Here is a 57,671-nt window from a genome sequence, read left to right on the forward strand (position 1 = left end):
TACAAGGCCCGGGAACGTATTCACCGCGGCGTGCTGATCCGCGATTACTAGCGATTCCGGCTTCATGCAGGCGAGTTGCAGCCTGCAATCCGAACTGAGAGAAGCTTTAAGAGATTAGCTTAGCCTCGCGACTTCGCAACTCGTTGTACTTCCCATTGTAGCACGTGTGTAGCCCAGGTCATAAGGGGCATGATGATTTGACGTCATCCCCACCTTCCTCCGGTTTGTCACCGGCAGTCTTGCTAGAGTGCCCAACTGAATGATGGCAACTAACAATAAGGGTTGCGCTCGTTGCGGGACTTAACCCAACATCTCACGACACGAGCTGACGACAACCATGCACCACCTGTCACTTTGCCCCCGAAGGGGAAGCTCTATCTCTAGAGTGGTCAAAGGATGTCAAGACCTGGTAAGGTTCTTCGCGTTGCTTCGAATTAAACCACATGCTCCACCGCTTGTGCGGGCCCCCGTCAATTCCTTTGAGTTTCAACCTTGCGGTCGTACTCCCCAGGCGGAGTGCTTAATGCGTTAGCTGCAGCACTGAAGGGCGGAAACCCTCCAACACTTAGCACTCATCGTTTACGGCGTGGACTACCAGGGTATCTAATCCTGTTTGCTCCCCACGCTTTCGAGCCTCAGCGTCAGTTACAGACCAGAGAGCCGCCTTCGCCACTGGTGTTCCTCCATATATCTACGCATTTCACCGCTACACATGGAATTCCACTCTCCTCTTCTGCACTCAAGTCTCCCAGTTTCCAATGACCCTCCCCGGTTGAGCCGGGGCTTTCACATCAGACTTAAGAAACCGCCTGCGCTCGCTTTACGCCCAATAAATCCGGACAACGCTTGCCACCTACGTATTACCGCGGCTGCTGGCACGTAGTTAGCCGTGGCTTTCTGGTTAGATACCGTCAAGGGATGAACAGTTACTCTCATCCTTGTTCTTCTCTAACAACAGAGTTTTACGATCCGAAAACCTTCTTCACTCACGCGGCGTTGCTCGGTCAGACTTTCGTCCATTGCCGAAGATTCCCTACTGCTGCCTCCCGTAGGAGTTTGGGCCGTGTCTCAGTCCCAATGTGGCCGATCACCCTCTCAGGTCGGCTATGCATCGTGGCCTTGGTGAGCCGTTACCTCACCAACTAGCTAATGCACCGCGGGTCCATCCATCAGCGACACCCGAAAGCGCCTTTCAAATCAAAACCATGCGGTTTTGATTGTTATACGGTATTAGCACCTGTTTCCAAGTGTTATCCCCTTCTGATGGGCAGGTTACCCACGTGTTACTCACCCGTTCGCCACTCTTCTTTTTCCGGTGGAGCAAGCTCCGGTGGAAAAAGAAGCGTTCGACTTGCATGTATTAGGCACGCCGCCAGCGTTCGTCCTGAGCCAGGATCAAACTCTCATAAAAAGTTCGAACAATCTTGCGATTGTTAAGCTCAATTTGTTTGCTAGCATATTGCTTGCTTGTTAAAAATGTTTGTTGTCTTGAATTGAATCAAGACGCCCTACACATTTGGTTTGTCTTACTTTGTTCAGTTTTCAAAGGTCTACTTCATCGGGAGTGTTTCCCGATTCGTTTTTGGCTGCCGTAGCAACTTTTATACCATATCAGAAAGACAAGCGATTGTCAACTCTTTTTTAAAAGTTTTTTTCGATTCCGTTTTTCGAAATCTTTCAGCAACTCATTTATCATAACTTATCGTTTGTTATTTGTCAAGAACTTTTTTAAAGTTTTTTTCGATAGAATCAAGCTTCGCAAGTGGTTCTTTTTAACGACTTAGTTATCTTATCACGTCTAAAAACATGTGTCAACTCTTTTTTGGAATTTTCATAAAATGTTTCAATGAAGCGCGACAACGTTGTTTAATATATCATTAAAAAAAATAAAGGTCAAGCTAAAATATTATTTAAGCTTGACCTTATTATAATTTCAACGATTGTCAAAAGTATTGTTTGCAGCTGTATTGCCAGTTTCTATAGATAAATCACAGCTTTTGAAACATAAGTTTTGTACTGCTTCGATTCGCCCGAATTCTTTTGCAGTTATTTGGCAATGAGAAAAGCAGACATCTTCTATAGGCTTTTCAGGAAATGCTACTAAATCAAAAGCTCGGGAAGGAAGTGAGTAACCTGGAGAAAGGCATGCCTGTACGTTTTTGATGTGTATGTCTTTGACTTTCGTCATTTGCTTTGATTCAGGTATTTCTTCAGCCACCGCTTGCCAACTTTCTGGCATTTGAGCAAGGTCATTGCTATTTTTTCTATTGTATTCATTATGCCAGTCCATTATCCAAGAAAAAGGAAATTGTACATCAATCATATTCAGATTTTCTACCCTGATATTTTCGATCACTCCCCCTCTTTCTTTTGAAGATTTCATTCGAATACCACAGTCTGACTGAAAAAAATCGATATCGTGAATATATACGTCACTAACTCCAGCACTAACTTCGCTACCAATAGTTACACCGTATCCTGAACGGATTTTACATCTAGCAACCTCGATTCTTGATGATTTTCGATTGACTCTTGCACCATTGCCATCTCTGCCAGACTTAATAGCAATACAATCATCACCACAGGCCAAATCACATTCATAGACACGCACATTTGTTGAAGAATCAATATCAATCCCATCTGTACTTGGTCCATCATTGTTGCGGATGATTACTTTTTCTACTAATACATCGTTAGAATAAGTGATTTGTAAGTTCCAAAAACCTGATTTCTGAAAAATCAAATCACGAACAACAACATGTTCTGCATGATACAGTAAACAAGCGCGTGGACGTTTAATAGCATAATCCGCAATCCAACGAAGTCCCTTTTGATCGTATTCAGCTCTTGTCCCGCTTTTTTGATCTTTTCCCCAATACAGCTCCCACCAATGGTCTCCTTGACCGTCGATTATTCCTTTTCCTTCTATAAGAATATCTTTCGCCGAGAGAACATTCAAAATCGCTGCTGGCCATTTCATTTCTACGCCGGCTACTCGTGTATCGATTTCTGGAAATGCTTCGATATCTGTTCTCCCCTTGAGGACTGCACCTTCTTCAAAGATAAGATGACTCTTATCTTTTAAAAAAAGGGCTCCGACTAAATAAATGCCTTTTGGAATAAATACAGGTAAGTGTTCTTTCGCACCTTGATCGATTGCTTTTTGCAGTATTATTGTATCATCTTGTTGAGTGTCGTTTGTTTTAAAGTTCAAAGCATTGATAATCCCTTTTTTTGTCCGCAATACGTTTCTCCCTATCTTTCATTGATTTTTTTCAATTCTTCACCAATAAATACAGTTTTTGAACGATTCAGTGGGTAACCTACTAGCAAAATGATTGCGGATACAAATAAGCAGAATGCTGGTAACAAGTTTGCCATCGTATAAATCCTTTCTTGTACTAAAACTGATTGGATGGCTCCACCTGTTGTAGACGATTGGTAACCAATGAGTGCCAGCATAAATCCGCCTACCGCTCCTGCACATGCTTGTCCTACTTTTCTCGCAAAAGAATTTACTCCATATACTGTTCCATCTTCTCTTAAGCCTGTCTTATATTGATGATAATCAATCACGTCAGTAATGAATGCCCAGACCATCAAATTGAATAAACCAGATCCTAAAGTAGCGATAAATAAAAGAATCAGATATACCCATGCATTTGTTATATGAAGGAAATACATCAGCAAGTACATACATGAAGAAGCAAGTAACGCAAATACGCTTGCTTCCTTTTTACCAAATAATTTTGTCAGCTTTGTAGCAAATGGTGCTAAAACTACTACTGTTCCGTAAGTAAATAAAAGAGCAACAGACATTGCTTGTTTATTATGGAAGTAATCATTGAATAAATAAGTCATATTCGTCCCAGCTAAAATCTGATTGATCACAATGAAAATGTCAACAATGACTAAAATAATCAGTGCTCGATTAGCTAACAAACCTTTTACCAACTGAGAAGCAGATACTTTTTCGTTTTTGACAACTCTTACTCTTTCAGTAGTCAATTTACAAGTTAACATATATGCGACAAATGCTATTGCAGCACATCCGATTGAAATCCAAAAGAAATGATTCCCTGAAACGACTTGTTGTCCACTCTTGTTATGGGTATACATTAAAATCGGAATGAAGAATCCTGTAGTTGATCCGCCAATCGCAGAACCAATGCTTCGGAACGTGGACAACGAGGTGCGGTCATTAGGATTTGAGCTAATTGCTGCTGCCATTGCTCCATACGGGATATTGATTGTTGAGAGAAAAATCCCATAAACAATGTATGAAACAAAAATATAAGCAATCTTCACCGTCATTGGAAGATGTTGGACGAATGGCAAAAACAAAATGACAGTCACTAAGCAAAATGGATACTTCATTTTTCTGATCCAAGGAATAAATCGGCCAGCTTCTGTTAACTCTGAGACATCACATAATCTTCCAACCATCACATCAGCAAACGCATCCAAAATTCTCGAAATCAAGAATAACGTACCTACGATTGCCCCTGAAACGCCAAGAACATTCGTATAATAAATCATCAAGAAACTATTGACTAAACCTAAAATAAAACAGTTACCTAGATCACCGAACATGTAGCCTATCTTATCGGAAATCCCAAATTCCTTTTTTTCTTTTTTTACTGTATTTGCTGTAACAGCATTTTGTGAAAGCATTTGAATTCCTCCTACCTCTTCTAGTAAACGTTTTCAAAATTATAACTCTTTTTTTCTTGTTTTTATATTCACAATGTTGGCTTTTTATTGCATTATCTTGACAGATAAAAAACAAAAAATAATCTAAAAACATTGATACATAAGATTGATAACTTTTTTACATAACAATATATAAAAACAAAAAAATTCACTAACTAGTGAAAATAAGTTAGTGAACCTCATTTATTAAAGAATTAAATTACAGATGATCTTTTCCATCATACTTGAAAAACTCAAAATCAGCATAACTTCCTCCTTTTTTATTTAGATCATGCACTGCTATCCCGATAAAATTTCCAGTAAACCCTCCTGAGAGTATACACATGTTTTTTTGCGGACCTACTTTCTTCCATTCTTCAGTTGATACGTCTTTCAAATGAAACTGTGCTGTCTCTTTCTTTACAGTGACTTTCAAAAAAGTCTTCTTTTCTGTGAGTGGAATCGTCCAATCTTCTATTTGTGCTACTCCGTTTTCTGATTCTATCATACGTAGGCATTTTCCCTTGTCCTCATTCCAAGTAACATAACAATAAATATAATTGGATTCATTTAAGTACAGTACCAGTCCAGCCATCTGATTAAAATTATTAGGCATGTATTCAAATGCTGTCTCCGCATCAAAAGTAAAATCCGTTTGCCGAATAGCTAACAAATGATGTTCGAAGGTAGATTGAAGAGATTCACCGGAAATCAGACGTAAAAAACCTGGTCTACATTTTGTATCACACCAATCAGCATTTGGCAAAATGCGTCTGGCATTCCAGTTCTTCTTTAGCTCTCCTTCAAATGTATCCATAAACTGATGATCTTTTTCTTGTTGTACCTCTTCATTTGTCTCAATCATTATTTCTTCCATCGGAGTTGTCTGGCTATCTTTAAGTCTTAACCAATCGTCGGACGTCCAATACACTTCTTGAATAGCGGTTTCTCTTCCCAAAATAGCCGCACCGTTTAATGGTCTGGTACAAAGATATGTCATGTACCATCTTCCTGACGGGGTTTGTACTAAGCTCCCATGTCCTGTACATTGCAATGTAGAAGCAGGTTTGTCACTAGCTGTCAGCATAGGAAAACCAGGATCAAGCTCGTAAGGACCAGTAATATTCTTTGCTCGGCAAACTGTAACTGAATGTCCTCTTCCTGTACCGCCTTCTGCCGTCATCAAATAATAATACCCGTTACGAAAATACAAATGTGGTGCCTCCGTTTTCGCTAATTCTGTACCTGCAAATATTTTATAGATGGGACCATCAAGCTTCTTCTTCTCTGCATCATATTCTTGTAATACGATACCGCTGGATTTATTCGGTGTGTCCAGACGATAATCCCATAGTTCATTGACAAGCCATTTTTTTCCCGTTTCAAGATCATGGAACAAAGAAGGATCAAAGCCGTTACTATTTAAATAAATTGGTTCGGACCAAGGACCTGTGATCTCAGATGCAGTGATCAAATAATTGTGGACATCTTTAAACGGACGGCCTGCACTTTTGACATCTGTGTAAACAAGATAAAACAATCCATCAGCATAACTGATCTGTGGCGCCCATATACTTCCATTTGTAGGATTTCCTTGCAAAGATACTTGAGTGGTCAAAATATCCGTTGTATGTGACCAGTTGACTAAATTTTTCGACTCATATACTCGGATTCCTGGAAGCCATTCAAAAGAGGAGACAATAATGTAATACCGCTCTTTCACTCTTAATATATTAGGATCTGGATTGAATCCTCTTAAAATAGGATTTTTCACTTTGATAGTCTGCATGATTCAGGCTCCTTTTCTCATTCTTACTCGATATAAACTGAATGCCCCAACTGCGAAATAAAAAAATGCAAAAGGAAACGCAATAAACTGAGTGCCAATCAACAATATGAATCCTGTTATAAAATACAAACCAGTGGCAGTTGTTAAGTATTTTCCTTTAGCAGTCAAAAACAATGCTACTGCTAAAAAAGCAAGTGAAATAAACAACACAACGGCAAACAGACTAGTCATGTCCTGTAATAATCCAAATGTATTTTCTAAAGACAAAGTTGGATGATCTACAGCAAGCGACTGATAACTTTTTTTAAACTCTGACGCAGACATATTACTTAAAGTAACTGCTAACCCGCCAAAGAAAATCAAAGATAGACTGCCACCGACCATTCCTAGCAATAGTTCCCATTTTCTTTTCATTTCTGAACCCCCTGCTTTTCTAAATGTATCCATTCAGGTCTTTTGATCGATGTTTCATAATTGTTATTACGTTCAGAGAATTTGACAGTCTGTTCATTTTTCTTGTCATCCCAATTATCCCAACCAGTTGGGTGAACATGCCCACCTATCTTACACGCTTCAAATAAGACATTTGCATACGGACGCCACGGTCTTCCTAAATAGACGTTTCTAGTATCAGGTTCTGCAGTGAGGGTACAGCTTTCAAAACGATACCCTGTTTTTTGATTTTTCGGCGTAGATGCTGCTGTGATGTATCCAGGATTTTTACTGGCTAAGCTATGGATATGACACTGATGAAAAACGGCATCTGCCCCACCAAATATGAAATCCACCGTTCCTTCAATCCAGCAATATTCATAGGTCTGACGACAATACTCAGGATTGGCAGAAGCCGGTGTACAAAAAGGAGTACCATCTTTTTGCAAATCAGGCAACGGACCCGTGCATAAGGTATCATGATAACCAGATAGTCGACAGTTTTTTAAAGATACGCGATCTCCTGAATTGAATAAAGCAACAGCCTGTCCTACCTTTTCTCCTGGACCTGCTGTATTTTCGATGTGAAGATTTTCTAATACGACATTCGATCCTTCTAAGAAAAAAGTAGCACTTCGGAAAGTCCCTAACTGGCTACCGTCAAGATACTCCTGTTTTGCAAAACGATTACCGGAGATAACTACTGTTCCTGCTCCCACAAGTTTAAAATTGGATAATCTGCTTTCTATATATTCATCATATCTTCCTTCTTTTACTATCAAGACCTTTGGATGGCTATCCGGCAGGCCTGCCAAATAATCGATTCCTTCTTGGATAGTTTCAAAATCCGTCGGGGTATCTATAGCATTCTTTCCAATTATCAGTTTGTCTTTCATCCTCATAAATGCTCCCTTATGAATTGTTTCCAAATGTTTCTCATTTCTTGTGTTTCCATATGACCGCCTGTTAAAGAAAAAGAAGAAAAGTTTTCTGGACTACCCATTGATTGATACTTTTTGTCCAGCCCTTTTCTCAGCTTCAGTACGCCTTCGTCCAAGCACATCGTATCGTTTTTTCCAACTAAGCTAAGACGAGGGCGCGGAGCGATTTTTTCTTGGATTGCTAACGTTGTATAAGCTGTCAATAGATTTGGCACATAGTAATAAAACCCATGATGATCTAGGTGGCGATGTAGCAAAAGTGTTTCGATGTCCACCTGTGCTGCTAGATCAATACAAACTTTGACACGAGAATCCAATGCTGCCACCCACCAGCTTAATAAGCCTCCCATAGAAAGACCAATCGTTGCGAGCCGTTGAGTATCTGTGTCTTCCCTTGTCTCCAAATAATCGATCAAGCTGATCACATCATAAATACGCATTCCCCATAACGTTTTTCCTGTTAATAAAAATTGTTTGAACAACTCGCTTTCAGAAATACCTCCGCGTTCTTCAAATCCCCAAGCATCAATCGACCAAACAGCATATCCCATTCCTGTCAGTACTTCTGCAAAAGATGGAGAAGCTTATCAGATCGCCAGAAATTCTATCATTGAATTAGTCGCTCATGCAGAAAATTTTGGCGTAACTGTTGCTGTTGAAGCAGGGATCAATCATCCAATCTATAACTATCAGTTAGCTAAACGTTTAATCGATGAAGTAGCTTCACAAAATTTAAAAATCATTTTAGATTGTGCGAATTTGATGCATAAAGAAAATCATGCTGATCAGGAAAAAGTGATCCGAGGTGCCTTGGACAATTTACATGGTTATATTACAGCGCTTCATCTCAAAGACTATATCATGGAAAATGGAAAGATCCGCATGGTACCTGTTGGCAAGGGCTGTTTAGATTTCCGCCCGGTACTGCATTATATCAAATATGAGCGTCCTCTAATGTACGCCACTCTTGAAGCTACTCCTGAGATTTATGTTCCTGAAGCAATAGAACACTTGCAGTTTATTTACCAAGATTGTTAAGGAGAAGATTATGGAGGAACGAATACAGAAAAGTTATCAAAAATATCATGCAAATGCTTTTCAGACATTGCTGCATCTTTATCAGGGAAATTATTGGCGTTTTGCCATGTCAGGACTCTTTTTTATTATTAAACATCTTCCATCTTGGTTAATGCCGATCGCTATTGCCAATGTAATCAATGCAGCTTCATCGAAAGATTCTTCTCAGTTGCAGGCCATTTATTTCAACGCTTTTTTGATGGCTTGTCTGATTGGTCAAAATATATTGACGAATTATTTTCATGTAAAATACCATAGCACTTCGATCCGTCAAGTAGAAGCTGGACTAAGAGCGACCCTTATCAAGAAAATCCAAGAACTTTCTATTCCTTATCAAAAAGAATTGCAATCTGGACGAATCCAGTCAAAGATCATCCGTGATGTAGAAGCTATCCAAACGTTGTCCTCTCAAGTATTTGTCAGCGGATTAAATATCGCTGTCAATTTATTCGTAGCTTTAGGTATCACGCTTTATAAAAGTCCTGTTGTTTTCATGTTTTTCTTATTGACTGTTCCTCTCGCCGCATTCGTTACTCTCTTTTTCCGTAAAAGGATCAGACAGTCCAACTCAGACTTCAGGCAAGAAATGGAAGAGACTTCTGCAAAAGTGATCGAAGTGATCGAATTAGCACCGATTGCTCGAGCTCATGGGTTAGAAAAACACGAAACAACTCGCTTAAATAAGCATTTTACTCAAATCTATGAAAAAGGATTCCACTTAGATATCCTGCAATCTGTTTTCGGATCAGTCAGCTGGGCTAGTTTTCAGATATTTCAGCTGATTTGTTTGATTTTCACTGGGATATTAGCTTTACAAGGGCGCATCCAACCCGGCGATGTCGTTATGTATCAGACGTATTTCACGACGATCGTCAATTCCGTTTCTGGAATGATCACGCTGATTCCTACGATTTCAAAAGGCATGGAATCTATCACTTCTATTGGCGAACTGTTGATTGCTGGCGATGTAGAAACTTATCACGGTAAGAAAAAAATCCAACATTTGGATGGAAATTTTCGTTTTGAGGATGTTTCTTTTCATTACCCGGACTCACTCAAGCCGATTATCGATCATTTTTCTCTAGAGGTGAAAGCTGGAGAAACAATTGCTTTTGTTGGGCCATCTGGTTCTGGAAAATCTACACTCCTTAACTTATTGATTGGATTTATCCAGCCGTCTTCAGGGAGGATTTTCCTAGATAATCAGCCTTTGGATGAATTGGATATGCGAAGTGTGCGTAATTATTTAGCCGTTGTTCCTCAAACCACTTTGTTGTTCTCCGCTTCGATCAAAGAGAACATCACTTATGGCTTGAAAAACGTATCAAAAGAACGTTTAGATGAAGTCATCGAAGCTGCGCAACTTTCTTCACTGATTGAACAGCTTCCTGATGGTCTAGATACCTTAGTAGGCGAACATGGCAACAAGCTGTCTGGTGGCCAAAAGCAACGTATCTCCATTGCACGAGCGTTGATACGTCAGCCAAAAATCATTTTGCTAGATGAAGCAACCTCAGCTTTAGATAACCAGTCAGAGAAAAAAATCCAGCAGGCCCTGAATTACCTGACAGAAACACCCACTACTTTTATTGTGGCTCATCGGCTTTCAACGATCAAAGAGGCAGATAAAATCGTTGTGATCGATGAAGGAAAAATCGTTGAAATAGGTACTTACGAAGAACTGTTAGCTCAAAAAGGCTATTTCTACCGCTTGAAAAATGAATGACAAAAAAATAGAAGCTATGACAAGACTTTTGTCGTAGCTCCTATTTTTGAATAAAAGGTGTTCTCCTGCCAACTCCTCGGTCACAAGTCACAATAGTCATCAAACATGAGAAGCTGTTTTTTGAAATTGTTCCTTGTAACTCAGAGCTAAACGGTAGGCTCACGACCTCTTGGTAAACGGTGTTCAAGAGATAGCCTATCGGCAATAAGAAGCAATTTTGTCATCGCTCAAGGCCGAACGTCTCTTTCACACCCTCTGTTGTTTCATAAAATAGTTTTATTCGCTGTAAAGGTCGCGAACTGGTGTCATGATGATACGGTTCAAGTCATTGATGATTGTACTGAAGCCTTGCTCTTTTTGCATCAAGTCATTGATTACTTCTTCTGATTGGATTTTCACAGCCATTTCTTGTGCTTTCATTGCATCTTCGTCGCTGAATTCTTGTCCACTCATTTGTTTTTCTTGTAATTCGATTTGCATCGCTTGGAAGTCTTTGAACAGTTTGTGTGCTTCTTCGTTTGCTTGTACTTTCTCGTACGCTTCTTTCAACGCTTTGAATTCTGGTAATTCACGGATCTCACGTTCGATTTGATTCGCGCTATCGTAGATGTTTGACATGTTATGCCCTCTTTTCTTTTAGTAGTTACTCTCTATTGTAACATGGGGTTATTCGTTTTCAAAGGGTCTACTCTCCTTGATATTTCCGCCAGAGGTCTTTAGCCGCTTCACCAATTCCCTGAACGCCTTCTTTCACCATATCGCCGAAGTTTTTCAGCCCTTCTTTTGCTTGTTCACCATATTGATTCAAGTTATCTTGCCAATTTCCAGACTCTCCATTAGAATTTCCTGTGTTTCCAACTTGATCTGCAGCTACCACTTGTCCTCCTGTGGCATAGGCATCTGCTACACTAAATCCTGTTTTTGAAGTATACGGAAGGATGCCTTCTGCCGCTGATTTGAAGACTTTCCCGACAACATTTCCACTTGTCCCTTCCAAATAGTGCAGCTTGCTGGATTCTTCGTAACCCATCCATGTCGAAATCACTACGTCTGGTGTGTAACCGATCATCCATTGGTCATTTGCTTTTGTGGCATCGAAATTAGTTTCTGTGGTTCCTGTTTTCCCTGCTATCGTATAACCTGCAGGATTCGCAGCAGCCGCTGTTCCATTTGAAAATGTACCAAGAAGCATGCTGGTCATTTCATCGGCTGTTTCCTTTGATATGACCTGTTTTGGTTTTTTGTTTGTGTTATCGACGATCACCGCTCCAGTCGAATCAACGATTTTCGTGATAAGATGCGGCGTATACATCTGACCATCATTGGCAAATGCACTGTAAGCACCCGCCATGATCAATGGAGATACTCCTTTTTCCAGTCCACCAAGAGCTAAGCCATAATACTTATCAGATTTTGCTAAAGGCAGGCCGAATTCTTCTGCTTTATCATATCCTTTTTGTAAACCGATCTCATGCAAAAGCCATACAGCAGGCAAATTCAAACTTTGTGCAACAGCTTGATACATCGGTACTTCTCCTTGGTATGTCCCGTCAAAATTATGCGCATCGTAATAACTTTGCGGTTCGTCTTTCAAGATACTGGAAGGCTTGTATCCAGCTTCCAGTGCTGGTGTATATACGCTTAATGGTTTGATCGTTGATCCTGGTGAACGACGCATCTGTGTAGCAAAGCTGAATCCTCTAAAGACATGATCTCCTCTTCGTCCTACTAGTGCTTGTACACCACCTGTATTCGGATCTAAAGCTACTGAAGCAGATTGGACCATGGCACCATCTGAAGCATTTGCTGGGAATAATGCACTGTTTTGATAAGTAGCTTCTAATTGCTTTTGATAATCCTGATCTAAAGCTGTATAGATTTTATAGCCTTTATTCATGACATCTTCTTCATCAAGACCATACTCGTTAACTGCTTCATCGATCACTGCATCAAAATAATAAGGATAACGATAACCAGAATCTGAATTATCGTATGTGTCATTAAGATACGCGCTGATATCTGTCTGGCTTTCTGCTTGTTCTTGTTCTTTTGTGATTTTTCCGTTTTCTTCCATTACACTTAGTACTGTGTTTTTCCGATCATTCGCATTTTCTGGGTGATCGATCGGATTATAAATACCAGGACCTTTCAGCATTCCTGCCAAAGTAGCAGCCTCAGACAGCGTAACATTCGTTGCATCTACTCCAAAATACTTTCTGGAAGCGTCTTGGACACCCCATACCCCGTTGCCAAAATAGGCATTGTTAAGATACATGGTCAAGATTTCTTCTTTGCTGTACTTCTTTTCGATCTCGATTGCCAAAAATAATTCCTTCGCTTTTCGATCAAACGTTTGGTCTAATGTCAGATACGCATTTTTGGCAAGCTGCTGAGTGATCGTACTTCCTCCGCCCCCTGATGTTCCGCCAGACAAGACCATTCGGACTGCTGCACGGGCAATCCCTTTGATATCAAACCCGTGATGCTCGTAAAAATTCCTATCTTCTGTCGAGATTACTGCATCTTGGATATAGGGAGAAATCGCGTTTAATTCTACATATGTTCCTTTTTGGGCGTACAGTGTGCCAGCTTCTTCGTTTTTCTTATCATAAATGACTGTCGATTGGCTTAATCCTGATTTTAACGTTTCGACATTTGCTTGTTTTGCTAAAATAAAGAGGTAGATACTTGTCACTAAGACACAGATCAAACCAATCAGCAAAATCAATTTGTTCACATGATATTTTTTCCAGATGCGCTTTCGCCATCGATGGAATTGTCCGAGATATGGTCTGATCCAACGCCAAAAACTGATCAAAGCAGCTTTTATCTTTTCTAAAATGCTTTGAAAATCCATTTGCTTCTTCTCCTGTCTATTCGATTCAATCGTCTTATTTTACCATAGTGAAAGAGTGTTTTCTTCCTGCTTAAGTTGTAGTTCAATATGTTTTTTTACGTTAGTGCAAGTAGAGTAACATAAGAATGAACAGAAAAATGTAAGTTTTTTCTTAAATATGTTTTAAAAATGGTACAATTAGTCTGCAATTGCACTGAAAGGAGTACACTTGTGAAAATCACGATCACTTTACCTATGAACCATCCTGAAACAACGATTCGCGACTTGCTTGAAAAGGAATGGTTAGTCCCTAGAAAGGTTCGACACTTTTTGCGTATACGTAAAAACGTTTGGATCAATCAACAACCTGCTTTGTTCCATCATGAAGTAAAGGGCAATGACCAGATCACATTGTTATTCGAAGAAACAGATTATAATTATCAAGAAGTCCAGCTTGGAGATGCGGCGCACATCCGCGTTTTACATGAAGATGAGCATTTGATTATAGTTGATAAGCCTGCAGGAATGAAGACTCATCCAAATGAACCGACAGAAAACAGTACCTTGCTCAATCATTTAGCTGCTTATCTCGACACTAAACAGCAACGACCTTACGTTGTCCATCGCTTGGACAAAGAAACAAGCGGTGCCGTTTTATTTGCAAAAAATCCATTTGTCTTGCCGATACTTGGAAGAATGTTGGAACAAAAAATGATCTATCGGAGATATCAAGCCATCGTATGGGGAGAAATTGCCAAAGATATGACCATCACCAATAAAATTGGACGAGATCGCCATGATCGGAGAAAAAGGGTCGTAGATGATAAAAATGGTCAGAGCGCCTTGACACATGTCACTGTCAACAAAGTACTTTCTGAACAAACACAAGTCTATTGTGTTTTGGAAACCGGACGTACACACCAGATCAGAGTTCATTTAGCTCATAAGGGACATCCGATCGTTGGAGACCCTCTCTACCAAAATAGAACAGCTGAACGACTGATGCTCCATGCATTAGAACTGCACATGATCCATCCATTTACTCAAGAAAAAATAGTCGGTAAAGCTTTACCTGGATTATGGGAATAGAAAGAAAAAAGAACAGAGTCTTATCAGCAGATAATGATAAGACTCTGTTCTTTTTGTGTAATTTGTCTGCTTACTTTTGATGTTCGTGTTCTGCTAACAGCAAACTACCGATAATCCCACTTTCATTCGGCAGTCCCCAACGAACGATATATTCACTTACTTGAGGTGTTTCCATATAACCACCCATCAATTCAACAAATTGCTGACGGATTTTTTGAAGGAGATGATCCTGATTCATTACCCCACCGCCTAAAATAATCTTTTCAGGTGCTAACGTCAACGTATAGTTGATCAGTGCTTGAGCAATATAATAAGCCTGAATAGCCCAAACAGGATGATCTTGCGGCAGATCTTGCCCTTTGATCCCTGTGCGTGCCTCAATAGACGGTCCTGCTGCTAATCCTTCTAAACAATCTTTATGATAAGGACAAGTACCTTCATAATGGTCATCTGGATGGCGTTTCACCCAAATATGTCCCATTTCAGGATGTGCGATCCCTGAAAAAATTTCTTCATTGATCACGACACCTGCACCGATTCCTGTTCCCACGGTAAGGTAAATACAACTATTTTTTCCTTGTGCTGCTCCTTGCTTCAATTCCCCATATGCAGCAGCATTGACATCCGTTGTCCAAGCAGCAGGAATATTGTAGCGTTCCTTGATTGTGCCAAGAAAATCGAATTGTGCCCACCCTTTTTTGGGAGTTGCCAAAACGTATCCGTAATTATCTTTTGTTTTGTCGATACCGATCGGGCCGAATGAGCCAATCCCGATTCCCTTCAATTCATAACGATCAAAAAATTCAAATACCTGATCCAATGTTTCTTCTGGTGTTGTGGTAGGGATACTTAATTTTTCTAAAATTTCTCCACCATCTGAAACCGCACACACAAATTTTGTTCCGCCTGCTTCTATTCCGCCATACATTCGTTTTCCTCCTCGAATCCGATTGTCCGAATCTCATAAGGTTGGATTATTGGGACAACCGCTTGCTTCGTTGGTTCTTCAAGCAGATTCAATATGACAGTTTTTCCATTGTCTTTAGTTATTTCCAATTTTTCTAAATGACTAGACATATTGAAACCTCTTACTACTACTTTATCACTAAACTTGCTGCGTTTCAAAGCTGTAATTGCAAACGTTTCACTTTTTATCGTTAAATATTGTTGTTTTGAAATCAATGTTCCTTCATGATGTTTGATTTGTTGAGTGGAAAAAGGAATCTGTGCTGCGTATGCATGCAAATAAGTAGAGAATTTTTCTTCTGGTCCATGTAGTTCAATACTGTAATTGAACCGATGCTCACCTAGACACTGTGCTTCTGGTGTTGGAAAATATCCCCAATCGCCTAGTTCTCCCACACTGCGAAGTAGCGTCACTGCGATTTGTCCGTCTTCTGTTACTTCATATTCATTCAAACCAAAGTTTCCGACTGTTACACCGTACTCTTCATCATGAATATTGACAAATGCTTGCTGATGTTGCGGATTCGTGGGGTTTTCCCAACTTTTAGACACATGGTTTGGGCGCTTCACCACTTCAAAAATACTATCTGCTTCGTGATGTTCCACATGTAACTTTGTAGGAAACAAGACACGTAAGCGATGATCTTTCATCTGATTGTCGAGAGTCGTTTCAAAGTCGATTTTTTTACTATCTTTTCTGATTGTCATGATTGTTTTTATTTGAAGGATTCGTTTTTCTTTGGATCGTTCTGCTTTTCGATAACGAAATTCCACAACCATCTGCTGTTCTTTTTCTAAACGCTCGTCTGCAGAAACAGGGATTTCCATTTCCTGTAGAATACTTATTTTTGCTATTTCCGGTGTATCTACTAATACTTTTACTTCAGAGTTTTCTTTGTTACTGGATAGGATTGGCTGATCATAGAAAGGTTGTTTAAAGATATACTCATTTCCTATATCGCCGATATCTTCAAAAATATGCAGATTATTCAACTTTCGTTTGTTTTTGCGATCTTCCATTGTAATGGTACCATTTTTTTCAATCGTCAAATGTAGAGGGCCGTTTTCGATGATTCGTCCACTCTGATGAATCATTGTTTCCTTTTCTTCTGCTTTCGCTTCCCCTTCTACAAGCGCGAATGTTTCCCAAGAAAATGCTGGCATGTTTTCTAATGGTAAAGTCACTTTGATCATTTTTACCATATATGGCACACGGAAACGGTCTTTCGGCAAATCATAACCAAATTGGACAGTTTCTTCAGATAAAATAGCTGGTATAGTGGCCCCACTTTTTGTTTCTACATGATACTTACGTTTAGGCAAATTTTCTAACTCTTGATATAGTTGTTCAGGTATTCCTTCAGCGAATCTTTTTCTTTCTAATTCGATGGTTATTTCTGCTTCACCAGTTTTATCCATTCCTGCAGTATTTACAATGACAAATGGAAAGCTGTCTTTTGGGAATCCGGTCGTATCGATTGCTGCGGTCAGCTGTTCTAAGGAATCTTGTGCAAGATACTTTCCAACTTCATCTGCTTTTTCAAAACGAGGTATCATTTCCCGATGGACAGAATCGACTGAACAACCGCAAATACTGTCGTGAGGATGATTTTGCATTAATGTCTTCCAAGCATAATCTAATTGATCATGGGGGTAGTTTCCACTAACTTCATAAGCTATCGTCGCAAGTGGTTCTGTAATATTTTCTAGCTGTCGCTGGACCTTGGTATTCCATTGTTTTAAGTAAACCCGAGCAGATGCTGTATTGGCTAAAGTATACCAGCCATCCGTTTCTTGACTTGTCAATTCTCCTTCTACTGAGCCTAAGTCTTCTGGCACATCTTTTTGAACTGCTTCCAGATAGTCAGTAAAATTAGAATGAATAAACTCGTAATCTGGAAACAGTTCATTTGCGAGATGGATTGCTTTTGATATATCTTTTTGTACCGGTTGATGATCAACACCATTCATCATCAATAAGTGGTTCGTAGAGGCATATTGTTCTGCATCCGCTAATTTTTGCTTCCAAAAGGCAAGAGCTGCTTCTTTTTCTACTGGAATCTCATTCCCGTTGCTATACCAATTGGCAAATAGCAGACCAAAGATTGCTGTTTGATCAGGTCCTTTCCACCACATCTCTGAGTATTGGGAAGAATAGTTTTCTGCTTCCAAAACTTGATTATCAAAGCCAATTGGTTTTACACCACGGCCAAACGCTGCTGCTGAAATACCAGCTTGTTTCATTAATTGAGGCGTCTGTCCCATATTTCCAAATGTATCGGGAAAATAGCCTAACATGACAGGGGTTCCCAATTTACGGCTTTCTTCCATGCCAATCAGCATATTTCTCACGTTCGATTCCGAGCTGATAAGAAAATCATCTTGCAAGATATAAAATGGTCCAATTCTCAATTTTCCTTCATTGATTGCTTGTTGGATTGCCTGTCTTTTTTCTGGCCTTACTTGAAGATAGTCATCTAAAATAATCGTTTGCCCATCCAAATGAAAACTGTTGAAGGACGGATCAACTTCAAATAGCTCTAGTAGATCGTCTATCAATTCAATCAGTCGCATGTGATGCTGTTCGTAAGCCATGTACCATTCACGATCCCAGTGGCTATGAGAAATGATATATACTTTCTTTTTCATTTACGATACCTCCTACTTTTCTACTCTAATATCAAAGTAATCCATGACTAATTCGCAAAACATCATATTTGCCCAAGAAAACCATTCTCTCGTATAATTTTCAGGATTGTTCACATCGAATCCTTCGTGCATAAGGTGTGTTCCTGCGTCAGTTGCTACAAGTAAATTCAATATCCGCTCTTTTTCAGATTTGTCTGACGTTGTCATTCCTTCCATAGCTAATGCAATCGGCCAAACGTATTTTTCTGGCGTATGGGAGGATCCAATTCCTTTTGCGTACTTTCCTTCATAGAAATATGGATTTTCTTTACTCAACAATGTTCTTCTTGTTTGCAGATAATCTTCCTCTTGTTCAGAACAATATCCCAAGTAAGGTGCGGCGATCAGATTGGGCACATTACTGTCATCCATGACTGTGGCGTTTCCCATTCCATCTACTTCATATGCATAAATCGTTTGCCCTTTTTGATTAACCGTTCGTCCGTGATTCTGAATCCCATCTTGGATCTCTTTCTTCAATTTCTGTGTTTGCTGTACAATTTCTTTATCATCGAGTATCGTTTGAAAAATTTCTTCCACATAACCTAACACGACCACCGCAAACATATTGGATGGTACCAGATATCCATAACGGCAAGCATCATCGCTAGGACGGAAACCAGACCATGTCATTCCTGTAAAAGCTGTTTTTGCACCTCGACCGTCATTGATCAGCGTATCTTCTTTTCTTGTCGTGTCTCGTACAAATGTATAAGGAGAGTGTTCATGATCTTGCTCTGTTTTGAACACGTCCAAGATTTTTTTGATACCTTCAATAAAAGATTGATTGAATTGATCAGTTTTTCCTGTATTTTTGTAAAGAAGATAGGCCAACTGTATTGGGTAGCATAAAGAATCAATTTCATATTTTCTTTCCCAGATCCAATCGTTCATTTTTGTATGATCTGTTTGGTGGCCAGCACCGTTAGCTTCTTCGTTGAAGGCATTCGCATATGGATCGATATTGATATAAAAAAATTTCTTTTTGACTAACCCGCTGATCATGTCAGCTAATTCCTCATCTTCTTTTGCAATCACTAAATAAGGACGAACTTGTGCAGTAGAGTCTCTTAACCACATCGCTGGAATGTCTCCCGTCAATAAAAAGGTGGTTCCGTCATTTTGCTTTTTGACTGTTGTCAACAGAGTATTGGCAAATGCTGCTGTAAAATTCTTTGCCCAGTCCGCATGGATATCCCCACATTTTTGTGTGATATCTTCCATAAATTTCTGCACCGATTTTGGTATATCTTTATAAACCACTAATAAAACCTTCTTTCTATTTGATATATCTTTAAAGATTATACTTCATACAACCAATTATGTCTACGCTTTCAAAAAAATATCTTTTTATTTACTTTTTCATCCATTATGGTATCATTTAAATATGATATATCATTAAGAGGTGTTTATATGAATCAACCATTGTACCAGACAATATTTAATGATTTGCAAACGGCTATTTTAACTGGTGAATTACCTGTAGACAGCCAACTACCAACTGAAAAAGAACTTTCACGTACCTATAAAGTAAGCAGAATCACTTCCAAACGTGCATTGACTGAATTAGAGCAATTAGGACTTATTTATCGCGTTCGCGGGAAAGGCAGTTTCGTTAAATCCGCTTCTCCGGAACAGATGCTTGCTTCTCCTACAAAAACACGACGGATTCTGTTTCTTCTTCCATATGTCGCTGATTTGTCTGTTGGTGATTTTAGCAAGGGATTGAACCCTGTGATGCAAGATAAACAGATTGATGTCATGATGACGACGCTTGACTTTCTACAAAATAAAACAGCAAAAGAGCTAATCAATGAATTTGACGGATTGATTTATTATGCTCTTGATACAGAACAACATCTTGACTTACTTTTTGAGCTTTCATTGAAAGAATTCCCTGTCGTCGTATTAGATAAAAAAATCTATGAGTTACCTTTTCCTACCGTTCTTTCCGATAATTTCCAAGGCGGTGCGCTTGCTGCCTCTTATTTGATCGAACAGGGTCATTCAAAAATCGCTTATTTGTTTGGTACGCAGACTCATCCACAATCCGTTCGACAGCGTTACCTTGGTTACCTTGAAGCATTGGACAAAGCTGGTTTGACTTTCCACACTTCACTGGATGACAAAAGCGCGACATTAGATGAATTGCTTTCTTATATCACTAAGTATGAAGTAACTGCTTTTGTTTGTGAAAACGATGTTGTCGCTATCCAGACCATGAATCTCTTGAGACAGCATGGTTATCATATCCCTGAAGATTTTTCAATTATCGGATTTGATGATATCCAAGCAGCAGCTCTTGTTGACCCGCCACTGACAACCATCGCACAAGATTTTGAACAGTTAGGTAAGCTTGCGGGAGATGCTTTGGTCACTTGGTTAGAGACAAAAGATCGACCATCCGATAGTAAATTTCCAGTTTCATTCATCAAAAGACAATCAACAAAGGAGAAATAAAATGAATATCGGTCAAATAGATACTAGACATGCAACAGCGAATCAGCCAAATTTCTCTAATGGGAACTGCCAGCCTTATACTGGCGTTCCTTTTGGGATGAATTATTTTGCACCGCAAACTACGGATCAAAACGGCAGCTGGTGGTTTCATCCTGATGACCGCGTTTTTCAAGGCTACCGTCTTACCCATCAACCAAGTCCTTGGATGGGTGATTTCAGTCATATGCTGTTTACGCCGATCAATGGAAAACTACAGGAGAACACCCTTTTCCATGCTCAAAGTTTTTACCGCCCAGAAGAAAGTATATTTTGCCCGACTCATCTGTCGATCTGTCAATTACGTTATGGCATCTGTTCTACATTGATACCTAGCATGTATGGCGGAATCTTATCTATTGATTACAGCAAAAATGATAGCGGTTTACTTTTATCCTTTCCGGGACGCCATCAGCTCTTTGTTATAGATCCTTACACAGTGGAAGGAAAAATCACACATTTTGCTGGTTCAGAAGATCCTGATTTTTCTTTTTATTTTATATTGAGATTTGAATATCCTTTAACAATTGATGAGTTAGCTGTTTCCAACAAAAATAGCGACTCGATCCCGTTGTATTTTGAACAGACAAAAAAACAAACTATCCGATTTGGGACATCTTTTATCAGCTCGGAACAAGCAGCTTATAACCTGGAACTAGAACAAAACCAAAGCAAAGAGACTTACCTTGCTCACAGTCAAGAACAATGGCAGTCCTATTTTGATCGTATACAGCTCACACACCATGATCAACAACAATTGCGGACGTTTTATCATAATTTATATCGGGTGTTTTTATTTCCACAAACATTTTATGAAATTGATCCTAGTGGGCAAAAAATCCACTATGATACGACTAGTCGATCTATAAAACCTGGTGTTCTCTATACAAATAATGGTTTTTGGGATACGTATAAAACGGTTTATCCTCTTTATTCTTTGATTGCTGTAGAAAAATACGAAGAAATGCTGGAAGGTTTTTTGAACAGCTATAGAGAAAGTGGCTATTTGCCAAAATGGCTGTCTCCTGATGAACGTGGACTTATGCCTGGGACATTGATCGATGCGGTCATTGCAGATGCTGCTGTAAAAGATATCCGACGAGACTTGATGCCTGAATTTCTAACGGCAATGGAAAAAGGTGCTACGGTTCAAAGCAAACATCCAAATTATGGACGACAAGGAACAGAAGATTACTTGACATATGGCTATGTTCCTAATCACTACCACGAATCAGTCAATCACACATTAGACTATGCTTATAGCGATTTTTGTATTAGCCAAGTTGCCAAGGTACTAGAAGAGGAGGAAATGGCGAAGAAATATCAGCAGCAATCATTGAACTATCAAAATATCTTTGACTATGAGTCAGGATTTATGCGTTCAAAAGATAAAGATGGCAAGTTCAGAGAACCATTTTCAGCTAATCGTTGGGGACAAGATTATGCAGAAGGAAGTGCTTGGCAAAGCAGCTTTGCTGTTTATCACGATTTTTCAGGACTGATCGGAAAATATGGTGGCAGTGAGAGATATAAAGAAAAACTCATTGAGCTGTGCAATCAGCCCCCAACGTTTGACCCAGGAGGATATGGTTTTGAGATCCACGAAATGAGTGAGATGGCCGCGATAGAATTTGGACAATTAGCTATTTCAAACCAGCCAAGTTTTCACTATCCTTACTTGTTCAGTTATATAGGACAACCTGAAATGGCACAGCCACTGCTTAAACAGTTGATGACTCAGACCTTCGACGATTCTCCAATGGGTTACCCTGGAGATGAGGACAATGGAAGTATGTCCGCTTGGTATATCTTCAATAGTCTGGGATTTTATCCTGTCACGCCTGGAACCGGTGAATATGTTATCGGTATGCCATTAATTGACAAGGCTGTTTTGCTTTTGTCAAATGGAAAGGAATTGACGATTGAAGCAACGCCTAATCGGCCGCAGCAACAATTTATCCATAAAATCAAACGGGTGGACAAAGAATATACGAAATTATATTTTACCCATCAAGATTTGCTGAAAGGCGGCACGATCTCTTACCAATTAGGGATCGTCCCTCACCCTAAGAAATATCAAGCAAAAGATTTGCCTTTTTCCTTATCAAACTATAATTAACAAGAGGTTGTGAAAAAGCTGCCCTGCATCAAGTAATAAGAACAACCAAGCAAAAATAGCTCCTCATATTTTTCGTTTGGTTGGTCTTATTACCGCAGATGCAAGCTTTTGAACACCGTTTATTGAGAGGTTGTGAAATCAGCGTTCTGACCTGAGTATTAGAGAGACAAATGGCAAAATAGTTCCTCATATTTTGCCATTTTTTGAGCTAATACCGAGGGTCAGCTGATTGAACACCGTTTAGTGGAGAGGTCGTGAAAAAGCTGTTTAGTTTCGAGTATTAAGAAAAATTTTGTGAAAATGGCTTTTCACATTTTTGCATAAATTTGGCTTAATACCGAGAAACTGGCTTTTGAACTCCGTTTATCGAGAGGTCGTGAAAAAGCTGCCTTGCCTCAAGTAATAAGAACAGCCAAAAATTAGATTTCTAGACAATTTTTTATAAGTTATTTCATTACATTGGCTTTTTCTTTTATGATTCTCCACTGTTTTCTCGGTACTCTTTAGGGGATCTGCCGACGATTTTCTTGAATAATTTAGAGAAATACGTGGTGTTGTTGTAGCCAATCTCACTTGCTATCTCATTGATGTTTTGATTACTGTGCAAAAGCAGTTGTTTCGCTTTTTCCATACGTAAATGGTTCAAATAAGCTGAAAAACTTTTTTTCGTTTCTTTTTTGAACAGCTGTCCTAGATACATGACATTTAAATGCAGGTTTTCTGACACTTCTTTGAGTGTAAGTGGTTCTTGATAATGCTGGTGCAGGATTACGATTACTTTTTCCACATTGTCACTGTACTTTTTCTGTCTCTGATGCTTTTTGATGAATGACAGAAGTAGCTGCTGAAGTTCTTGCACCGTTTTTGCCTGATGGATTTTTTCGATTCCTTGTAAATATTCCTCATCTTCCAGATCAATCAATTCCCGTTGAATCTCCATAAACAGTAAAAAACTGGAATATCGTATATCTTCCGGCATCATGGCTGCTAACTGAAACTGTTCAAAAAAATCAGTGATCATTTTTTGAGCGACTTCCAATTGTTTATTTTGTAGCACGCGTCTGAAACTTGAAAAATCGATGGTTTGATCTTTTGTTTCTGCTTGTACTGCGTAAAAAACATGCTCGTCTTTATCTCCATAAAATTGATGCAACTGTAGATTGTCTTTCGCTTGTTGGAATGTTTCAGGGATTTTGTCCAAAAAATCTGTCTCTTCCCCGATACTAATCAGCCATTCCTGATCAGGAAAGTTTTCTTGAACAAAACAACAGAAGCCATCAACTTCATCTGCCTCCAACAACAACGCTGAAACACCTGTAAAGGCTAGTTTCTTCCATAACTTCATTTTTCTTCCTCCTAATTTTATGATTTATATTTTTGTTTCTTTATTCTTTTACTCCGCCGATTGTTAGACCTTTGACAAAATGCTTCTGGAAAAATGGATAGCTGATCGCAATAGGCAACGTCGAGATGACTACGATCGCCATTCTGTCAGATTCTCCTGGAACTGAGGCTAATCCGCCTGTCAATTGGCTTCCTGCTCCTGAATTTTGTGTCAGATATTGAATATTACTTTGGATTTTCATCAAAAGATACTGTAGTGGAACTAGCTTATCATCTTGGATGTATAGTAAAGCATTGAACCAGTCATTCCAGTAACCCAATGCGGCAAATAAACTGATTGTCGCAATACCTGGAACAGCTAACGGTAAAACGATCTGAACAAATATTCGCAGTTCGCTAGCTCCATCGATCCGTGCCGATTCAATAATCGAATCAGAGACCGAACGTTTAAAGAATGTGCGCATCACAATAATATTGAAGGGACTGACAGCCATTGGCAAGATCAATGCCCAAATCGTATCTTTTAACTGAAGAAGATTTGTCATAACAAGATAATTGGCCACCATCCCTGGTGAGAACAACATCGTAATCAAACAAAAAACGGTAAAAAAACGACGGAATGGAAAGTTTGACCGTGAAATCGCATAAGCATATAAAGAAGTAGCCGTGCTATTGATCAGTGTACCTAAAACAGTAACAAGTACAGTGACGAAAAGCGCTTGGAAAATTTTATCCTGCATCTGGTCGAACAAGTACGTATAACCAAATATACTGAACTTTTCTGGCCAAAAACTGTACCCGTGAGTCGACAATATGGACTCATCGGTAAAAGAGATGGCGATAACAAATATAAATGGCAAAATACAGGAAATAGCAAAGAGTGCAATCATTATATTAGAGAAAAAATTAGCAGTCTTATTGAAAGAGCGGACTTGGACTCTCTCCACTTTCTTTTTTTTCATTTTTTTCCTCCTTAGAATAATGCAGAATCGCTATCAAAACGTCGGGCGATCGTATTTGTGATCATCAACAAGACAAAGCCGACAACTGATTGGTAAAGTCCTGCAGCAGCCGTCATACCAAAATCTCCTGTGGATGTCAGGCCATTGTAGATATACGTATCCAAAACTTGAGTCACATCATATAATGCACCGGAATTCCTAGGAATGTTATAAAACAGGCCAAAATCAGCTCGGAAAATGTTTCCTACGGCTAAAATCGTTAAAATCGTCATTAGTGGAATAAGTTGTGGTATCGTCACATGTTTGATCTGCTGCCATTTGCTAGCTCCATCAACCATAGCAGCTTCATAATAAGTCGGATCGATTCCCATAACAGATGCAAAGTAAATAATGCTGTTATAACCAATCCCTTTCCATGTACCAATGAACACCAAGATAAACGGCCAATATTTCGGTTCATTATACCAATTGACAGCTTCTCCTCCATGTCCAGTGATCCACTGATTGAATATTCCTTTGTCAGGACTTAAAAAAGCGTAAACAAAGTAACTGATAATGACCCAAGATAGAAAATAAGGTAGTAAGGACATCGTTTGATAAACTTTAACGAGTCGTTTATTTCTCAACTCGCTCATAATGATTGCAAATACGACTGAGATCAGCAGATTCAAAAGGATAAATGCTACATTATATAAAATTGTATTTTTAGTGATGAGAAATGCTTGATCCGAAGAAAATAAAAATTTGAAATTTTCCCAACCCACCCAAGGACTTTCCCTCAAGCTAGCCAAGAACCCATCTGCTGAAATATGAAAATTTTTGAATGCTACGACATTCGCCATTACAGGTATGTAAAAGAAAAAAATCATCCAAAGCATACCCGGTACAGCCATCAGGACAAGTGCTTTATAACGCCATAGATTCATAAAAAAATGATTGAACCCCTTTCGTTTTTTCATCTAAAAACCCCTTTCGATTCATTCGCAACGTAATTATAGCGCTTTCAATAATGAGAATAAATAAACAAAGTATAGGGAAAATGAAACAAAGTATAGGAGAGGTTGTGAAATCAGCGTTTTGTCCTGAGTATTAGAGAAAAAAACGGGAAAATAGTTCCTCATATTTTGCCGTTTTTTGAGCTAATACCGAGGGTCAGCTGATTGAACACCGTTTATCAGAGGTTGTGAATTCAGCGTTTTGGCCTTAGTATTAGGGAGATCGTGTCCTTACTATCTAACTCTGAGTCACAAGGAACAATGGGGACTGTGACAAAAGTCTTGTCACAGTCCCTTATTCCGAACAAACGGTCTTCCAGAAGTAGCTTCTACGGAAATAAGCCGAAATTTCACAAAAAAGCCATCCGAAAGTCAGACGGACAAGTCTGCTTTTCAGATGGCGCTACAACTACTCTGCTTATTCTTTTAGCTATCCATTCAATTATTTTTCTCTCACTTGTTCTAGCTCTTCTTTGGTCATGGGTCGATATTGCCCTTTATTCAAATCTTTAGGCAGCCAAAATTTTCCCATACGGATTCTTTTTAAATATAAGACTTCTTTTCCTACTGCTTTGACCATTCGCTTAACTTGGTGAAACTTTCCTTCATGCAAAATCAGACGGATAATTGAAGTTTCTGTCTCTTGATCTACTTGATCAATTTGGAGCTTTGCCGGCAATGTCTGCTCATCGCCATCAATAATCAGTCCTTCTGCAAATAAACGGATATCTTCTTCTGTCATTATACCGCTAACCTCAGCTAGATATTCTTTCTCCACATGTTTTTTAGGTGATAGTAACTGATGGGCAAACACCCCGTCATTCGTTAAAATCAAGAGGCCCTCTGTGTCTTTATCTAATCGGCCGACTGGAAAAAGATCTTCCCGATAATCCTGGTCTTCCAATAAATCGATTACGGTTTGATCATGATTATCCTGAGTAGCAGAAATGACTCCTGCAGGTTTATGCAAAATGTAGTAAAAATCTTTTTGATACGTAATGATTTCTCCTAAATAAGTAACCGCATCTTCGAATTCATTTACTTGCGCTTTATCGCTTTTCACCACTTGTCCATTGACTTCGATTGTTCCTTTTTTGATCAATCCTTTGACTTCTTTGCGGCTGCCAAGTCCCATATCTGCTAAAAACTTATCTAAACGCATGCGTTTCCCCCATTTCAAAAGAGCATCAATCTAGCTCTTCTGATTCACTTATTTTATTTTTAATTTATGTCGTAAACGCGCTATTCCTGGTCCTAGTAGTCTTTCTGCCAAGCGGATTTTCAAAGCTAAATAACCATACACTAAAGCCCCTATACCTGCTACTACAAGAATCAACAATAGAGACTGGAATTTGCTATCTTCGTTTAAAAAAGCACCAAAAATCATCTTTGTGATCCACGAAGCCAAAAGCATAATCAAGGTAAGAATAAAGATCAGCAATGTCCTGCGCCAGACAAAACTTGGTTTAAAGCGGGCTACTTCATGGATTCTCTTTAAGATCAAGGTACAAGACACAGCAAATCCGATCATTGTCGCCAATAAAGGGCCGTATACTTCAAATAAACGAATGGCTGGGTATTGAAGAAGGAGTTTCACTAGAAACCCAATAACCAAATAATTAATTGCCGCCTTGTTTTCAAACATTCCTTGCAGCATGTTGGAAACTAGCATATATAGTCCTAGGAAGAGTCCTACAAAACTTGCTTGGATCAGTACATTACTTCCTAGAGAATCCGGTGTATAAAATAATGTATTTAGCGGATAGGCAAGTAACATAACACCAAATGTCGCCGGAAACATAAAAAATGAAAACAACTGTAAATTTCCGCTTGTCAATTTTGCCAGACCTACTCGATCTTTCAACGTAACAGCTTCTGTAATCAACGGTAACCCAGTAGACGCGATCGATGTTGCCAATGCGATAACTACCATCGTCAACTTATCTGGATTGGCACTAAAAATCGAAAAAAGATCCAGTAACTGTGCATTGGAATACTCGGTGGATGCAGACATGATCTTCATAAAAGTGAACTGATCGACTAATTTGAAGATCGTTACCCCTGAACCCACAATAATAAACGGAATCGCTTCTTTAACGGTATCTAACAACAATTCCTTCGTTGCAATATTTACTTTGTTTTCGCTGTAGTGAATAAACGCCGATGTATACGCTTGATGTTTCTTCAAAAAATACAAAAGGACAAGAATACTTGCTAGCATACCGATAAATGCCGCGAAAGTTGATTGCGTGACCGCCGTCACATAGTCACCATCCATGACTTTCATGATGATGAATGTAGCCAATAGCATATAAAAAATACGTGCCACCTGTTCTACAATCTGCGACAGCGCATAAGGCATCATCTCTTGATTGCCTTGAAAATACCCTCGTATCACACTCATAAAAGGAAAAACCAATACAGCGATACTCAAAGAACGCATCGTTGGAATCAGTTCTTCTCCGCCACCAGAAGCATGAGCTAGCCAAGGAGAGGCGATGTACATGAACAAAGCAAACAATAGGCCTAACCCGCCCATCATCTGTAATGCACGGATAAATAATCGTCGTGAAGTGCCATATTCATTCAATGAATTATAGTGTGCAGTTTGTTTTGCAATCGCAGCAGGTATTCCTGCTGTAGAGATCAGTAGAAACAATGCATATATATTGTATCCCATATTGAATAATCCATTGGCAGCCTTAGCATTTTCGCCCATCCAAGCATACCAGGGAATGATATAGACAGCGCCTAGCAATCTTGAAATGATATTACTGGCGGTCATCCAAGCAGAGCCTCGTGCCATTTTTTCTTGCGGTGTTAATTGATCTAATGCTGGTTTTCTTTGATTATCCATCGGTCAGATTCCAACTTTCTACAAAACATTACTATCATTTTAATTGGTAAAACAGAAACTGGCAATCGATTTTATATAACTTTTATAAGAACAATCGTTTTTTTGAATTCGGTTTCGTTTTTTTGGTAAAGTAAAGAAATATACAGCCTTTTATGGCTAACATTTATAGGAGATATCAATGACACAAGAAATAAAAAAACTACCCGTTATATTTTTAGGTCTTTTCTTTATCACAGTTGGATTGAATTGGTTCTTGCTCCCTCACGATATAGCTTCCGCCGGAGTGGGCGCCATCGGACATTTAGTTGAAACGGCCTTTTCTATCCAACGCTCAGTTACTGTTTGGAGCATCAATCTTATGATGCTGCTTCTAGCCGCTGTCCTATTAGGAAAATCAGTATTTTTTAAGACTGTAGCGGGAAGTCTGCTTTTTCCTGTTGTTTTAGAGATTGTTCCAAAAGTGGAAATGATCTCCTCACATTTCTTTTCACTGATTTCAGGAAGTCTTTTGTTCAGTCTTGGGGTTTACACATTGTACACAGTCGGGGCCTCAAATGGCGGTATAACGATACCGCCGATTATTTTCCACAAATTTTTTCGACTTCCAATACCGCAAGGACTTTTACTTACCAATAGTCTTATCGTCTTTTTGAATTATTATGTTTTTGGATTGTTGGAGACACTATTCGTTCTCCTATCTATTACAGTCAGTTCATTGTTTATGAAAATACTCATCCGCTTGTCCCCTGTGTCAAGAAAATTTGAATAAAGCTGGATTTTGTCATAGCGGAAACAAACGATATATTAAAAAGAGTGTGCTATAATAAACCAAGAAATTGAATGAAGCGAGGGATCAATCAATGAGCTTCTCTTTAGAAGACATCCGTCATTTACTATTAAAAGAAAATCTATTAAAAGAATTTGTTTCAACAAGAGGCTGGCATCTTGATGTACCAGAAAAAGCTGAATTTCTTCAGTTAAGTTATGATTCAAGAAAAGCTGATGCTTCTACTTTGTTTTTCTGTAAAGGAATGAATTTCAAAGAAGAATATTTGGATTCAGCAATCGAACAGGGTATTCAATATTATGTATCAGAACAACCATACGAAAATTCAGCAGTAGGAATCATCGTAACGGATATCCGTAAAGCAATGGCGCTTCTTGCTATGGCTTTTTACGACTATCCGCAAAATAAATTGAAAGTGATCGGATTCACTGGAACAAAAGGTAAAACAACTGCTGCGTACTTTACAAAAGCAATCTTGGATCACACAACAAATAAAAAAACAGCATTGCTTTCTACTATGAATACAACGTTAAATGGCAAAACATATTTCAAATCCCATTTGACAACGCCTGAGTCATTAGATTTATATCGTATGATGTCAGAAGCAGTTGAAAATGGTATGACTCATCTAGTGATGGAAGTTTCTTCACAAGCTTACAAAACACAACGCGTATACGGCTTGACTTTAGATGTCGGAATCTTCTTGAATATCTCGCCTGACCATATCAGTCCGATCGAACATCCGACATTTGATGACTATTTCTATTGCAAGCGACAATTGATCTTGAATTCAAAAACAGTTGTTTTAAATCATGAAAGTGACTATTTTGATTTACTTAGGGAAACAGCCGATCTATTCCAGATTCCAACGATCACTTATGGTCGTTTGGAAGAAAGCAATTATCAAGTGATCCGTTCAGATAAAGGTACTCACGGTTTTACTTTATCTTCTCATGAAGATCGCTTAGCTATCTGCGATACTGCTTATGATATTTTGCTGGCTGGAGGATTCAACCAAGAAAATGCAGCCAGTGCGATCATTGCCGCAGCACTAACAGGTGCCTCCAGTCAAGATGCACAAGACGGATTAAAAGAAGCTCGTGTACCAGGCCGAATGGATCAATTGATCCAATCCAATGGAGCGCATGTCTATGTGGACTATGCACATAATTATCTAAGCTTGAAAACATTGCTGGAATTTGCCAAAAATGAACATCCAGATGGCCGTGTAATTGTTGTATTAGGCAGCCCAGGAAACAAAGCAATCTCCCGTCGACATGATTTTGGAAAAGTGCTATCAGAAACAGCTGACATCGCCTTTTTGACGGCAGATGACCCAGCATTTGAAGATCCGAAAAAAATCGCGGAAGAAATCAATGAAGCAATTACTAATCCAGATTTGATCGTTCATTATGAAATGGATCGTCCTGAAGCGATTCGACGCGCTTTAGCAGAAAGCGCTCCGCAAGATTCAGTCGTTATTGCGGGAAAAGGCGTGGATCCCTATCAAAAAATCAATGGTGTAGATGAACCTTATGAAGGGGATTATGCAATCGTGAAGCGGTTGATTGAAGAATAATGGTATTTATATACTAGTGGTTTCCCATTTCTAAGAAAAAAAGGGACTGTGATTTTTTGTCACAGTTCCTTTTTTCTTAGAAATCATTTTAACTTTTCACTAGCTAATTCTGCTGCCTTTTCTCTTTCTTCATTTAATAATTTATTATCATAGAATTTGATAAATGGGAACCAGATAATGAATGCGATGATTGCACAAATGACTGCTAACACAGCCGCTTTCCAATCACCACCACTACCAACAAATGCTCCGATCCCGACTGGTGAAGGCCACGGCATCTGTGCCAGCATCGGTTTGACGATTTCCAGCCGAATGGCAAAATAAGCGAGTGTAGCAGAAGCCATCGGAGCTAAGAAAAACGGAACCGCTAAATAGGGATTGTAGACGATTGGCATCCCGAAAATGATTGGTTCATTGATGTTGAATAATCCTGGTACAAGTGAGGCTTTTCCTAACACTTTCAGCTGATCAGATTTCGCGAGGAATGCAATAAAGATGATCAATCCTAAAGTCGCACCTGATCCACCAACGGTTACATAAGAATTGTTGAATTCTCCTGCCAACGGATAATTTGCGCCTTGTGCGTTAGCTGCCATATTAGCTAATACGATCGGGGTCAAGAAAGAAGTGATGATATTCGCTCCATGGATCCCTACGATCCACAATGCATGGATCAAGAAATAAATCACCATGACACCAAGCCATGTATTCGTCAACTGCGTAACAAACCCAAATGGGATAGCAATCATTTTGAAGATATCCGTTCCTAGTGCAACTAATAATCCATTGATGATCATCACCACAAACGCAATGACAAATGTTGGGATCAGAGCAGTGAAAGAACGAGAAACTCCTGGCGGAACAACATCTGGCATTTTTATGACCCAATTTCTCTTGACACACATACAATACAATTCGACCGCAATAATCGACATAATAATAGCTGTAAAGATTCCTGAAGTTCCTAAACGTTCGACAAAAGAGCCCATCCTAATACCATTTACTACAGTTTCTGTCTCATTGATAGAAGCAATCAAGCTGATTTTACCATCAGTCATGATCAATTCAGGGATACACATAAAGAATGCAAAAACAGATAGTAATGCCCCCGTGAGCGGATTAACATTTAATTTTTGTTCATCTCGTTCAATTGACGTTAATTCATAAGCAAACACAACGGCAAAGTAAATAGATAAAATCCCCATCGTCATTGTATTGACGATCATGTACAAGTCACTAACTTTGAAAAAAGTTGCATTAAAAAATCCTTCTAAAAATGGGAACGGTAATGGCAAAATATTTAAAACCAAAAACATCGAGCCTACAATCGTGAAAGGAATAGAAGCCATCCCCGCTGCCATGACAGCCCGAACGATTTTAAGTTGCGCAATTTTCCCCATAGGTCCCATCAGGTATTTCTGCAAAAAATCAAACATTAGTTATTCTCCTTTCCTAAATATAACGTTTTTTCATATTGTTTAATACGGATATACTGTTGGTCTTGGTTGAGTGAAATTTTCTTTAAACGATACTGTATAAATACACTGGTAAAAATACCGCTTACAACAAGAATGAAAACAAATAACTGTCCTCCATTGTTATTTGCCATAAAAGGATACAAGAATGTAAATCCTGAGGTAAACAACACTGGAATCAATAATAAATTAAAGACACTCTGGAACAAAAAATACCACTTTGTCCATGGAACGTTCGTTTGGTGTTTTCGATAAAGCTTTACTTGTTCTCCTACTGCAGGCAAAATAGCTAAAATCAGAATCATCGGTAAACTACTTCCTAAACTTTTAGCTGATAGAAGCAGAATCATCCATTGCATGTTCATGAAAAAGAAAAAGGCAGTCAGGTAACGTACGATTAGATAACGATTGAAATACATGTTTTTCAAACTAAGTTGCTTTTTTTCTAATTCGATTTTCCTTTTTACTGTATCCTGCACAATGATCCTTCCTTTCTATTTATTTTTTTGATACAAATAATTCATTTCCTGTGCAACTTCCAATAATGTCATCGTCGTCATCAGATGATCTTGTGCATGGACCATGATAATTTCCATTTCTATTTTTGTCCCGCTGGCATATTCTTTCAGAAGTTGAGTTTGTGACTGATGCGCATGAAGAATCTCTTCATTTGCTTGTCGCAACTTCTCTTCTACTTCTTCAAACATCTCTTTACGCATCGAGCGAAATGCTTCATGTATCAGTGTCCGTGCATTTCCGCTATGGAAAATGATATCAAAAGAAGTCACTTGTAGTGTTTCACTGTTTATTTTTTCAGCCATCTGTTTTTCCTCCTTATTCGATCAGTTTGATAAATTTACTGCTGAAATTCTCAAAAATAGGTTCAGCTAAGATTTCCTGCTGTACTTTTAGCTGGTCAACTAACCTAACGATTGCTTTAGTCACGACCGTAATTCCTTCATTTTCGATATAAGAAGGCGAAACTAAAAAAACAAAATGAATTTCTTGATATTGATCCCACTGCATCCCAGAAGGAATCAATGCAACGGCTACCTTTGTTTCGATTCCAACTGGAACAGCGGGATGTGGGACTGCCACTGTATCACTGAATATGATTTGTCCCATATTTTCACGTTGCTGGATCTGCTTTCGCATTTCTCTTATATATCCTTCTTCTTCATTTATGCTCAGCTTTTGCAGCAAATCATGAAGAATTTCTTCCTTTTTCGGTTCGTACGTATAAGTCTTGAAAAATTTTTCAGACAACTGTTCGGTGTAAATCTGCTTTTTTTGCTGTAGAGAAAATGCTGGTATCGGTCTATCTGAGGAATGATAGGGTATAGATTCTCCAACTACCTTTCGTATTTTACGAACATCATCTTCATTCAAAAAAATACTGACATGTAAAACTGGAATTTTGAAAAACATTGTCGAAAGATCAATAGAAGAAATAATCAGGTCGATTCCTTTTAAAGTTGTTTCATTGATCTCATAATAGCCTTTTACACTTACCACTGTAATATTTTTACCGAATTCACTGACTACGCGATTCTTTAATAGTTGGGCACTGCCGTAACCCGTTGCACAGATAATCAATGCATGTAGTTTATGCGCAGCTCTTTCTTTTTCCAATGCCGCCATGAGATGCAAAGCCAAATAGGCCCATTCATCTTCATTGATGGTATAGTTTTTCAAAGCCGGCATGTTGCTGAAATGCCTTTTTACTGCGTCAAAGACTTTGGGATTTTCTTTCTTTATCTCCTCAGTCAATGGGTTCTCAATGCGAATACCTCGGCTCAATCGAATCATCATCAGTGACAAATGATCGAGTAGTCCATTGAAAAGCTGGAGATCCTCTACTAATGAAAAATGAAATTCCTGAGACAATCTTTTCAGAACTTTCGCTAATTCCTTTGATAGTTCCTGATCATTTTGATTTTCTTTGTGATTCGACTTAGCCATGAGATGTAATGTCAAATAAGCAATTTCTTCTTCGGGAAACGATACACCTGCGATTACCTCAATACGTTGAACGATCCGCTGCGCCACTTGATACTCTACTCGCTTATAAACTTCTTGTTCGATGCCTAATTCCTTGATTTCAAACCCTTCTCGGAGCCGTTCGATCCCCAAAGCCAAGTGTAAAGTCAGATTCTGTATGATAAAATCCGAAACTTTTAACTTAGCTTCTCTTGTTTCATCGAGAATGATAATGACTAGCTCTTCAAAACTGATGTCTGGGAAAAAACGGCTTTGTCCTAAATATTCTTTCAATGAATTTCCATAATGGTTTCCAAAAAAAGTATCCATGATAAAATGCCGTCGATTTCTTTCTTCCCCTTCGATCCATGTCCCTTGACCATGCTTAGAAACGATTTTTAGTGAATATGGAATCAATCGCTCCTTGATTTCTTGCATGTCCTTTGTCAAACTGGAACGACTGATATAAAGCTCTTCTGCCAAATCATCCATAAAAAGAATGGCATCTTCCAAAAGCAATTGGTTCAATATATACTTTTGTCGATCTTCGGACTCATAAAATCCTTGAGGTTCTCTAGCATATCCAGGTACTATTTCTTGCCGACTCAAAAACAAGTCAAATGTCAGTCTTTGTAAAATATGCAGTTGGTAGCCATAACCTGGTTTAGCAATGATCTTACCTCCGTTTTTTTCTACTAACTCTTTGATCCGCTGCAAGTAATTACGGATTGTCCGATCAGATAATAACAATTCAGAAGCTAAACATTGACTGGTGACATACTCCTTCTTGTGATCAATCAAATATCTCAACAGCAATTTTTCCTTCTGTTTCATTATCATACACTCCTATTCCATCATATGTTCTCTTCGATCACCTCTGCTAACTTCTGGATGCCTGTAGGGATTGGGACATACGCTTGGAAAGGGATATTAACAACAGGCTTTCCAACAGATTCTCCTAATTTTTTGAATTTATCCAAAAACATCGTCGTTTGCGGGCTGATCAGAAATAAATCAAAATCACTATTCTTAATCATATTATCGCCTTCTGTAGCTGAAACTGCATCTACGAGTACCTCTTCTCCTTTTTGCTTAAAGAAATCCGTTGTCTTTGAGGCCATCATCGAGGATGACATTCCTGCCGCACAAATAATCAATGCTTTTTTCATAAATCAATCACTCCTTTTATTTTTTATGATTTGTCAAATTAAGCTAGAATAAAATGCTTCTTGTACATAGCTCAAAAATATTTCGATTGGTGTTCTGTAATTCAATGATTTTCTTGGAATATGATTACGTTGATTGCTGACACTGGAAATAAATGTCTGATTCACTTCTCTAAAATCCATTGATTTCGGCAGTCCATTACGACGCAGAATCCCGTTAGAATTCTCGTTTAATGGGCGTTGAGAAGGTGTTCCAGGGTCCGCAAAATATATATCAATATCATGTTGGTTACTAATGGCTTTCCAGTTAGAAAATTCTTTTCCACAGTCAAACGTAATAGATTTAAAGAAGTTTTTAGGGAAGCGAGAAAACCATTGATTAAGGGCAGTTTCAATATCTAATGCCTTACGGCCGTTGGGTTTAATCGTGATAATGACTTTAGATAATCTTTCAACTAAAGTAATGACGGCACTTTTATGATGAATGCCAACGATCGTATCACCTTCAAGGTGACCAAACTCAGAATTGAAATCAGGATAATTATCAGGTCGATCATGGATTGAGCGCTGATACTGTTGTTTTCCCCGTTTTTCCTGATGGCCATTGGGTTTTCTTTTACCTTTCATCGTTAGTGTGTCAATATCAAATATTCCTTTAGAAAATAAACGATAAAGTGTTCTCATACCGCATGAAACAGGCCTTTCTTTTCGCCCGATAATGACGTCAGGCGTCCAACCAAGAGTGACTTTCTCTTTAATGTAATCTACTTCATGAGCAGGTAATTGAATGACTTTTCTCCCACATTTTTTCTTATTTTCTTTATACTGGTGCCAATAATCAAGAGCAGTCTTGCCTTGCTTGAACTTATTGACTACATTATAAATAGTTTGTATAGCACGTCCCATTCGGTTAGCAATTTCAACCGGCTTATTATGTTGAAGATAATATGATTCTATCATTGTCAGTTCGTCTATGGTAAGATGTTTGTAGGTCATTTATGGGTTACACTCCTTTGTTTTCTTTCGTCGGAAATACAATTTGAGTGTACCATAAATGCCTTTTTATTTTTCTAACTTAATTTTACAATTCGCGTTTATAAACCAAGCATATCTTGTAAGCGTTTTCTATTCAAAATATATATTTCCGTAGCATTGCGGAAAAAATGTGTATCATATCTTGAATAATAATTTCTGGCACCGTGATATACTAGTGATAGAATTTTTTCAGGAGGGGATTTAGTGAGTATCACAGTGAATATTTTGTATACAAGTACAAATGGACAAGCCAGAAAATTTGCAGAAGAAATGGTCGAAAGAAACATTGTCAAAGCGATTCGTGCAGAAGAAGGAAACGAGAAATATGACTATTACTTTCCACTAGAAGATCCAGAATCTCTTTTACTGATCGACCGTTGGAAAGATGAAGAAGCAATCGAAAAGCATCACAAATCCGAAATGATGGCTCAAATAAACGAACTCCGTAAAAAGTATAAATTAAAAATGAAAGTCGAACGTTTCACTGATTTACCGTAAAAAGATACACATGGAATGATAGCAATTTATCATCCATGTGTATCTTCACTTTTTCCTTATTTTTTATTCGATCTCATCTAATGATTCAAACCGTGTTTTTCTCTTATTTTTCGGATAAGTATTTCAGTCACCCCAATATACATGATTCCTAAACATGCCCCAAGGATATTCTCAAAAATGCGGATCGTTACTGCTCCTGAAACCCCGAATAAACTGGCAGTGATTGCCAAAGCACCAAAAGAATTAAAAACTGTTTTATATCTATAGGTAGAACAAACACCTAAAGCTAGACCACCTAATATACCGACCCAGTTAAAAGGAATAAATTGGCTGATACCAATAAATAAAACACATCCAATCAATGAGCCAATGATTCGGTCTACTGCTCGTTCTTTGAAACCAATCGACATCAATCCATAGCTAGATACAATAGAAGAAAATGCAAACCCTGCCCACATCAATCGCTGAAAAGGGACATACTCTCCTGCAACGATCAAAAGACTAATGCCAAATGCATAGATGAGCATCCAAATTTTTTCCTGCGAATACATGCCTTTCAAAAAAATCTCTTTAAACAAGCTTTTGTCTTTGTTCTTTTCTCGATGTTTTCTGTAAAGGAGAACTGAAAACCAACAAAAAAACAAAAATAATAAGCTACTTGTTTGTGTAAAGAAATTCTTGTTCAACGAATCTTTAGGTAACGAATAAACAATAAAGAGATATGAAAAGCCGTACAAAGAAGCATTCCCCATTTTGGGATCACTAGCGGTTGCCATTAATATGCTGCTTAGTAAAATAAAATGAATCAATATGCCCATAACTGACCATTTGATCAGCTGGACATACGGTGCTACTAATAGTGAGAACATGACGATTGCTAAACCTATGATCGAATGGGAAATCTTATAACCAAAGTCAACAAAACGAATACTCATCAACATACAGAATAAAACCACAGCGTATGGTTTATGCTTCGATTCAAATAATGTTGTAATTATAATGATAAAACAAATGGCAAACAATACGATGAATAATGATCGTAAAAACAATGAACAAATATACATGCACTTTTCTTTTTTAGAAGCTGCTTCTCGTATTTTTTGTTTTAAAATAAACGGATCTAGTTGTAGAGACTGATAAAAATCCACCTGTTGTCGTCCTTTCTTTTTACTTTTATTTTTTACAGTCATCTATGACAGGTTGTAAATACTATGGAACATCATATGGCGTTGTCATTTTCTTGTCAACTATTTTTCCTATTCATGTTTTTATAAAAAAACATATCGTTTTCTTGTATGATTAAATCACCACAAAATAAACAACTGAGAGAACGATATGCTTTATGAATGGTTCTATCAAAAAAATTCTGAGATCAATAGACAAAAATTTGATGATTACAGAGGTCTCTTACGAAACCTTACAGAAGAAAAAAACATTGATCGTTGCTGCAGTTCTCTTCCCTGCTCCATGTGTCTGTAGAAATTGTGGTTCTGCTGTGGTAGATGGAAATAGGAAATTAATGGTGGTGAAAAACAAGAAGAAGGAAACCATTGTCCACTTTGAATAATATAATCATATGCCAATGGTTATACGCCTAAAAAAGCAGCGCTATACCTGTAAAAACTGTCGAAGCCATTGGACCGCTCAAAGTTATTTTATCCGTCCAAGGCACTCGATTTCAAATCATGTCAGACATAAAATCACTTCTTTACTGACTGAAAAAGTGTCGCTATTTTTTATTTCGAAAAGTTGTTAGGTATCTTTGACAACCGTTATTCGCACATTGAAAGAGTTGAGAAGCTATTTACCAAAGTCTTCCAAAAGAATTCTGTCTTGAGTGTTGAGGGTTGTGAATTTCGTTCTCACGTTTCCGTTGAGGATAAACTGAGTTTTATTTCCACGGATGGCGAGACAGTAAAATTAATCGAGAAAATTTACCTACACAAAAAATTCCTCGATTAACAAACTATTTCCTTAGCTGCACTAATCCTAAAGAAATAGAATTCTTAGTTACAGACATGAACGCCACCTACTTTCAGCTCACCAAACATGTTCTACCAAATGCGAAATTGGTGATTGATCGATTACTTGGTTTTTCCACGCCTTTCAAGGAAGCGTAACCTTTATTCACGAGTTGGTTGAAGCTTTCCGAGACAAAAGACCCGACTTGTTTTTCTCCTTATTGACAAAGAGCCATTAAAACTAGAGAAAAAATTACAACTGATCGCTGATTATTTGTAGAAAGAAAATCAAAGTATTACCCAATAAACTTGAGTCATTAGGCAAAAAACACTGCGAAACTCAAGAATGATTTTCGCAGTGTTTTTGTATATTTTTTATTAACTAGTATTACTACAAAGGTTTATTTTTCACTTCTCAACGCAGCACAAAATTGTCTTTACTTATTTACTGGTTGGGTTCAACCTTCTCTACTCCGATACTAATATTTGTTTGTATACCCCTTCTAAAATCGGTAGTTTCCATTCAATTGATGGGACTAGTTGATTTTAAAAACTATGCTTATTCAATTTTTTATTTTAGCTCATATATTTCGTTTCTTTCTAAATTTTATACTGATGAAAACAAGTAGCACACCCAATATTGACAATATAAACTGGCTAATGATGGTTTCTCCAGTTTTTGGAAGATGCTTATTTCCACTGCTTGTTGGATTGTTTCCTCTTATATCTGAGCTATCAGCAACTTTTCTATTCTCTTTTGTTAAAAAGATCGCCGCTTCTTGTTCTTTTTCGATCTTGAAAGTTACTGGTGTCGCATCCAATTCATACCCCGTTGGCGCTTGAGTTTCTACCAGCTGATATGCTCCTGGTGCTAAGCCATCTATCGCCAGTTTTCCATCTTCTCCTGTAGTTAAACCGGTTTGTAGTGTTTCTCCTTCTCAGTTCTGTAACTCAAAAACAGCTCCTTGCAGGACCTCACCGCTGCCTACAGGAAGCGGTTCACTTAAAAATTCTCCGTTTTCTGCCGTTATACCTTCTTGTATCACTTGTGAATCGCTTGATAAAATTTCAAATTTTGCTCCTGCCAGCCTTTGGCCATTCTCATCAGTTTTAATTACTTTAATACGCCCATCGATTTTCCTTGTTCTTACAGTACTCGTATTCAATCGATTGTCACTATTCACAAGCGTTGCAAAGTTTAAAATTTGATCGCCGACCGCATACGCCTCTACATTGACCTTAAAAGAGAGGGTAAAACTTGTCGGACCACCAATCGTATTATTCGCACTGAAACGAACTATTCCATTATTGACTTCGGCATCAATGAAAGAGGGAATATCTGATAGAAATGACACAAATTCCATGCCTTCTTCCAAAACATCTTCAATAACGAGTGTATTGCTTGTTCCAGAAAACATCGAGACATGCAGAGTATACGTTAGTTCATTTTCATTGAGATTGATAACATTTTTGTCCACACTTTTTCTTAAAGAGATTGCCGGAAGATTACTTTCAGGGATTCTCAAGCGGTAGTCTCGGCTCATTACCTGATTATTGTAGGTCATACTCGCTCGATTCCGAGAAAACCCATCCTCTTGTCTTCCTTCATTGAACAAGTCGACATCGGTCACTTCAAGAGCATATTCAATAAAATACGATTGACCCTCTGCTAGATTACCAAAGTCCACAACAAGTGTATTCGTTTCCTTATTAAAAGATACTTTGTCCACAAATTCCTCGGAAACATAATGAGTTCTAACGTTTGCTTCACCTGGATTCGTTACTTCTGCGATCCGAACCCCACCTGAAATAGGTTCTCTATTTCCAGTGGAACTCCATGTAGTCGGATTCGGTGCCAAAGTTGTTCCTTGCGGTAGTACATCGGTAACCACTACACCGTCTTTTCGTGATCCTTCATAATTTACCTGCAAAATAAATTTATTACTGTTGGTCACGTCTTGCCCGTCAATCAGCAGATTCCCAAGATTTCCTTGGCTGTCGATTTCTCTAGAGCCATAGTATAATTTCGAAAAAATGGGTCTTGATGAAGGAATAGGCGTAATTGAAAATTCCGTGTTTGCTGCTCGCTCAGCATAAGTAAGACTCACTTGAAAGTCATTATTTGGCTCAGTACCGCCTGATTGAAAGAAAGCAACTTCAAACGTGATACTGAATGTATACGACTGAGCGGCTTCATTTAATCCTTCATAATCAAAGGTAAATGGAAAAACAACGTCTGTGCCTTCTTGGTAAAATGCCAGTGGCTTTAAAGGTGAATCATCAGCGACCTCCACTCTAATGAACTCAATTAAGCCAATCGATGCTCTAGGAACTCGTACGACCATCTCCCCATATTTTTCAAGAATATCGCCAGCGCCTCCTTGAATGTATCCCTTTAACGTTTGTGTATGCCTGCTCGGCAAAGTGGGGCGCTCAGCAGAGATGCCGATGTCATAATTCAAGAGCTCCTCTTGTCTTTCAATCTGAGATTCCTGCGTTATAGATGGCTCAGATAATCTCGCTTCATTAAAAGATTCACTTAAGCTTTCTTCTGGTACATTAAAAGACTCACTTGTGCTTTCTTCTGGTACACTGATTTCTATTGAGACCGTATTTGATTGAATATCACCGCTTCTTGCGGTCAATTCGTATTTACCTGAATGCTGGGAAGAATAAGTAATCAGACGTTCGTAATCATTGAGTTGCTTCACTTCCCCTTCAATCAAATCCTCACTCTTATCAATGACCAATGCATTTAGCAGGTCTGGTGTTCCTCTGACTCGCAACTGGAACTGCTCACCCAAAGCAGCCTCCTCTTGATCAACTTCGATCGTCAGCGAACGCTCTGGCTGTTCTGCTAAAGACTCAGCTAGAACCGTTATGTTCCCAAATTGATTGATCACAATAAGCATAACTAGAAACATACTTAACAGTTTATGAAATTTGTTCCTCACTATTACTCCCCCTTATAATTTTGACTAAACAACAAGGTACCCGATAATTTTCTAAAAAGATTCCCCAACTCAAAATGGCTGCGTTACCTCCCTCGTATTTTCGGTTCAACTCAAGCGTTGCAATGTAAGCTGTAAACAAAGCTAATGATTGCCGATTGTCTTCTGTTGATTGATTCGATAGCTTTGTATGACTTTTAGTTGTCCGTGTGGCTTAACCATAATTATGATTTCACGATTCCTCCTGCCAGTGCCTTGCACAAGCTGGAGCGTAACCCTAATAGTTATTTTGTTAATGTACTTATATACTTTTATACTTTTCCATTAGAAACAATCACTAAATCGTTGATACCAAGGTCAGACTCTAGAATTTCATCAGTGAGTCCCTGTATTGGTTAACCTTCATCAATCCCAAAAAAATATATCAATGCTTAGCATCAAAATGAATATATAGTTTAGAATACTTGGGATTCATCGATAACTGATCGCTTATTTGGCCATATTATTTGGCACTTGGTTCAACTAAACGCATTTAGGATGTTCCTTCATTCTCGTCATGGATGTTCTCAAACCGTCATTACTAATAAACTGTCCACCGAATCGATGGTTCATTTCTTGCATTTTCCACGTCCACTTACTCTTTTTGCTCTTTATTTGGGCGTAGTTTTACTTTCTTAACTTGTATCGTCTTCCATCAACTCCTTAATCATCTTCTTAGCTTTATTGGCTCGGTTTCCTTGTAAAAGGTATCTACAAATAGTGACAATCTGTATTAAATCTTCATCATTTTCTGTAATGTCAATAATTTCTATATTCTGTACCATATATTGCAAAGGGTTTCACTAAGTTCATAACCGAAGCGAATTAAACAACTTTTGTATAGAATAACTACCTTTTCTATTTTTCCATTGGTAATTCTATCTATTAATTGGTTTAATCCTTTTGTTGTAGTTGATTCCACTACCAAGATGATTCTCTCGAATTTTAAAGCTTGAAGATGTATTGCTATTTTTGCTAACTGGCGTATTTGCAACTATTTTTCCCTTCTATTCTTCCTTCATTGATTCCCCTCTAAAATTACTATCCATAAAAAATTGCATAAATGATAATAGTATTTATATTAGTCATACTGCTTTTTAACACAGCAAATTCCAGAAAAACATTCGTTACATATTTGTGAATTTTTCCAAAAAAATAACATTTTTATAAAACGATGAAAAATAAATCACTACCAGTCAACTTCTATAACATTACCAAATAACAAACTAACTATCCATAAATAACGTGTTTTATTTTTTAAAATTTCTATAAAAAAATAATCATTCTTAAAAATAATATCAAAAAATAACAATAACATTTGTGATTTTTCTTGTCTGAAGAATGTTAGAAGAAAAATCTCTAAATACTTATAATTATTTTATAAGCAAAAAAAATGCTATCGGTAGTATCACCGATAGCTGAGGAAAGTCACAGTAGAGACTATTTGATTAAAAAATATGTTTATTCAATCCATCTATTTATTTTTGCCTTATTAACATATTGTAATAATGTAAGCAACAATGTATTTTAAGTGTAATGCTTTTATGCACCTATTTAATTTATCATTCTCATCTGATACAATCTCACTCATAACAATATGAATTTTTCTTCTCATTAGTCTCAGTTCACCATGAATTATACATAACACCCAATACAATTATTTTTCCATACTTTTTTAAGAGGTCAATTACATCGTATATATCGCTAAAAATTGCAACCGTTCCATTTTTAAAGACATATTTCCTCTAAAAAACTAAAATTCTATCTATCCACGACTAATAATCCCCCACATTAAACCCGTAATCGAACCAGAAAATTTTTCTTTATAACTAAAACAACCATCATTTCCGAGTTATCTTAAACACATATTTCCTATTTTTTCATTTCTATCCATGCATGATAATATTCAGTTCTGATATTGTTTTCATCCGTATTCGTCAATAGATACTGGCCGATCACTTCTCCTGTTTTCCATCCTTTTTCATACATTCTTTCTCTGATTTCTAAAATATTATTACGTTCCGCATGGTTCATCTCGGATTTCAATAAGAATCGACGATAAACAGCCGTATCTTTTTTCTCCCAAATCACGTCTTGAGTAAATAAATGTACTTCACTAGGGTCGATAAAAAATCCATACATCGTCTGTGAACTGGAAGCTGGCATACTCATCATCCCAAAGCTTGAATAGTTAGGTAGAAATTTTTTGATTTCCACAATATCTTCAAACTCCGTTGAGATCATACAGTCAAAAGGGATCTCTTCTACAGGAAATTCTTCCTCGTTTGTATCGATCATCAATTTCAACTGTTTTTTTCGCGCCCTTATCTCTTTTTGTTTTTGTTTCATCACCACCAGTTCTTTATGGATTCTTCTTTCTGTTTCATCAAGTGTCTCATATAACTCCGTCAATGTTTTTCCATATAAATTCTTCATCTGTTTGATCGGTATATCTAATTTTCTATAAAAAACGATATCATAAAGCATAAAAATATCATCGATATCAAACAATCGATAATCATTCTCTTCTTGTCTACTTGAACGGATTAATCCTTGTTCATCCCAATAGCGGATCGTTGATTTTGGCAAATCAAATAGTTCCGATACTTGGCCAATCGTATACATTTTTTTCATTTTTTCTCACCTCTTTTCCAGTTTATTCTTTTTTCTATTGACCTTCAAGTTACTTGAAGGTATAGAATCGAAAAGTATCAGGAAAAAAGGAGGAATAATATGTCTATCTTAAAAACATTCTTACAGAAAAACAAAGGACTCGCTCTCCTTACCTTTGTGATGATCTGTTTACAAATCGCCGGTACATTAGGTGTACCAAAATTAGTAGCAAAGCTGATCGACACAGGTATAGCAAGTGGCGAAGCCTCAGTTATAAAAAAAATTGGAGTTGAAATGCTGCTTGTGGCGTTTCTAGGAACGATTGCTGCGGTTGCCTCTAGTTACTTTTCAGCATTGGCATCCGCTAGGTTTGGATTCCAAACGCGGGAGAAATATTTCCGTAAATTCCAACAGCTGTCAATGAAGGATATCAGTCGTTTTAGTTCTGGATCTCTTTTGACAAGAATGACGAATGATGTCGATAATGTCCAGCAAATGATTGTTTTATTTTGCCAAATGATCTTACCAGCACCGGTTATTTGCGTTTTCACCATTCTCATGATGTTTCGTTATTCTCTATTACTAACATGGGTTACATTGATCTCTGTTGTTTTTTATGTATGGATCGTTTATCGACTGATGAAACGAGGGGCACCTTTATCTTTGAGTATCCAGCCAAAAATGGATCGGATCACCATCACATTGAGAGAATTCTTTACTGGGATTAATATGATCCGTGCCTTTGATAATCAATCATATGAAGAAAAGCGAACGAATAAGAGCTTTGCTGACTATGCTAATCAAATGATCAAAGTGAACCGAATATTTGCTTGGGTCACTCCAATTGCTTTTTTGCTCATGGGAATCGTTTATGCTTCTATTTTGTGGTTTGGCGGAAATCTTGTAGCAGAAGGAGCATTACAAATCGGTGTCGTGACTGCTGTAGTCGAATACTCTATGCTGACACTTGCTTACTTGATGATCGCAGCTATGGTATTGGTCATTATCCCTAAATCGTTTGCCTCATTACGACGGATAGAAGAAATACTGCAAGCAGAGATCGAAATTGAGGAAGAGACGATCAAAACAGTGGCTGAATCAACCTTTGATCAGACAAATGCAGCTGCTTTTGAACATGTCACATTTAAATATACTGAAATCTCTGATCCAGTTCTAGAAGATATTGATTTCACAATACCTAAAGGAAAAACAACAGCGATCGTTGGCGGGACCGGATCTGGAAAAAGTAGTTTGGCGAAACTTCTCTTGAGACTTAGTGACCCTACGATAGGAAAAGTAACCCTTGGTGGTATTCCTCTTACTCAAATGACTCAAGAACAGATCCGCTCCCACATCAGTTATGTCCCTCAAAAAGCTTTCTTATTCAGCGGTACGATCTTAAGCAACTTGCAGATGGGAAATGAACATGCCTTACCAGAAGAATTGGCTAAAGCGATCAAGATCGCCCAATTAGAAGAACTAGTGGACACTCTTCCGGATGGATTAGATAGCTTTGTTGCTCAAGGCGGTTCTAATTATTCAGGTGGCCAGAAACAGCGGATATGTATTGCTCGAGCGTTGATCAAACCAGCAGAGATCTATGTATTCGATGATAGTTTCTCCGCTTTAGATTATAAAACAGACGCAGCATTAAGAGCAGCCCTTCATAAACACATGTCGGAGAAAACTCTCGTGATTGTTGCTCAACGCCTCAGTACGATCCAACAAGCAGATAACATCATTGTTTTAGATGAAGGAAAAATCGTTGGACAAGGTACTCATGAAGAACTACTGTCTAATTGCCAAACTTATCAGGAGTTTGCAAAATCACAAGGAATATAGAAAGAAGGGATACGATGGAAAAGAAAAAAACGTTGAACACGCGTGCTTTGATACGTTTTTGGAAAATGATCAAACCTGAACATAAATATTTTTACGGATTGTTTCTATGCAGTTTATTCGGGAACCTATTAGTCGTAGCCATGCCCTTGATCATGGGAATCGGGATCGATGATCTCTTATCAGAAATAAGAAAAACAGGTATTGGACAGCTTTCTTTCAGTGATATCAAACAAGCATTGCTGTTCCCTGTCTTATTGCTGATCGGCTGCTCAGTCCTAAGCAGTATTGCTTCATTTATCCAAGAACGTACAATGGCAGCATTAAGCGAAAAGATCACATTGAGGGTGCGAAAAGAAATCACAAAAAAATTCAAAACGTTACCGATGTCGTTTTTTGATAATCATCAAGTCGGCGACATCATCAGTCGAACGACTACCGGACTCAATCAGCTTTCTCAAGTGTTATTGACAGGTATCAATCAATTTTTCACTTCTGTCGTAACAATAGCTGCTGCCGGTCTGATGCTGTTTTATATCGAAAGCAAGCTTACTTTACTCGTCTTATTGCTGATCGTTGGCAGTTCAATTGTTACAACTAAGATTGCGAACAAAAACAAACAGATTTCTGAACAGAATCAGTATGAACTGGGTGTTTTAAATAATCGAATGGAAGAAATCTTAGCTGGTAATCTAGTGGTCAAAACATTCAATCAGCAAGCTCATGCAGAAGCTGCTATACACGAAGTAAATAAAAAGCAATACAACGCTTTTAAACGTGCTCAATTTATGAACTTTGCTATCTATCCGGCCATTCGTTTCATTAATCAACTCGCCTTCATCATAAGTGCGGTATTCGGTGCTATGCTTGTTCTATCAGGTGGTGTGACGATCGGCTTCTTACAAGCTTACCTTCAGTACATCAATCAGATTTCTGAACCAATTTCTACCGCTTCTTATGTGATCAACTCGATCCAATCCGCAATGGCAGCAATCGATAGGATATTTGAGATATTAGATGAAACAGATGAAATTCCAGACCTTCCAGATGCAAGACTTTTAGAACAACCGAAAGGAAAAATAGCTTTCAAAAATGTACAGTTTGGTTACACATCAGATAAAATATTGATGAATCAAGTCGATTTTTCATTAAAGCCAAAACAAACGGTAGCGATCGTTGGTCCAACTGGTGCAGGAAAAACGACTTTAGTCAATCTGCTGATGCGTTTTTATGAACTGAATAAAGGAAAGATCGAATTCGACGGTCTTGATATTACCAAGCTTTCACGTGGAGAACTACGTCGTTCTTTTGGGATGGTTTTACAAAATACCTGGCTGTTTGAAGGAACGGTAGCTGATAATATCGCCTACGGGAAAATGGATGCCACAAGAGAACAAATTATCGAAGCGGCTGAAATCGCACAATGTGATCACTTTATTCGAACACTGCCAGACGGATATGATACGATCATTTCTAGCGAAAACGGCACGTTATCTCAAGGACAGCAACAATTATTGACAATTGCTCGAGTCATTCTAGCGAATCCTCCTGTCGTTATTTTAGATGAAGCAACTTCTAGCGTAGATACACGAACAGAAGCATTGATTCAGCAAGCAACGGAAGCTGTGACAAAAGATAGGACAAGTTTTGTGATTGCACACCGTTTGTCAACGATTGAAAATGCAGACATGATCCTTGTAATGAAGAATGGCGATATCGTCGAAAAAGGAACACATTCTGAACTACTCCAATCACCAACGCTTTATGCCAGTCTTTATAATAGTCAATTTCAGATAGCGTAACAAACATTATCTAAAAAGCTATCGATCATGTATGATTAGTCCATGATCGATAGCTTTTTTAAATGTACTAGTGGTGCCACTAGAAACACAAAGAATAATACTAATGATACTTTTTGGATAGCTCCTTCAGTTTCGTTCGGTAAGTAGTGACAACAGTCTTGTCACAATCCCTTTTTACGAATAAACGGTGTTCAAGAGACAACCTATCGGCAATAAGACACGATCTTGTAAAATACGAGAAGCTATTCTTCAAAATCGCTTCTTGTTGCTCTTGTCAACTCCGAATCACGAGTTACACTATTCAACAAATATGAGAAGCTGTTTTTTGAATTTGTTTCTTGTGACTCGGAGCTGAACGTCAGGCTCACAATCTCTCTTCTTTAATCTCCTTGTTCTACTTGCGATAGTTGCTGAACGAATTGCCATGTTTCCCCGTTATCAGTTGAACGGAAGAGGCAGGCAAACATTTTCCCTGCATCGATTGGTCCTTTTTTCAACAAATAAAATTTTGTCTCTAACGTATTCGCGCTTATTTGAGTAACTTCATTTGGTGATTGAAAAAGATCTATCCCCCCTGTCTGATAGTTTTCCGGAATCGACAGAACTGATTCTTTGAATGAGCGTCCTCCGTTATTTGTATAAAACAAACTTTCACGTGTCGAAACAAAACCTAAAGAAGTTGTAACGAAGCTGACATTTTGTACTGGCTGATTGATCATTGTACTTCCACTTTTTATCCAAGTGATTCCGCCATCCATAGTAGTGTAAATGTACAAAGTTTCTGCAGACATCCCACTGGCTGATGTACAGATAAATAGACCATCGTTGCCATAAAATACTGCTTTTCGATAACGTATCGGCTGAACTGATTGGGTGATAATAGACGTTTGCCATGTTTTACCATTATCTCTTGAAGTCAGCAGACGTACATCATCCCCAGAAGAATAGATAAACCATGAGAAATCGGCGGAAATATCATATGTGTTGTCCATCCAATAACCTTCAGGAATCAGCCCCGTTGTCAGGGTGTATTCGCCAAAACGCAACCATTGCGAATCAATCGGCACAAATACCCAATTAGCACCACTATCTGTTGTCATATAGAGAGAGTGCGTCTCTGTATCAAGTTTGAGATCATTTATCGTTTGTGTTGTCAAATTTACCTTTTGCTTAGGATCAGCTAACAACCCTTCATTTGTCTTTTGTATATGCGTATCGTTAGTTGAGTTCATTGTCATGTGAGAAGCAGCATTTATATGAGAAGACATTTTTGGCTGAGTGTATCTCCCATAATAGATTGTTCCAGCTAAAAGAATGAGGAAAAAACCAGTGACTAATGTACTCATCTTAGTTGTCAGGTATCCACCAGGCGAAGACTGGCTTTTTTCCCATCTGGGTTCGTTTTCTAGTAAAAAAATATGGAATGTGTTCATTCCGAATTTTGATTTGCTTTCGCCTAAGTAGACAGGTAAATCATCAAGTGATCTCAGCAATAACTGGCAATCACTTTTTTGTATCCGAAAAGCTTGACTCGTCGAAGTCTTCTCAAAATAAAGATAGTCATCATCTTGAGAAGTTGGTTTATTATGTAAAAACTGTTGTGCTCTTTGACTAAGCCATTGATCGAAATGACGCGACAATTGATGGTAACGGAGCCAAATAAGTAGAAGAAAAACAATAAGCACAACAATTGTTATTCCGCCAACTCCCCACGAAAAGTGATACAAATTATTTAATTTTTGCATCCCTTCAGCTGAACGGACTACTGCACTCATATGGCGATATAGGAACGATACAGCTCCGAAAAAAAGCAAACCAGAGAAAAATACTAAGCTTAAAAGCTTGAACATTATTCTTTTCGCTCTTTTTTTCGCTTTCTCGATAATTTTTTGTTTAGCTGATAATACTTCGATAATAAATAGTTCTTGATCCATTTGTCTCTCCTTCTCTCATACTTCATTCATTATGCGTCAAAATCCATACAATCACTAGTCCCACTAATAAAAAATTTATGAATTTGGTATGTACTCTCAATTTCAGGTAGTTTATACATCAAAAAATACTAAGATTAATAGACAAAAATTTGATGATTACAGAGATCTCTTACAAGACCATTCAGAAGAAAAAGACATTGAACGTGTTTGAGAACATGAAAATCAAAAACTTTTTGATCAATCAATTAATCAATTTGAAATAACAAAAAATCTGAGACAGAATGAAGTTCATTCTGGCCCAGATTTGATTTTGCACAACTCATCAGTCCTTATTGACAAAGAGCCAATTAATTAGCAACGATATTGACTAACTTGTTTGGTACCGCAATAACTTTTCTGACTGTTTTGCCTTCAATATATTCTTGCACTATTTCATTGGCTAATGCTGCTTTTTCTAGCTCATCTTTTCCTAAGTCTCGGGGAACATTGCTTTTCGCACGAACTTTACCGTTTACTTGGAAAACAACTTCTACTTCATCTTCAACAAGTGCTGCTTCATCGTATGTTGGCCATGGTGCGTAAGAAATACCACCATCATTTCCAAGGATTGCCCATAGTTCTTCACCCATGTGAGGAGCAATCGGTGCGAGTAGTTGAACAAATCCTTCGATATATTCATAAGGCAGAGCGTCCACTTTATAGGCTTCATTGATAAAGACCATCAATTGGGAGATTGCTGTATTGAAATGAAGATTTTCATAGTCTTCTGTCACTTTTTTCACTGTTTGATGATACACTTTATCAAGCTTGCCATCATTCAATGTAGTGATACGGTCACGCATTTTATTGTTCTCATCAACGATCAAACGCCATACACGATCCAAGAATTTACGGCTTCCTTCTAAGCCATTTTCGCTCCAAGCAATCGAAGCATCTAATGGCCCCATGAACATTTCGTACATGCGCAGTGTATCTGCACCGTAAGTTTCGACCACATCATCAGGATTGACTACATTACCACGAGATTTTGACATTTTTTCGTTGTTTTCGCCTAAGATCATTCCTTGATTGTATAGTTTTTGGAATGGTTCTTTTGTAGGAACAACACCGATATCGTATAAGAATTTATGCCAGAATCGTGCATATAGTAAATGAAGTACCGCATGTTCTGCTCCACCAATGTAGATGTCAACTGGTAGCCAACGCTTCAACTTTTCATAATCTGCTAGTTCTTTTTTGTTATGAGGGTCGATATAACGCAGGTAATACCATGAGCTTCCTGCCCATTGTGGCATTGTATTCGTTTCGCGACGGCCTTTTTTACCTGTTACAGGATCAACGACATTGACCCACTCCTCGATATTTGCTAATGGAGATTCTCCAGTACCGCTTGGCTTGATGTTTTTTGTCTTAGGCAACCGTAATGGTAGCTCTTCTTCTGGGACAGCTGTGACTGTTCCGTCCTCCCAATGGATGATTGGGATTGGTTCACCCCAGTAACGTTGACGGGAGAATAGCCAGTCACGTAAGCGATAGCTGACTTCTTTTTTCCCTACGCCATTTTCTTCTAGCCATTCATTCATTTTATCGATTGCTTCTTGTTTGTTCATGCCGTCTAGAAATTCAGAGTTGATGTGCGTACCATCTTCTGTGTAAGCAGCTTTTTCAACATCTCCACCTTCGATAACTGGAAGAATTTCTAGTCCGAAAGTTTGAGCGAATTCAAAGTCACGTTCATCATGTGCCGGAACAGCCATGATGGCTCCTGTGCCGTATGAAGATAATACATAATCGGCGATCCAGATTGGGATTTCCTTGCCATTAACTGGATTGATTGCATAAGCACCAGTAAATACTCCTGTTTTTTCTTTTGCAAGATCTGTTCTCTTTAGATCTGATTTTTTAGCTGTCTCTTCGATATAAGCTTCTACAGCAGCTTTTTGTTCAGGGGTCGTAATTTCTCTAACAAGATCTAGTTCAGGTGCAAGAACCGAGTAAGTTGCACCGAATAGAGTATCTGGTCGTGTCGTAAATACGGTATAGGATTTATCCGTACCAGCCACTTTAAATTCAATATTTGATCCTACCGAACGACCGATCCAATTTCTTTGCATTTCTTTAATGCTTTCTGGCCAATCAACTAATTCTAGATCATCCAATAAGCGATCAGCATAAGCAGTGATTTTCAGCATCCATTGGCGCATTGGTTTTCTGACTACATCATAGCCACCACGTTCACTTTTCCCATCGATCACTTCTTCATTTGAAATAACTGTTCCTAATTCAGGTACCCAGTTTACCGCTACTTCTGCTTCATAAGCTAGACCTTTTTCATAAAGCTTCGTAAAGATCCATTGTGTCCATTTATAATACTCCGGATCAGTTGTATTCACTTCGCGATTCCAGTCATAACTAAATCCTAAAGAATTGATTTGGCGTCGGAATGTTTCGATATTTTTTTGGGTAAACTCAGCCGGATCGTTTCCTGTATCTAGCGCATATTGTTCAGCAGGCAGACCGAATGCATCCCACCCCATTGGATGCAGTACGTTGTATCCTTGACTTCTTTTCACACGTGAAAGGATATCCGTTGCCGTATAACCTTCAGGATGCCCTACATGTAGCCCTTGACCGGATGGATAGGGAAACATATCCAGTGCGTAAAATTTTGGCTTTTCAGGATCATCATGGGTGTTGAAAGTATTCGTTTTTGCCCAGTATTTTTGCCATTTTTTCTCAATTTCTTTATGATTGTAACTCATTTGCTGTCCTCCTGTTCTATTGAAAACACTTGTTTCTATTATAAATATAACGAAAAAACCGGCAGAATCTGTTTATTTTTATTTCCTTTTGCTTTGGTTTCTCAAACTTCACAAAAGAAATAAAAAAATCCTATAAAAAGATTGCTCTTTTTATAGGACGTAATCTACGCGGTACCACCTAATTTTACCTTAGTGAAAAGGCCTCGAACGTTGTAACGGCCGTCACCGCCGCTTGCTTACTCGGGTATTCAGCAAGGGCAACTCAAAGGCGAGTTCAAAAGCATCCGTGCACATTCTCACCAGCCATGCGCTCTCTGAAACTTCAGTCTTTTTACTACTTCCTTTTCAAGTGTTGTCATATTTAAGTAGCCTTATAGTAACAAATATTTTTGTGGAATTCAATCGTTATTTCTTCGAACAGCTATTTTATTTAGCTACAATCAATGTTTGACCTGGATAAATAAAGTTGTTCTTAATATTGTTCCATTCGATTAGTTGAGCCATTGTAATTCCATGACTGTCAGCAACACTCCAAACAGATTCTCCAGATTTCACAGTATAGGTTTTCGAACCAGTAACTGATTGTTGGTTTGTTGATTGAGATGAACCTTTCTTCACAATCACTTGCTGTCCTGGATAGATAAAATTATTTTTGATATTATTCCATTCGATTAACTGATCCATCGTGATATGATGTTTGTTCGCTACGCTCCAAACTGACTCGCCCGCTTTCACGGTATACATCGTATTACCAGTGGATGATGTACTTGTCGTAGCAGACGTATTCGGTGTATTTGGTTTCGCTGCAGAAGTAGTTGAACCTGTATTTGTATTTGCCGAAGTTCCACCTTTAACGATCAATTGCTGTCCTGGATAAATGAAGTTGTTTTTGATATTATTCCATTCGATTAACTGATCCATCGTGATGCCGTTTTTATTTGCCACGCTCCAAACAGATTCACCTGCTTTCACGGTATAAGTGCCTTGAGACGAACTGCTGCCAGTATTAACTGAACTGCTGTTATTTGTATTGGTTGACGAACCTGTATTACCTGACGTGCTGTTTGTTGATCCACTGTTTGAAACAGTCAGTTGTTGTCCTGGGTAGATAAAGTTATTTTGGATATTGTTCCATTGGATTAGCTGAGCCATCGTAATTCCGTATTTATTTGAGACGCTCCAAACAGAGTCTCCGGCTTTAACTGTATATTTCGTTCCTGAAGCTGTATTAGAAGAACTTGAGCTGGACGAACTAGAGCCACTTGTATTCCCAGTATTTGAGCCAGTATTTGCTCCAGCATTAGAAGAACCGCCATTTGATACGATTAGCTGTTGTCCTGGATAAACGAAATTGTTCTTGATATTGTTCCATTCAATCAATTGAGCCATCGTAATTCCGTGATCATTTGAGATCTTCCAAACAGAATCACCAGATTGAACAGTGTATTTCGCACCAGTTGTTTGTCCTCCGTTTGATGTACCAGCATTTCCTGAAGAATTGGTATTGTTACCGGAATTATTCGTCGAAGAGCCATTTTCCTGGCTACCTTTGATTGTCAGTTTTTGTCCTGGATAAATGAAATTGTTTTGGATGTTGTTCCATTGGATCAATTGATCCATTGTGATACCGAATTTATTTGAGATTCCCCAAACAGAATCACCAGATTGGACAGTATAAGTGGTCGAAGTTGCTGAACCTGAGTTTGTATTACCAGAATTGCTTGAACCGCCAGTACTACCTGTACTTCCAGTATTATTGCCACCTGTAGTCGCTCCACCGCCTGCGTTTCCGCTAGCTGGTGTATCATATTGGGTCAATCCGTAAGTTGCGATGATATTATTTAATTTGCCTGCGTAACCAGGATCAGTCGCATAACGCCCTGTCAAACAAGCTGTCGCATCTGTATAGGATTTCGTGTTGCTCTTCCAAGTACCGGCATAGTAATAACCGTTGCCAAATGAAGTATTTCTAAGTACATAGGCATTGTCATTGAAAGATTCAGCAAAAGAAGGATATTGTCGGAAAGGCTCCTTTTTATTTACCCATTGATTATTTAAAAATTCAAGCGTATCCATGTAGACGGTTTGTCCTTGATAGCTGCCTTTTATCCCAAAAAGATTATAATAAGGTGCTTGAGATAACGCACTACTGCCCCAACCGCTTTCTACAACTGCTTGTGCGATCATCACTGATGCATATAGATCGTTGGCTTGAGCGATTGGTTGAGCATAAGTAGCAATTTCTGTGATAAATGCCGCTGTATTGATTCTTGCGCCGAACTGAACAGGTGTTTCATCCGCTTGAACAGGAACCGGCTGTACTAATGGGGCAGCGACAGAACAGCCTACCATCGCAGTTCCCACGATTGCTGCCCCTCGTTTTGCTTTTCGAAAACGTTTGGTCTGTTCTAAACGTCTCCGTTCTTTTCTTGCAATGTTTTCCATCTTCTATCCTCCAACTTCAATTTATCTATTATTAATAATTATAACTTCTCTTAATATTTATTAAAAGTTATTTAAGAGCTTTGTTGTTTTTTGTAATCATATTGTAATTTACCGTAATGAACAACTTCTGTTCATTTTCAAGTTCTTCCTACGTCTACGTTCTTGTTTAAAAGGATTTCGAAAAACACTGATTTTATTTCCCTAACATTTCATTTGCATTACCAAAAAATGTCTTTCCGATTACAGTTATTTTTTTATAAGAATATTGGTTATTCAAAGAGGAATCATACATTGGTTTTATCTCTTTACCGTTTTTTTCGCTGGACCAAAAATGCTATAATAAGTCATTGCTTCAAAGGAGGAATTGTATGAAATATAAAACATCATTTCAGGTGGCTGGTAGCTTCTTTCTTGCCCTGTTTTTCATTTTGGGCTGGATCGTAAAGTTCCATCTGTCGTGGCTTTCTGGTTTCGATCAGTGGTTTACAGGCATTGTCAGAGCTTCTTATCCTGATCTGAACAGCTACCAACTCTTTATGACTAAATTCGGTAATCCTCTTACCGTCATCATTTTATTTGCTTGTGCGGCTTTATGGATGTGGTATAAGAAAAAAAGGGCAGAAACATTTTGGTTCGTTTCTGGATTTATTGTAATTGTTGGAATCATCAACCCGGTGATCAAACTATTTTTCATGCGAGAGCGTCCTTCATTGGCGCACTTAGTAGTTGAAACAAGTTACAGTTTCCCTAGTGGACATGCAGCAGGCAGTATGATTCTTTACGGTTCTTTACTATTTCTGCTTCCAGCTTTTGTTCAAAAAAGAACCTTACGCACATTGCTTCAATTGCTGATGGTGTTTATTATAGTAAGTGTCGGGATAAGCCGCATTTATCTGGGCGTTCATTTTCCTACTGATATCATCGGCGGCTACTTACTCAGTCTTTCTTGGCTGTGCCTGACTTATCCAGTGTATAGAGAAAAAAGAAAACAAATAGATAACTCTTACAGAAAGAAGGACTTTTAATGACTTTTCCTTATTCAGAAGGAAATAAAAGATATCATTCTTGGAATTACGCTTTACGAAATGAGTTTGGCGGGAAAATTTTCAAGGTGCCTATCGATGGAGGGTTCGACTGTCCGAATCGAGATGGGACTGTTGCCCATGGCGGATGTACTTTTTGCAGTGTATCTGGTTCGGGTGACATGATCGTTGCACCTGAAGACCCTCTTCCAACCCAATTCCAGAAAGAAATCGACATGATGCATCAAAAATGGCCTCATGTCCAACAATACATCGTTTATTTCCAAAATTTTACAAACACCCATGCGCCAGTTGAAATAATCAAAGAACGATTTGAGCAAGTAGTCAATTTACCAGGTGTCGTAGGATTATCAGTCGGTACACGACCGGATTGTCTGCCAGATGAAGTAGTTGATTACCTTGCTGAACTGAACGAGCGGATGTATTTATGGGTAGAACTTGGATTGCAAACAACTTTTGAAGAAACTTCAAAACTGATCAACCGAGCACATGATTATCAAACTTATTTAGATGGCGTGGCTAAATTACGCAAACATAATATCCGTGTTTGTACGCATTTGATCAACGGATTACCAGGCGAAAGTTTAGAAATGATGAAAGAAAATGTCAGACGCACCATTTTAGATTCAGATATCCAAGGAATCAAGCTTCATTTGATGCATCTGATGCGCAAAACGAGAATGTTGCGGGACTATCATGAAGGTCGCCTTCAATTAATGAGCCGTCCTGACTATGTCAATGTCATTTGCGACC

The 57,671-nt window shown here is 38.3% G+C and carries 36 protein-coding genes, 1 rRNA gene, 6 pseudogenes and 1 other annotated feature (2 of these 44 only partly in view); of the genes and pseudogenes, 13 read left to right on the top strand and 30 right to left on the bottom strand.

The annotated features are described in order from the left end of the window. The 7 genes and pseudogenes from RBL01_RS11370 to RBL01_RS11400 form a co-directional block, all read right to left on the bottom strand. Positions 1-1,411, bottom strand: a 16S ribosomal RNA gene (locus RBL01_RS11370) (it extends 148 nt beyond the left edge of the window). A gap of 522 nt (positions 1,412-1,933) precedes the next feature. Beyond that, the gene (locus RBL01_RS11375) at positions 1,934-3,244 is read right to left on the bottom strand and encodes a glycoside hydrolase family 28 protein (RefSeq protein WP_002294496.1); all 1,311 of its coding nucleotides are present in this window, start codon (positions 3,242-3,244) and stop codon (positions 1,934-1,936) included. Positions 3,245-3,255: 11 nt separating this feature from the next. After that, a complete protein-coding gene (locus RBL01_RS11380; protein WP_002297765.1) occupies positions 3,256-4,674 on the bottom strand; it encodes an MFS transporter in 1,419 nt (472 codons plus the stop codon). Between the two features lie 238 nt (positions 4,675-4,912). Then, entirely contained in the window at positions 4,913-6,481 is a 1,569-nt protein-coding gene (locus RBL01_RS11385; RefSeq protein ID WP_307780875.1) for a glycoside hydrolase family 43 protein, read from the bottom strand. 3 nt (positions 6,482-6,484) lie between these two features. Next, positions 6,485-6,895: a DUF4064 domain-containing protein gene (locus tag RBL01_RS11390; RefSeq protein WP_307780876.1), complete on the bottom strand. Its 411-nt coding sequence runs from the start codon at positions 6,893-6,895 to the stop codon at positions 6,485-6,487. Then, the gene (locus RBL01_RS11395; RefSeq protein WP_002319613.1) at positions 6,892-7,815 is read right to left on the bottom strand and encodes a pectinesterase family protein; all 924 of its coding nucleotides are present in this window, start codon (positions 7,813-7,815) and stop codon (positions 6,892-6,894) included. Before RBL01_RS11395 ends, RBL01_RS11390 begins: the two co-directional genes overlap by 4 nt. Next, positions 7,812-8,438, bottom strand: a pseudogene (locus RBL01_RS11400) (dienelactone hydrolase family protein); the annotation flags it as partial. The gene RBL01_RS11395 and the pseudogene RBL01_RS11400, both read right to left, overlap by 4 nt. Between RBL01_RS11400 and RBL01_RS11405 the strand changes: the two are divergent. Continuing rightward, positions 8,434-8,892: pseudogene (locus tag RBL01_RS11405) on the top strand (sugar phosphate isomerase/epimerase family protein); the annotation flags it as partial. The pseudogenes RBL01_RS11400 and RBL01_RS11405 sit on opposite strands and share 5 nt — an antisense overlap. Before the next feature lie 10 nt (positions 8,893-8,902). Beyond that, positions 8,903-10,657, top strand: a complete 1,755-nt coding sequence (locus RBL01_RS11410) for an ABC transporter ATP-binding protein (protein WP_002376129.1) — start codon at positions 8,903-8,905, stop codon at positions 10,655-10,657. Positions 10,658-10,933: 276 nt separating this feature from the next. On the opposite strand, the gene RBL01_RS11415 is transcribed toward RBL01_RS11410, so the two are convergent. Together RBL01_RS11415 and RBL01_RS11420 are read right to left on the bottom strand one after the other, a co-directional pair. Continuing rightward, positions 10,934-11,275 carry a YlbF family regulator gene (locus RBL01_RS11415; protein ID WP_002285994.1) on the bottom strand — a complete coding sequence of 114 codons (342 nt, stop codon included), beginning with the start codon at positions 11,273-11,275 and terminating at the stop codon, positions 10,934-10,936. A gap of 67 nt (positions 11,276-11,342) precedes the next feature. Continuing rightward, entirely contained in the window at positions 11,343-13,514 is a 2,172-nt protein-coding gene (locus RBL01_RS11420; protein WP_002319608.1) for a PBP1A family penicillin-binding protein, read from the bottom strand. Positions 13,515-13,724: 210 nt separating this feature from the next. On the opposite strand from RBL01_RS11420, the gene RBL01_RS11425 reads away from it, so the two are divergent. Then, positions 13,725-14,582 (top strand): RluA family pseudouridine synthase, encoded by an 858-nt coding sequence (locus RBL01_RS11425; protein ID WP_002297741.1) that lies wholly within the window; start codon positions 13,725-13,727, stop codon positions 14,580-14,582. A 70-nt stretch (positions 14,583-14,652) separates the two neighbouring features. Here RBL01_RS11425 and RBL01_RS11430 read toward each other — a convergent pair whose 3' ends face one another. Genes RBL01_RS11430 through RBL01_RS11440 form a run of 3 tightly spaced genes read right to left on the bottom strand, consistent with a single transcriptional unit; the run spans position 14,653 to position 19,499 of the window. Continuing rightward, positions 14,653-15,510 (bottom strand): ROK family protein, encoded by an 858-nt coding sequence (locus tag RBL01_RS11430; protein WP_002285988.1) that lies wholly within the window; start codon positions 15,508-15,510, stop codon positions 14,653-14,655. Continuing rightward, the gene (locus RBL01_RS11435; protein WP_038809734.1) at positions 15,495-18,197 is read right to left on the bottom strand and encodes an alpha-mannosidase; all 2,703 of its coding nucleotides are present in this window, start codon (positions 18,195-18,197) and stop codon (positions 15,495-15,497) included. The genes RBL01_RS11430 and RBL01_RS11435 overlap by 16 nt, the downstream gene beginning before the upstream one ends. Positions 18,198-18,209: 12 nt before the next feature. After that, complete coding sequence (locus tag RBL01_RS11440) at positions 18,210-19,499, bottom strand: glycoside hydrolase family 125 protein (RefSeq protein ID WP_307780877.1); 1,290 nt, start codon at positions 19,497-19,499, stop codon at positions 18,210-18,212. Between the two features lie 150 nt (positions 19,500-19,649). Between RBL01_RS11440 and RBL01_RS11445 the strand changes: the two genes are divergently transcribed. Both RBL01_RS11445 and RBL01_RS11450 read left to right on the top strand, forming a co-directional pair. Next, a complete protein-coding gene (locus tag RBL01_RS11445; RefSeq protein WP_002319605.1) occupies positions 19,650-20,696 on the top strand; it encodes a GntR family transcriptional regulator in 1,047 nt (348 codons plus the stop codon). Between the two features lies 1 nt (position 20,697). Then, a complete protein-coding gene (locus RBL01_RS11450; RefSeq protein ID WP_002319604.1) occupies positions 20,698-22,851 on the top strand; it encodes a GH92 family glycosyl hydrolase in 2,154 nt (717 codons plus the stop codon). A gap of 472 nt (positions 22,852-23,323) precedes the next feature. Here the strand turns inward: RBL01_RS11450 and RBL01_RS11455 are convergent. From RBL01_RS11455 to RBL01_RS11475, 5 genes and pseudogenes are all read right to left on the bottom strand, one after another. Next, positions 23,324-24,154: pseudogene (locus RBL01_RS11455) on the bottom strand (helix-turn-helix transcriptional regulator); the annotation flags it as partial. A gap of 82 nt (positions 24,155-24,236) precedes the next feature. Beyond that, a complete protein-coding gene (locus tag RBL01_RS11460; protein ID WP_307780878.1) occupies positions 24,237-25,157 on the bottom strand; it encodes a carbohydrate ABC transporter permease in 921 nt (306 codons plus the stop codon). An 11-nt stretch (positions 25,158-25,168) separates the two neighbouring features. Next, positions 25,169-26,116 carry an ABC transporter permease gene (locus tag RBL01_RS11465; RefSeq protein ID WP_002285971.1) on the bottom strand — a complete coding sequence of 316 codons (948 nt, stop codon included), beginning with the start codon at positions 26,114-26,116 and terminating at the stop codon, positions 25,169-25,171. A gap of 478 nt (positions 26,117-26,594) precedes the next feature. Then, a complete protein-coding gene (locus RBL01_RS11470) occupies positions 26,595-27,314 on the bottom strand; it encodes a pseudouridine synthase (protein WP_002285969.1) in 720 nt (239 codons plus the stop codon). Positions 27,315-27,362: 48 nt separating this feature from the next. Continuing rightward, complete coding sequence (locus RBL01_RS11475; protein ID WP_002319600.1) at positions 27,363-29,009, bottom strand: polysaccharide biosynthesis protein; 1,647 nt, start codon at positions 29,007-29,009, stop codon at positions 27,363-27,365. A 178-nt stretch (positions 29,010-29,187) separates the two neighbouring features. Between RBL01_RS11475 and RBL01_RS11480 the strand changes: the two genes are divergently transcribed. Both RBL01_RS11480 and RBL01_RS11485 read left to right on the top strand, forming a co-directional pair. Then, complete coding sequence (locus tag RBL01_RS11480) at positions 29,188-29,778, top strand: YitT family protein (RefSeq protein WP_002319599.1); 591 nt, start codon at positions 29,188-29,190, stop codon at positions 29,776-29,778. A 91-nt stretch (positions 29,779-29,869) separates the two neighbouring features. Continuing rightward, positions 29,870-31,375: a UDP-N-acetylmuramoyl-L-alanyl-D-glutamate--L-lysine ligase gene (locus RBL01_RS11485; RefSeq protein ID WP_002319598.1), complete on the top strand. Its 1,506-nt coding sequence runs from the start codon at positions 29,870-29,872 to the stop codon at positions 31,373-31,375. 83 nt (positions 31,376-31,458) lie between these two features. On the opposite strand, the gene celB is transcribed toward RBL01_RS11485, so the two are convergent. From celB to RBL01_RS11515, 6 genes are read right to left on the bottom strand one after another with little or no spacing between them, the layout of a single operon-like run. After that, complete coding sequence (celB, locus tag RBL01_RS11490; RefSeq protein WP_002319597.1) at positions 31,459-32,811, bottom strand: PTS cellobiose transporter subunit IIC; 1,353 nt, start codon at positions 32,809-32,811, stop codon at positions 31,459-31,461. After that, the gene (locus RBL01_RS11495) at positions 32,811-33,329 is read right to left on the bottom strand and encodes a hypothetical protein (RefSeq protein ID WP_002319596.1); all 519 of its coding nucleotides are present in this window, start codon (positions 33,327-33,329) and stop codon (positions 32,811-32,813) included. Before RBL01_RS11495 ends, celB begins: the two co-directional genes overlap by 1 nt. A 15-nt stretch (positions 33,330-33,344) precedes the next feature. After that, on the bottom strand, positions 33,345-33,671 hold the full coding sequence (locus RBL01_RS11500; protein WP_002285954.1) for a PTS cellobiose transporter subunit IIA: 327 nt from the start codon (positions 33,669-33,671) through the stop codon (positions 33,345-33,347). A 13-nt stretch (positions 33,672-33,684) separates the two neighbouring features. Beyond that, on the bottom strand, positions 33,685-35,664 hold the full coding sequence (locus tag RBL01_RS11505) for a BglG family transcription antiterminator (RefSeq protein ID WP_307780879.1): 1,980 nt from the start codon (positions 35,662-35,664) through the stop codon (positions 33,685-33,687). Positions 35,665-35,684: 20 nt separating this feature from the next. Next, positions 35,685-35,999 carry a PTS cellobiose transporter subunit IIB gene (locus RBL01_RS11510; protein WP_038809586.1) on the bottom strand — a complete coding sequence of 105 codons (315 nt, stop codon included), beginning with the start codon at positions 35,997-35,999 and terminating at the stop codon, positions 35,685-35,687. A gap of 33 nt (positions 36,000-36,032) precedes the next feature. After that, a complete protein-coding gene (locus tag RBL01_RS11515) occupies positions 36,033-36,992 on the bottom strand; it encodes an IS30-like element IS6770 family transposase (RefSeq protein ID WP_410779632.1) in 960 nt (319 codons plus the stop codon). Between the two features lie 243 nt (positions 36,993-37,235). Between RBL01_RS11515 and RBL01_RS11520 the strand changes: the two genes are divergently transcribed. After that, the gene (locus tag RBL01_RS11520) at positions 37,236-37,529 is read left to right on the top strand and encodes an antibiotic biosynthesis monooxygenase family protein (protein WP_002285944.1); all 294 of its coding nucleotides are present in this window, start codon (positions 37,236-37,238) and stop codon (positions 37,527-37,529) included. A gap of 77 nt (positions 37,530-37,606) precedes the next feature. On the opposite strand, the gene RBL01_RS11525 is transcribed toward RBL01_RS11520, so the two are convergent. Next, positions 37,607-38,719, bottom strand: a complete 1,113-nt coding sequence (locus tag RBL01_RS11525) for an FUSC family protein (protein ID WP_050397523.1) — start codon at positions 38,717-38,719, stop codon at positions 37,607-37,609. A 152-nt stretch (positions 38,720-38,871) separates the two neighbouring features. Between RBL01_RS11525 and RBL01_RS11530 the strand changes: the two are divergent. Next, positions 38,872-39,720, top strand: a pseudogene (locus RBL01_RS11530) (transposase); the annotation flags it as partial. A gap of 351 nt (positions 39,721-40,071) precedes the next feature. On the opposite strand, the pseudogene RBL01_RS11535 reads toward RBL01_RS11530, so the two are convergent. From RBL01_RS11535 to RBL01_RS11545, 3 genes and pseudogenes are all read right to left on the bottom strand, one after another. Further along, positions 40,072-42,444: pseudogene (locus RBL01_RS11535) on the bottom strand (SpaA isopeptide-forming pilin-related protein). A gap of 671 nt (positions 42,445-43,115) precedes the next feature. Further along, positions 43,116-43,409: pseudogene (locus RBL01_RS11540) on the bottom strand (IS607 family transposase); the annotation flags it as partial. 943 nt (positions 43,410-44,352) lie between these two features. Further along, positions 44,353-45,114, bottom strand: coding sequence for a MerR family transcriptional regulator (locus RBL01_RS11545; protein ID WP_002307953.1), 762 nt, complete (start codon positions 45,112-45,114; stop codon positions 44,353-44,355). 99 nt (positions 45,115-45,213) lie between these two features. Between RBL01_RS11545 and RBL01_RS11550 the strand changes: the two genes are divergently transcribed. Next, positions 45,214-46,935 (top strand): ABC transporter ATP-binding protein, encoded by a 1,722-nt coding sequence (locus tag RBL01_RS11550; RefSeq protein WP_002319096.1) that lies wholly within the window; start codon positions 45,214-45,216, stop codon positions 46,933-46,935. Between the two features lie 14 nt (positions 46,936-46,949). Then, positions 46,950-48,734, top strand: coding sequence for an ABC transporter ATP-binding protein (locus tag RBL01_RS11555; protein ID WP_410779633.1), 1,785 nt, complete (start codon positions 46,950-46,952; stop codon positions 48,732-48,734). A 380-nt stretch (positions 48,735-49,114) separates the two neighbouring features. Here the strand turns inward: RBL01_RS11555 and RBL01_RS11560 are convergent, their stop codons facing one another. The 3 genes from RBL01_RS11560 to RBL01_RS11570 all read right to left on the bottom strand — a co-directional run bounded on the left by RBL01_RS11560 (position 49,115) and on the right by RBL01_RS11570 (position 55,875). Next, positions 49,115-50,668, bottom strand: coding sequence for a WD40/YVTN/BNR-like repeat-containing protein (locus RBL01_RS11560; RefSeq protein WP_002377241.1), 1,554 nt, complete (start codon positions 50,666-50,668; stop codon positions 49,115-49,117). A gap of 347 nt (positions 50,669-51,015) precedes the next feature. Further along, positions 51,016-53,430 carry a leucine--tRNA ligase gene (gene leuS / locus RBL01_RS11565; RefSeq protein WP_002318867.1) on the bottom strand — a complete coding sequence of 805 codons (2,415 nt, stop codon included), beginning with the start codon at positions 53,428-53,430 and terminating at the stop codon, positions 51,016-51,018. A 150-nt stretch (positions 53,431-53,580) separates the two neighbouring features. Further along, positions 53,581-53,787 (bottom strand) — a binding site (T-box leader). Positions 53,788-53,856: 69 nt separating this feature from the next. Beyond that, on the bottom strand, positions 53,857-55,875 hold the full coding sequence (locus RBL01_RS11570; protein WP_002307949.1) for a LysM peptidoglycan-binding domain-containing protein: 2,019 nt from the start codon (positions 55,873-55,875) through the stop codon (positions 53,857-53,859). A gap of 368 nt (positions 55,876-56,243) precedes the next feature. Here RBL01_RS11570 and RBL01_RS11575 point away from each other — a divergent pair, with 368 nt between their 5' ends. Both RBL01_RS11575 and RBL01_RS11580 read left to right on the top strand, forming a co-directional pair. Continuing rightward, positions 56,244-56,900, top strand: a complete 657-nt coding sequence (locus RBL01_RS11575) for a phosphatase PAP2 family protein (protein ID WP_307780970.1) — start codon at positions 56,244-56,246, stop codon at positions 56,898-56,900. Beyond that, positions 56,900-57,671 carry the 5' portion of a TIGR01212 family radical SAM protein gene (locus RBL01_RS11580; protein ID WP_307780969.1) on the top strand. 185 nt of this gene lie beyond the right edge of the window, so only the first 772 of its 957 coding nucleotides appear in the window; its start codon is at positions 56,900-56,902; its stop codon lies off the right edge, out of view. Before RBL01_RS11575 ends, RBL01_RS11580 begins: the two co-directional genes overlap by 1 nt.

It is taken from the genome of Enterococcus sp. SB12 (assembly GCF_030910025.2).
Classification (GTDB): Bacteria; Bacillota; Bacilli; order Lactobacillales; family Enterococcaceae; genus Enterococcus_B; species Enterococcus_B faecium.

What these genes read in the sequence shown, in the direction of transcription:
- RBL01_RS11380 (WP_002297765.1), bottom strand. Translation starts at nt 4,674, where the DNA reads ATGCTTTCACAAAATGCTGTTACAGCAAATACAGTAAAAAAAGAAAAA.
- RBL01_RS11385 (WP_307780875.1), bottom strand. Translation starts at nt 6,481, where the DNA reads ATGCAGACTATCAAAGTGAAAAATCCTATTTTAAGAGGATTCAATCCA.
- RBL01_RS11390 (WP_307780876.1), bottom strand. Translation starts at nt 6,895, where the DNA reads ATGAAAAGAAAATGGGAACTATTGCTAGGAATGGTCGGTGGCAGTCTA.
- RBL01_RS11395 (WP_002319613.1), bottom strand. Translation starts at nt 7,815, where the DNA reads ATGAGGATGAAAGACAAACTGATAATTGGAAAGAATGCTATAGATACC.
- RBL01_RS11410 (WP_002376129.1), top strand. Translation starts at nt 8,903, where the DNA reads ATGGAGGAACGAATACAGAAAAGTTATCAAAAATATCATGCAAATGCT.
- RBL01_RS11415 (WP_002285994.1), bottom strand. Translation starts at nt 11,275, where the DNA reads ATGTCAAACATCTACGATAGCGCGAATCAAATCGAACGTGAGATCCGT.
- RBL01_RS11420 (WP_002319608.1), bottom strand. Translation starts at nt 13,514, where the DNA reads ATGGATTTTCAAAGCATTTTAGAAAAGATAAAAGCTGCTTTGATCAGT.
- RBL01_RS11430 (WP_002285988.1), bottom strand. Translation starts at nt 15,510, where the DNA reads ATGTATGGCGGAATAGAAGCAGGCGGAACAAAATTTGTGTGTGCGGTT.
- RBL01_RS11435 (WP_038809734.1), bottom strand. Translation starts at nt 18,197, where the DNA reads ATGAAAAAGAAAGTATATATCATTTCTCATAGCCACTGGGATCGTGAA.
- RBL01_RS11445 (WP_002319605.1), top strand. Translation starts at nt 19,650, where the DNA reads ATGAATCAACCATTGTACCAGACAATATTTAATGATTTGCAAACGGCT.
- RBL01_RS11450 (WP_002319604.1), top strand. Translation starts at nt 20,698, where the DNA reads ATGAATATCGGTCAAATAGATACTAGACATGCAACAGCGAATCAGCCA.
- RBL01_RS11460 (WP_307780878.1), bottom strand. Translation starts at nt 25,157, where the DNA reads ATGAAAAAAAAGAAAGTGGAGAGAGTCCAAGTCCGCTCTTTCAATAAG.
- RBL01_RS11465 (WP_002285971.1), bottom strand. Translation starts at nt 26,116, where the DNA reads ATGAAAAAACGAAAGGGGTTCAATCATTTTTTTATGAATCTATGGCGT.
- RBL01_RS11470 (WP_002285969.1), bottom strand. Translation starts at nt 27,314, where the DNA reads ATGCGTTTAGATAAGTTTTTAGCAGATATGGGACTTGGCAGCCGCAAA.
- RBL01_RS11475 (WP_002319600.1), bottom strand. Translation starts at nt 29,009, where the DNA reads ATGGATAATCAAAGAAAACCAGCATTAGATCAATTAACACCGCAAGAA.
- RBL01_RS11480 (WP_002319599.1), top strand. Translation starts at nt 29,188, where the DNA reads ATGACACAAGAAATAAAAAAACTACCCGTTATATTTTTAGGTCTTTTC.
- RBL01_RS11485 (WP_002319598.1), top strand. Translation starts at nt 29,870, where the DNA reads ATGAGCTTCTCTTTAGAAGACATCCGTCATTTACTATTAAAAGAAAAT.
- celB (WP_002319597.1), bottom strand. Translation starts at nt 32,811, where the DNA reads ATGTTTGATTTTTTGCAGAAATACCTGATGGGACCTATGGGGAAAATT.
- RBL01_RS11500 (WP_002285954.1), bottom strand. Translation starts at nt 33,671, where the DNA reads ATGGCTGAAAAAATAAACAGTGAAACACTACAAGTGACTTCTTTTGAT.
- RBL01_RS11505 (WP_307780879.1), bottom strand. Translation starts at nt 35,664, where the DNA reads ATGAAACAGAAGGAAAAATTGCTGTTGAGATATTTGATTGATCACAAG.
- RBL01_RS11510 (WP_038809586.1), bottom strand. Translation starts at nt 35,999, where the DNA reads ATGAAAAAAGCATTGATTATTTGTGCGGCAGGAATGTCATCCTCGATG.
- RBL01_RS11515 (WP_410779632.1), bottom strand. Translation starts at nt 36,992, where the DNA reads ATGACCTACAAACATCTTACCATAGACGAACTGACAATGATAGAATCA.
- RBL01_RS11525 (WP_050397523.1), bottom strand. Translation starts at nt 38,719, where the DNA reads ATGACTGTAAAAAATAAAAGTAAAAAGAAAGGACGACAACAGGTGGAT.
- RBL01_RS11545 (WP_002307953.1), bottom strand. Translation starts at nt 45,114, where the DNA reads ATGAAAAAAATGTATACGATTGGCCAAGTATCGGAACTATTTGATTTG.
- RBL01_RS11550 (WP_002319096.1), top strand. Translation starts at nt 45,214, where the DNA reads ATGTCTATCTTAAAAACATTCTTACAGAAAAACAAAGGACTCGCTCTC.
- RBL01_RS11555 (WP_410779633.1), top strand. Translation starts at nt 46,950, where the DNA reads ATGGAAAAGAAAAAAACGTTGAACACGCGTGCTTTGATACGTTTTTGG.
- RBL01_RS11560 (WP_002377241.1), bottom strand. Translation starts at nt 50,668, where the DNA reads ATGGATCAAGAACTATTTATTATCGAAGTATTATCAGCTAAACAAAAA.
- leuS (WP_002318867.1), bottom strand. Translation starts at nt 53,430, where the DNA reads ATGAGTTACAATCATAAAGAAATTGAGAAAAAATGGCAAAAATACTGG.
- RBL01_RS11570 (WP_002307949.1), bottom strand. Translation starts at nt 55,875, where the DNA reads ATGGAAAACATTGCAAGAAAAGAACGGAGACGTTTAGAACAGACCAAA.
- RBL01_RS11575 (WP_307780970.1), top strand. Translation starts at nt 56,244, where the DNA reads ATGAAATATAAAACATCATTTCAGGTGGCTGGTAGCTTCTTTCTTGCC.